This is a genomic window from Photorhabdus kayaii, from assembly GCF_025384895.1.
GTDB classification, from domain to species: domain Bacteria; phylum Pseudomonadota; class Gammaproteobacteria; order Enterobacterales; family Enterobacteriaceae; genus Photorhabdus; species Photorhabdus kayaii.
In genome coordinates this window covers 1-57,671 of record NZ_JAJAFZ010000020.1, presented here as the reverse complement: position 1 = coordinate 57,671, position 57,671 = coordinate 1, and the positions used below count along the sequence as shown (strand labels likewise).

Annotated in this window: 53 protein-coding genes and 2 pseudogenes (1 of these 55 running past the window's edge); 21 read left to right on the top strand and 34 right to left on the bottom strand. The window is 42.9% G+C overall.

What is annotated here, in order from left to right; translation table 11 throughout:
- Positions 1-264, top strand: the 3' end of a protein-coding gene (spoT, locus tag LGZ98_RS09995) for a bifunctional GTP diphosphokinase/guanosine-3',5'-bis pyrophosphate 3'-pyrophosphohydrolase (protein WP_262978031.1). 1,854 nt of this gene lie to the left of the window's left edge; only the last 264 of its 2,118 coding nucleotides appear in the window; its start codon lies beyond the left edge, outside the window; its stop codon occupies positions 262-264.
- Between the two features lie 27 nt (positions 265-291).
- Here the strand turns inward: spoT and LGZ98_RS09990 are convergent, their stop codons facing one another.
- The 12 genes from LGZ98_RS09990 to LGZ98_RS09935 all read right to left on the bottom strand — a co-directional run bounded on the left by LGZ98_RS09990 (position 292) and on the right by LGZ98_RS09935 (position 11,829).
- Complete coding sequence (locus LGZ98_RS09990; protein ID WP_046974763.1) at positions 292-660, bottom strand: hypothetical protein; 369 nt, start codon at positions 658-660, stop codon at positions 292-294.
- Between the two features lie 33 nt (positions 661-693).
- The gene (locus LGZ98_RS09985) at positions 694-1,161 is read right to left on the bottom strand and encodes a CaiF/GrlA family transcriptional regulator (protein WP_262978030.1); all 468 of its coding nucleotides are present in this window, start codon (positions 1,159-1,161) and stop codon (positions 694-696) included.
- A gap of 155 nt (positions 1,162-1,316) precedes the next feature.
- Positions 1,317-2,678 carry a hypothetical protein gene (locus tag LGZ98_RS09980; RefSeq protein ID WP_262978029.1) on the bottom strand — a complete coding sequence of 454 codons (1,362 nt, stop codon included), beginning with the start codon at positions 2,676-2,678 and terminating at the stop codon, positions 1,317-1,319.
- Between the two features lie 117 nt (positions 2,679-2,795).
- Complete coding sequence (locus LGZ98_RS09975) at positions 2,796-5,534, bottom strand: fimbria/pilus outer membrane usher protein (RefSeq protein WP_262978028.1); 2,739 nt, start codon at positions 5,532-5,534, stop codon at positions 2,796-2,798.
- A gap of 75 nt (positions 5,535-5,609) precedes the next feature.
- Entirely contained in the window at positions 5,610-6,404 is a 795-nt protein-coding gene (locus LGZ98_RS09970) for a fimbrial biogenesis chaperone (protein ID WP_262978027.1), read from the bottom strand.
- 36 nt (positions 6,405-6,440) lie between these two features.
- The gene (locus LGZ98_RS09965; protein ID WP_228985051.1) at positions 6,441-7,178 is read right to left on the bottom strand and encodes a fimbrial biogenesis chaperone; all 738 of its coding nucleotides are present in this window, start codon (positions 7,176-7,178) and stop codon (positions 6,441-6,443) included.
- 62 nt (positions 7,179-7,240) lie between these two features.
- Complete coding sequence (locus LGZ98_RS09960; RefSeq protein ID WP_046974758.1) at positions 7,241-7,930, bottom strand: fimbrial protein; 690 nt, start codon at positions 7,928-7,930, stop codon at positions 7,241-7,243.
- A gap of 50 nt (positions 7,931-7,980) precedes the next feature.
- Entirely contained in the window at positions 7,981-8,703 is a 723-nt protein-coding gene (locus tag LGZ98_RS09955; protein WP_046974757.1) for a fimbrial protein, read from the bottom strand.
- A gap of 67 nt (positions 8,704-8,770) precedes the next feature.
- On the bottom strand, positions 8,771-9,328 hold the full coding sequence (locus tag LGZ98_RS09950; RefSeq protein WP_262978026.1) for a fimbrial protein: 558 nt from the start codon (positions 9,326-9,328) through the stop codon (positions 8,771-8,773).
- Positions 9,329-9,380: 52 nt separating this feature from the next.
- Positions 9,381-10,121 carry a fimbrial biogenesis chaperone gene (locus LGZ98_RS09945; RefSeq protein ID WP_262978025.1) on the bottom strand — a complete coding sequence of 247 codons (741 nt, stop codon included), beginning with the start codon at positions 10,119-10,121 and terminating at the stop codon, positions 9,381-9,383.
- 125 nt (positions 10,122-10,246) lie between these two features.
- On the bottom strand, positions 10,247-10,837 hold the full coding sequence (locus LGZ98_RS09940) for a fimbrial protein (RefSeq protein ID WP_262978024.1): 591 nt from the start codon (positions 10,835-10,837) through the stop codon (positions 10,247-10,249).
- Positions 10,838-11,262: 425 nt separating this feature from the next.
- Positions 11,263-11,829, bottom strand: a complete 567-nt coding sequence (locus tag LGZ98_RS09935; RefSeq protein WP_011144659.1) for a tyrosine-type DNA invertase — start codon at positions 11,827-11,829, stop codon at positions 11,263-11,265.
- A 441-nt stretch (positions 11,830-12,270) separates the two neighbouring features.
- Here LGZ98_RS09935 and recG point away from each other — a divergent pair, with 441 nt between their 5' ends.
- The 3 genes from recG to LGZ98_RS09920 all read left to right on the top strand — a co-directional run bounded on the left by recG (position 12,271) and on the right by LGZ98_RS09920 (position 15,641).
- Complete coding sequence (gene recG, locus LGZ98_RS09930; protein ID WP_113041180.1) at positions 12,271-14,352, top strand: ATP-dependent DNA helicase RecG; 2,082 nt, start codon at positions 12,271-12,273, stop codon at positions 14,350-14,352.
- A gap of 656 nt (positions 14,353-15,008) precedes the next feature.
- Positions 15,009-15,287 (top strand): hypothetical protein, encoded by a 279-nt coding sequence (locus LGZ98_RS09925; RefSeq protein WP_011144657.1) that lies wholly within the window; start codon positions 15,009-15,011, stop codon positions 15,285-15,287.
- A gap of 93 nt (positions 15,288-15,380) precedes the next feature.
- Positions 15,381-15,641, top strand: coding sequence for a hypothetical protein (locus LGZ98_RS09920; protein WP_011144656.1), 261 nt, complete (start codon positions 15,381-15,383; stop codon positions 15,639-15,641).
- A gap of 632 nt (positions 15,642-16,273) precedes the next feature.
- On the opposite strand, the gene LGZ98_RS09915 is transcribed toward LGZ98_RS09920, so the two are convergent.
- The 5 genes from LGZ98_RS09915 to LGZ98_RS09890 all read right to left on the bottom strand — a co-directional run bounded on the left by LGZ98_RS09915 (position 16,274) and on the right by LGZ98_RS09890 (position 20,380).
- Positions 16,274-17,452, bottom strand: a complete 1,179-nt coding sequence (locus LGZ98_RS09915) for an RCC1 domain-containing protein (RefSeq protein ID WP_113041181.1) — start codon at positions 17,450-17,452, stop codon at positions 16,274-16,276.
- Between the two features lie 82 nt (positions 17,453-17,534).
- Entirely contained in the window at positions 17,535-18,713 is a 1,179-nt protein-coding gene (locus LGZ98_RS09910) for an RCC1 domain-containing protein (RefSeq protein WP_229015583.1), read from the bottom strand.
- Positions 18,714-19,499: 786 nt separating this feature from the next.
- On the bottom strand, positions 19,500-19,721 hold the full coding sequence (locus tag LGZ98_RS09905) for a hypothetical protein (protein WP_146748055.1): 222 nt from the start codon (positions 19,719-19,721) through the stop codon (positions 19,500-19,502).
- Positions 19,722-19,845: 124 nt separating this feature from the next.
- Entirely contained in the window at positions 19,846-20,136 is a 291-nt protein-coding gene (locus tag LGZ98_RS09895; RefSeq protein ID WP_011144654.1) for a type II toxin-antitoxin system RelE family toxin, read from the bottom strand.
- Complete coding sequence (locus tag LGZ98_RS09890; protein ID WP_011144653.1) at positions 20,126-20,380, bottom strand: type II toxin-antitoxin system RelB/DinJ family antitoxin; 255 nt, start codon at positions 20,378-20,380, stop codon at positions 20,126-20,128. Before LGZ98_RS09890 ends, LGZ98_RS09895 begins: the two co-directional genes overlap by 11 nt.
- Positions 20,381-20,615: 235 nt before the next feature.
- On the opposite strand from LGZ98_RS09890, the gene LGZ98_RS09885 reads away from it, so the two are divergent.
- The 3 genes from LGZ98_RS09885 (at position 20,616) to LGZ98_RS09875 (ending at position 21,841) form a co-directional block, all read left to right on the top strand.
- Positions 20,616-20,882, top strand: coding sequence for a type II toxin-antitoxin system CcdA family antitoxin (locus LGZ98_RS09885; RefSeq protein WP_113041182.1), 267 nt, complete (start codon positions 20,616-20,618; stop codon positions 20,880-20,882).
- A gap of 279 nt (positions 20,883-21,161) precedes the next feature.
- Positions 21,162-21,431: a type II toxin-antitoxin system Phd/YefM family antitoxin gene (locus LGZ98_RS09880; RefSeq protein WP_012776389.1), complete on the top strand. Its 270-nt coding sequence runs from the start codon at positions 21,162-21,164 to the stop codon at positions 21,429-21,431.
- A gap of 2 nt (positions 21,432-21,433) precedes the next feature.
- Positions 21,434-21,841 carry a type II toxin-antitoxin system RelE/ParE family toxin gene (locus tag LGZ98_RS09875; protein WP_262978023.1) on the top strand — a complete coding sequence of 136 codons (408 nt, stop codon included), beginning with the start codon at positions 21,434-21,436 and terminating at the stop codon, positions 21,839-21,841.
- A gap of 275 nt (positions 21,842-22,116) precedes the next feature.
- Here LGZ98_RS09875 and LGZ98_RS09870 read toward each other — a convergent pair whose 3' ends face one another.
- The 4 genes from LGZ98_RS09870 to LGZ98_RS09855 all read right to left on the bottom strand — a co-directional run bounded on the left by LGZ98_RS09870 (position 22,117) and on the right by LGZ98_RS09855 (position 26,557).
- Positions 22,117-22,950 carry a class I SAM-dependent DNA methyltransferase gene (locus LGZ98_RS09870; RefSeq protein ID WP_262978022.1) on the bottom strand — a complete coding sequence of 278 codons (834 nt, stop codon included), beginning with the start codon at positions 22,948-22,950 and terminating at the stop codon, positions 22,117-22,119.
- Positions 22,951-23,513: 563 nt separating this feature from the next.
- Positions 23,514-24,281: a Fic family protein gene (locus tag LGZ98_RS09865; protein WP_113041185.1), complete on the bottom strand. Its 768-nt coding sequence runs from the start codon at positions 24,279-24,281 to the stop codon at positions 23,514-23,516.
- Positions 24,282-24,435: 154 nt separating this feature from the next.
- Positions 24,436-25,407, bottom strand: a complete 972-nt coding sequence (locus tag LGZ98_RS09860; protein WP_113041186.1) for a TauD/TfdA family dioxygenase — start codon at positions 25,405-25,407, stop codon at positions 24,436-24,438.
- A complete protein-coding gene (locus tag LGZ98_RS09855; RefSeq protein WP_158536487.1) occupies positions 25,394-26,557 on the bottom strand; it encodes an MFS transporter in 1,164 nt (387 codons plus the stop codon). The genes LGZ98_RS09860 and LGZ98_RS09855 overlap by 14 nt, the downstream gene beginning before the upstream one ends.
- A 170-nt stretch (positions 26,558-26,727) precedes the next feature.
- Here LGZ98_RS09855 and LGZ98_RS09850 point away from each other — a divergent pair, with 170 nt between their 5' ends.
- Entirely contained in the window at positions 26,728-27,633 is a 906-nt protein-coding gene (locus LGZ98_RS09850) for a LysR substrate-binding domain-containing protein (protein ID WP_158536488.1), read from the top strand.
- Positions 27,634-27,805: 172 nt separating this feature from the next.
- Here LGZ98_RS09850 and gltS read toward each other — a convergent pair whose 3' ends face one another.
- The 3 genes from gltS to LGZ98_RS09835 form a co-directional block, all read right to left on the bottom strand.
- Positions 27,806-29,014, bottom strand: coding sequence for a sodium/glutamate symporter (gene gltS / locus LGZ98_RS09845; protein ID WP_112895311.1), 1,209 nt, complete (start codon positions 29,012-29,014; stop codon positions 27,806-27,808).
- 378 nt (positions 29,015-29,392) lie between these two features.
- On the bottom strand, positions 29,393-30,946 hold the full coding sequence (locus LGZ98_RS09840; RefSeq protein ID WP_113041189.1) for a 4-hydroxyphenylacetate 3-hydroxylase family protein: 1,554 nt from the start codon (positions 30,944-30,946) through the stop codon (positions 29,393-29,395).
- A 48-nt stretch (positions 30,947-30,994) separates the two neighbouring features.
- A complete protein-coding gene (locus tag LGZ98_RS09835; RefSeq protein ID WP_158536489.1) occupies positions 30,995-31,138 on the bottom strand; it encodes a hypothetical protein in 144 nt (47 codons plus the stop codon).
- Positions 31,139-31,539: 401 nt separating this feature from the next.
- On the opposite strand from LGZ98_RS09835, the gene LGZ98_RS09830 reads away from it, so the two are divergent.
- The 3 genes and pseudogenes from LGZ98_RS09830 to LGZ98_RS09820 all read left to right on the top strand — a co-directional run.
- On the top strand, positions 31,540-33,249 hold the full coding sequence (locus tag LGZ98_RS09830; protein ID WP_229015689.1) for an AsmA family protein: 1,710 nt from the start codon (positions 31,540-31,542) through the stop codon (positions 33,247-33,249).
- A gap of 22 nt (positions 33,250-33,271) precedes the next feature.
- On the top strand, positions 33,272-33,436 hold the full coding sequence (locus LGZ98_RS09825) for a hypothetical protein (protein ID WP_158536490.1): 165 nt from the start codon (positions 33,272-33,274) through the stop codon (positions 33,434-33,436).
- 21 nt (positions 33,437-33,457) lie between these two features.
- Positions 33,458-33,643 (top strand): annotated as a pseudogene (locus LGZ98_RS09820) (NUDIX hydrolase); the annotation flags it as partial.
- A 48-nt stretch (positions 33,644-33,691) separates the two neighbouring features.
- Here LGZ98_RS09820 and fabY read toward each other — a convergent pair.
- From fabY to yihX, 3 genes are all read right to left on the bottom strand, one after another.
- Entirely contained in the window at positions 33,692-34,609 is a 918-nt protein-coding gene (fabY, locus tag LGZ98_RS09815) for a fatty acid biosynthesis protein FabY (RefSeq protein WP_112878919.1), read from the bottom strand.
- 72 nt (positions 34,610-34,681) lie between these two features.
- Entirely contained in the window at positions 34,682-35,119 is a 438-nt protein-coding gene (gene dtd / locus LGZ98_RS09810; RefSeq protein WP_112878920.1) for a D-aminoacyl-tRNA deacylase, read from the bottom strand.
- 44 nt (positions 35,120-35,163) lie between these two features.
- Positions 35,164-35,790: a glucose-1-phosphatase gene (gene yihX / locus LGZ98_RS09805; protein WP_113041192.1), complete on the bottom strand. Its 627-nt coding sequence runs from the start codon at positions 35,788-35,790 to the stop codon at positions 35,164-35,166.
- Positions 35,791-35,946: 156 nt separating this feature from the next.
- Here yihX and LGZ98_RS09800 point away from each other — a divergent pair, with 156 nt between their 5' ends.
- From LGZ98_RS09800 to LGZ98_RS09790, 3 genes are all read left to right on the top strand, one after another.
- Positions 35,947-37,401: a carbon starvation CstA family protein gene (locus tag LGZ98_RS09800; protein ID WP_113041193.1), complete on the top strand. Its 1,455-nt coding sequence runs from the start codon at positions 35,947-35,949 to the stop codon at positions 37,399-37,401.
- 697 nt (positions 37,402-38,098) lie between these two features.
- Positions 38,099-38,257: a DUF5993 family protein gene (locus LGZ98_RS09795; RefSeq protein WP_157852135.1), complete on the top strand. Its 159-nt coding sequence runs from the start codon at positions 38,099-38,101 to the stop codon at positions 38,255-38,257.
- Between the two features lie 14 nt (positions 38,258-38,271).
- Positions 38,272-38,841 carry a disulfide bond formation protein B gene (locus tag LGZ98_RS09790; RefSeq protein ID WP_113041194.1) on the top strand — a complete coding sequence of 190 codons (570 nt, stop codon included), beginning with the start codon at positions 38,272-38,274 and terminating at the stop codon, positions 38,839-38,841.
- Positions 38,842-38,926: 85 nt separating this feature from the next.
- Here LGZ98_RS09790 and typA read toward each other — a convergent pair whose 3' ends face one another.
- Positions 38,927-40,765 (bottom strand): ribosome-dependent GTPase TypA, encoded by a 1,839-nt coding sequence (typA, locus tag LGZ98_RS09785; RefSeq protein ID WP_113041195.1) that lies wholly within the window; start codon positions 40,763-40,765, stop codon positions 38,927-38,929.
- A gap of 408 nt (positions 40,766-41,173) precedes the next feature.
- Here typA and glnA point away from each other — a divergent pair, with 408 nt between their 5' ends.
- The 3 genes from glnA (at position 41,174) to glnG (ending at position 45,253) form a co-directional block, all read left to right on the top strand.
- Entirely contained in the window at positions 41,174-42,583 is a 1,410-nt protein-coding gene (glnA, locus tag LGZ98_RS09780; protein ID WP_113041196.1) for a glutamate--ammonia ligase, read from the top strand.
- A gap of 153 nt (positions 42,584-42,736) precedes the next feature.
- Entirely contained in the window at positions 42,737-43,786 is a 1,050-nt protein-coding gene (gene glnL / locus LGZ98_RS09775; protein ID WP_113041197.1) for a nitrogen regulation protein NR(II), read from the top strand.
- Positions 43,787-43,795: 9 nt separating this feature from the next.
- A complete protein-coding gene (glnG, locus tag LGZ98_RS09770) occupies positions 43,796-45,253 on the top strand; it encodes a nitrogen regulation protein NR(I) (RefSeq protein ID WP_113041198.1) in 1,458 nt (485 codons plus the stop codon).
- A 7-nt stretch (positions 45,254-45,260) separates the two neighbouring features.
- Here the strand turns inward: glnG and LGZ98_RS09765 are convergent, their stop codons facing one another.
- Complete coding sequence (locus LGZ98_RS09765) at positions 45,261-46,550, bottom strand: ISL3 family transposase (protein WP_113041199.1); 1,290 nt, start codon at positions 46,548-46,550, stop codon at positions 45,261-45,263.
- A 25-nt stretch (positions 46,551-46,575) separates the two neighbouring features.
- Positions 46,576-49,782 (bottom strand): Eco57I restriction-modification methylase domain-containing protein, encoded by a 3,207-nt coding sequence (locus LGZ98_RS09760; RefSeq protein WP_262978021.1) that lies wholly within the window; start codon positions 49,780-49,782, stop codon positions 46,576-46,578.
- Between the two features lie 648 nt (positions 49,783-50,430).
- On the opposite strand from LGZ98_RS09760, the gene LGZ98_RS09755 reads away from it, so the two are divergent.
- The 3 genes from LGZ98_RS09755 (at position 50,431) to LGZ98_RS09745 (ending at position 52,341) form a co-directional block, all read left to right on the top strand.
- Positions 50,431-50,751: a hypothetical protein gene (locus LGZ98_RS09755; RefSeq protein ID WP_228901250.1), complete on the top strand. Its 321-nt coding sequence runs from the start codon at positions 50,431-50,433 to the stop codon at positions 50,749-50,751.
- A 604-nt stretch (positions 50,752-51,355) separates the two neighbouring features.
- The gene (locus LGZ98_RS09750; RefSeq protein ID WP_113041202.1) at positions 51,356-52,108 is read left to right on the top strand and encodes a hypothetical protein; all 753 of its coding nucleotides are present in this window, start codon (positions 51,356-51,358) and stop codon (positions 52,106-52,108) included.
- Between the two features lie 8 nt (positions 52,109-52,116).
- On the top strand, positions 52,117-52,341 hold the full coding sequence (locus LGZ98_RS09745; protein ID WP_040151315.1) for a hypothetical protein: 225 nt from the start codon (positions 52,117-52,119) through the stop codon (positions 52,339-52,341).
- Positions 52,342-52,404: 63 nt separating this feature from the next.
- Here the strand turns inward: LGZ98_RS09745 and LGZ98_RS09740 are convergent, their stop codons facing one another.
- The 3 genes from LGZ98_RS09740 to yihI form a co-directional block, all read right to left on the bottom strand.
- Positions 52,405-52,884 (bottom strand): Hcp family type VI secretion system effector, encoded by a 480-nt coding sequence (locus LGZ98_RS09740; RefSeq protein WP_112895327.1) that lies wholly within the window; start codon positions 52,882-52,884, stop codon positions 52,405-52,407.
- 428 nt (positions 52,885-53,312) lie between these two features.
- Complete coding sequence (gene hemN / locus LGZ98_RS09735) at positions 53,313-54,686, bottom strand: oxygen-independent coproporphyrinogen III oxidase (protein ID WP_262978020.1); 1,374 nt, start codon at positions 54,684-54,686, stop codon at positions 53,313-53,315.
- A 193-nt stretch (positions 54,687-54,879) separates the two neighbouring features.
- Entirely contained in the window at positions 54,880-55,389 is a 510-nt protein-coding gene (gene yihI / locus LGZ98_RS09730; RefSeq protein ID WP_113041204.1) for a Der GTPase-activating protein YihI, read from the bottom strand.
- Positions 55,390-55,582: 193 nt separating this feature from the next.
- Between yihI and LGZ98_RS09725 the strand changes: the two genes are divergently transcribed.
- On the top strand, positions 55,583-57,046 hold the full coding sequence (locus LGZ98_RS09725) for an ArnT family glycosyltransferase (RefSeq protein WP_113041205.1): 1,464 nt from the start codon (positions 55,583-55,585) through the stop codon (positions 57,044-57,046).
- Positions 57,047-57,134: 88 nt separating this feature from the next.
- On the opposite strand, the pseudogene LGZ98_RS09720 reads toward LGZ98_RS09725, so the two are convergent.
- Positions 57,135-57,305: pseudogene (locus tag LGZ98_RS09720) on the bottom strand (transposase); the annotation flags it as partial.
- Between the last annotated feature and the right edge of the window lie 366 nt (positions 57,306-57,671).

The window sequence follows — 57,671 nt, the reverse complement described above, 5'->3', positions numbered from 1 at the left end:
GAGTGGGATCACGAGATCAATAACGATTTCACCGCCGAAATAAAAGTGGACATGTTTAACCATCAAGGGGCGCTGGCAAATCTGACCGCCGCCATTAATGCAGCCAATTCCAATATTCAGAGTATGAATACCGAAGAGAAAGACGGCCGGGTTTACTGTGCTTTTATCCGGCTCACGACTAAAGACCGTATTCAGTTAGCGAATATTATGCGCAAAATTCGGATCATGCCGGATGTGATGCGAGTCAGTCGTAACAGAAACTAAACCGGATAGCTCGTGCAAATCAGCAGGTCAACAGCCAGCAGCGCTATCTACCGGTAATGACGTCGCCGGATATGGGGCTGGCGGCATATCATCCTGGTTATCAAAGAACAGACCAATCAATACTGAATCAACCTCATCCAGTATGCGGTCTAACCAACCCTCCCCATCCACACCAAACATCAATACCAGCCCGATAGCGATAAATAACAGTGGCAAGATCCATGTTCGGCACCAATACGCTAACAGCATACGGGGATACCGCGAGTAGCGAATTTTGTTGCCCAATAAAAACCCACAGACGGCCAACAATATGATCCCGATAACCAGTACCATCCGACTTATCAGCATCCCATAAGGCATCACACACAGAACCGATAAAACCTCATCTCCCATCATGGTCCCGCCAGACAGCCTCATGTGTGATACGACTCAGAAGATAAACGGACCACTAGCCCGCTGCAAAAACCAAGTACGCATATGATTAGCTTGTGATGATGTCCGGGAGCGCGTCGACTTCACCGTTTTCGTTACCGACGCCTGACCCTTCTGAGGCATGGGTTCAACGACGGCCGTAACAATCAGCATCTGCCGGCGACTTCCTTGCTTCTCACGAAAGAAGACTTTTTCACAGGCGATCACATCACGTCGCTCATTGTAGATATAATTCATCACATCTGTTGCCCGGCGTTCTGTCACTCGGAACACCTGGCTGATTTCACTTTTGGTAAATCCACTCCCCTTCAATAATCCCCAATACGCGACTGCCATGTACAACGGTGTATCCTTCAAATGAGACAAACAGGCTGGCAGCCGAAAATCCCCATGATTACTTTGTTTGCCGGTAATAGTCTGACCTCCAGGCAAATCGGTCTGGCTGCCGCTTATCTGAAGCAGCATTGAATCATTAACATTGATTGTCATTTTAATCTCCACTGGTGACTAACGGGTCAATTTGTTACCACATGAGAAATGAAATAGTGTGATTTATTGAGATGAAGTACCTATGGCGGCTAAGCCACCATGCCATATTTAAATACCTTGCCAGCACAGCGTTATTTCATGACTAGAGTTGCCTCCATAGACGTTTTGAACTCACCAGAAAGCTTGGGGTCTATCGCCTTCGTTTGCCAAAGCTGCACAGAAAACCTGTTGAAAGAATGATGAGAATAATACACTACATTTTTTTTAATTTTTTTCACGGCTGACTTATCATCTACATTAAAAACCAGCACACTTTTAGGGGCAGTCGCTGAACCAAATGTTACTGGCTGACCAATCTGGTTGCCGCCTACAAGCTTAGTCTGTATGCCTAGAACTCGCGGCAACACTTTTATCTCCAACGCGTTACCGAAGTCCTTACCCCCCCCAGTCTTATCATTGGTGTTCATCACTATACTTTTACCATCAACACCGAGATACTCGGTAGAAAAATTCACAATGGCTACGCCTGTATCGTCCTTATTGGGTGTATCGCATACAACACTTATCAATACATCAGCTATCTCTACCGTTGCCCGGTGTAACTCTTTTGGGAATATCGCGTCCGACGGCTCCCGGCGAATCTCTCCTAAATCAAAATCCTCACTAGACTGACTTTCAAAAATACACTCCGGAGGGGATATCACTGTTACAGGGTCTTTGATAGTCGGAAGAATTGGTCTGGACCACCACATAAAATCCCCTCCATCAATTAAAATACCCACAGGTGCATGAACATTCTGGGTTTCGAATTCAACTTTTTCATCGGCCTTTCGCTCCCATGAAAAATTTACCCCTTGACAAGACACATCAAAAGAAAGGTCACTTAGTTTTGCCTTTGCTACACTCTCATCATCCTGATTGCCAGTAGTTCTCGCCACGAGCGCTACTGGTGATTTAGAATACTTTGTCCCTGTACCATCGATATCCACCGCCATGTTTTCCTTGGGAATGGCTACTCCTGGACGACCATTTGTAAATTTGGCTTCAATTGAGCATTCGTAACGGCCTGAAACCACTCTCGGGACTTTAAAAATTTCCCCATGCCCTGCTTTGAGCCGGAACTTGACCTGATCCAACGTTTTACTACTACCCCACTGCATAGACAGTGTTGGAAACACATCTTTTAAGGTCGCTTTACCCGTTGCCGGATAAGTGATTATTCCGTCACTCCACTTTACCTTTCGAGCAGGCCCCAGAGCGTCAATGGCGCGATCAGCATTCCAATTTATTGTCGACGCGGCGAACAGTGTGGGAGAAGAAAAGATACCCACGGATAGGCATACCATCCCCACCCATATCGGCATCGGCCACCAGCGACAATGAACCACCATCCAACTCATATCCTGTTTTATCTTGTTAATAAATGTCTTATTCGTCTTCATCGGCTGCCCAACCGGGAGTAACTTCCCAGTTGTCCTGTTAGAAATTTTCATTCGTTGATACACCCCATCCCGACCAGATTACATCCGCCTTTCAGAGGGTCCTCTTCCTAATAATTATGGTTTTCCCCATTAGGTTGTCAGTGCAGAACCACAACACATTGCCTCATCTTAACGACAGGTTTCGTTCAATTGCCTCATTGGATTCCAGCGTTTATCTGCCTTCGCCTTTACCGGAGGGGGCCCCAGGTTAAATGCCACCTCGCACTGCTTGTCCGGTGTACTGCCCCACTTCACTTTCAGTACCCCGCTGGGTGGCATACCACTCAGATACACTTGTCCACCCTCCCCGACTATCGCGGCCAGATTTGTGTCTGTATCCCCTTTAAGCCCCGCCATTGCCCCAAACGGCACGGGCTTACCGTTATAGGTCAAATTCATCAGCAACTGCTGCCCAATACGCACGGGGTAATCCACCATCACAACCGCGCCACTCGTCGGGAATACGTTCTTGCTACCCTGTGCCATGTCAGCCCCTTCCGGCAGCGATGACGGATCTAAACTGATACTATTACGGCTGTACGTCTGGGCATAAGGCACAACCGCATATCCCCAGCGATTAGTAGTCACCGAACTGGAATTCATCACACGAATACCTGCAACCCCCGATGTCCGCACTAATACAGCAGCATCACCAATACGCGATGCCAAAGTAACGCCATGCTGATGTGCAATCAGCCCTCCACTAAACCCGTAGTTCACACCGCGTCCCCCCCATGAATCGTAGTTGTATCCCAAGTTGGCTTGCCCAAAGGAACCAAGATATCCCATTGACACTGACCCGCTGCGCCCTCTCCCTTTATTCGCCTGACTCTGCGATACGTTCCAAGACAGACTATTATCATCCAGCACCGATCCGCCTATGCCCAACTGGTTATTACTGCGTCCCGTACTATCACGGGAAAAACTATAGTTAGCATACGCATTATTCAGCGCCGCATAGGAGCCAAACAGACTCAGAGGAACGTTTACGTTCAACGAAATTTGCCGATTTTCAGGCCAGTCGCCGTTACCGCGCATGCGATCAATGCTGTAATTAAGCCCCCAGCCCACACGGTAGAAAGAACCATTCAATCCCATCGATAGGGTGGTGTTAGTTTTAGAGCTTCCCCAGTAGTTATCCCGCTGACCACTGAGCCACAGAGAATAGTTACCGGGCAATGACTGGCTCAGTCGCATCTGCCAACTACTGCGTCGCCGCTCAGACATCCAAGAAGGGAGTTCTCCCCAAACACTGTAGCCTTGAGTGTTCGCATCCGAAAAACTCAGGTAATTACGTGTGGAATAGCGGTACGCGGTTAAATCCACCGTCGTGCCAGTGGTCAGCATGCTTTTCGAATATTTAGCGCGGTAAGATTCCCCACGCAGGATGTCAGGCGTATTTTGTAACCGAGTCCGGGAAGTCGTGATATCCGCAGATAACGCCCCCATCATGCCCAGAGAGAGCCCGGTTCCCAGCGCCGCGGATTGGTACGATTGCGCCACCAGGCCACCACCGTATAACGTGACGTTACCAGGCAGACCGTAAATCATCGAGGCCATACCAAACACCGGCTTACGTATGCCGCTGCCATATCCACTACTGTAATAACGCCCGGCGGCCACTTCGTACTTGAATTGCCCCTGCCGCAACATCATAGGCAGACTGGAATAAGCCTGAGTGAACCCATGGTGAGTACCATCGGCCTCAGTTATCGTTACCTGCAAGTCGCCTCCGACACTGCTGCCCACTAAGTCTGTGATACGAAATGGACCGGGTGCCACGTTGGTTTGATAAATCACACTGCCATTCTGCGTCACCGTAATCTGAGCATTGGATTTAGCTATCCCACTGATAATCGGCGCAAAACCACTCAGCCTGCCGGGCATCATCGGGTCACTAGTGGCAAGCCCAATACCACGATAAGGAAAACCATCAAATACCTGACCTGCCACACTACCGGTCGAGGTATCCCCTATCGTCAAATCACTGCGTAACGCCACCACGTCCCGCTGCAAATAGGTTTGCTGAAAGTTCCAACGTTGCTGGGATTCGGTCGTTTTTTTCACTGCGTCATCGAATGAGTCATACCGGTTATCAGTTTGACTGCTATAAGAATAAGTAGCCGTATTCCGAAGACGCCAGGCCCCCAGATTCAATCTAGAATTGAAGCTACCGAACAGACTCTGATTAGTCTGTTTATTACCAAATTGTGAGCGTTGATTCTGGCTGCCATTGATGCTGTAGTTCAGTAAAAAAGCCGGAATGCCCTCCTGCCATAACGTCGGATCAACCAAGCCATTCGTTGAAGGCTTCATCGCTATTTGGGGTACGCTCACATTCAGCCGCATCTGGGAAAAGTTCAAGCGGGCCGCCGCTTGGGGAATCAATTTACCCAACGGACTCTCTATCGGCTTATCCACCGGCAATGCTTTCAACGCTGGTATGCCGCTGATATTAACACCAGCCGCTTCCAACAAATCTGGGGTAAGTACCGGCGTCAGCTCGGCATTACCCTCGCTATGACGCTGGAACGTAATATCACGCGTATCAAAAAAAGTACCATTCACGTAGATATCAACACGGTAAGTTCCCGGTGCCTGACCTCCTACGGTCTCAAACTGTGATAAGTCTACCGGTTGACCGGAATTCGAACCAAAGCCCAATAAAGCCGGATCAAAATAATCACGCGCTGTTGCCTGAGCGCTCCATCCCGTCAGAAATACCAGCATCACCCGACAAAAAACGAGAGAACCCCCCATTTGGTGCTTTGATAGGGTAAGAGAAGTAGAAATACCTTGATTTACACAACGACAACAAGTAAACGGCCGTTTTGAACGACAACTTATTGCCGGAATCAACACTTTCATTCTTAATTACCATCTCTTATTTAACATATAGAGGTTCATTGCTCATATCTATTCTGTCGATATCTTGCAACATCGCTATTGACCACTGCCGGATACGGCAATAGATCTACTCTCTTCATCCGTGTCTAACCCAAACTCATCAATAGCACGCCACGATACAGTGACATGACTACCAGGAGACACTTTACCTGCCGGCAGCGACCAGCTCTGCTGACCAAAGGGTGGCACCATCCTAAACAAATCCTTGCCCGGTACGGCAAACGAACTGACATGCAAAGTCTGCAACGTTATCCAAAACGGTGACGGATTAGTCAGCATCACGACATCCTCTTTTACTGACGCGCTTAACTGTTTCACCGCACCGGCAACCCCCTCTTTTGGTATCCCTTCAGGACGGTAGAACAATTTCACCGCCAGAGCTGTCACCATTTTCATCTTGCCAGAGTCATCTCTAGATACTGGTAATTGTTTCTCAGAAGGCAACATATGCAGATTCAGAAAGAACAGAGATTCTCGATCTTTCGGCAAAACCCCACCAATACGAAGGATTTTCAGCACCAGCCGTTCATCTGCCCCCACCTTCGCAATCGGCGGAATAACGATAAATGGTGCCTTAGCCCCCAGCGGTAAACCGGTCTCTGGGTTTAGTTCTTTTACGATTGACTGAATGAGATAATTGTTGTCGCTGTTATTAATGAGTGTCGAAGAGACTCCGTTGCTGGATGATTCAGGATAAATCACACGAGTGTCATTGAGATACAACCCCTTCAGACTCTCTGCTGCCCTGAGTGGCAATACCGGTAATATTATTGCCAGAACACATGACACAGTTATAACGATCTGTTTTATTGAAATATTACGCTCCACCATGTCATGCTCTTCCAATTTCAAAATATAAAAACATACTTAGTCGGCCCGTAACGTACCGCTCTGTAGTCTACTCACTCCACCGGCATCGGTGATCATCGACCATGTCACTTTACTTCCCGCCGTACCTGCCAAGGAAAAAGTCATCTGGCCGAAAGGGGCCAACATTGACGGGGCTTTGTTAAGATCTACTGCCTTGCCGTCAAATTTCAATTGGGCAAAAGTCTGGTAATACGGTGTTGGGTTAGTCACTACGACAGTATTGCCTGCTCGTATAAATGTCAGTCGGCCATAGGCCTGCTCCGGTGTCATCGGCAGCTTATCTGGCCGGTAGATAAGTTTAATATTCATCCCCAGCGCAATAGACAGAGATGCACCAATCTCTCCTGGTTTTCCATTGCCATTGGCCTTGCTCTCATCTAGTGTTTTCTTCGCCGGAATCGCATTAATACGAAAACGAAACAGAGACTCACGATCAGCTGGGAAATCACCACCGGTACGTATAACACGCATCACGTTCAAGCTATTACCCTCCATGCGAAACAACGGAGGCAACACGGTAAACTCCGATGAACGGGTATTTGAGTTATCTCCCGGAGTCACAGCAGCTTGTATTAGATACACCTCATCGCCTGAATTCTGCAATGACATGCTTTGCACCTTGTCGCCCTGATGATAAATAATACGTGTCTTCCTCAACATAAGACCCGCATGTGCTGGTGACGATGCCATAACCGCCCATATCGCCAGCATTCCCATGACTATCATCTTTTTCATATATCCCACTTCATCTCAGAGAATCAGATAAAATCCCTTGAATACACCCGGCTTAACACCATCTACTGATACACGAACTCAAAATGTATACTCACATTCGCTATTCCTCCGCATAATACATTGGTATCGTTACTCTCTGTTTTACACGTTGCTGGATTCTTTTCATCGCCCACACCTCCCACATACGCCCTGAACCTCCTCATTGTTCCCTCCAATTTCCCACCATTTCCTTTTACACTGTCTGAGAGGTCTACCCTATACGGGTCAGTCTCATCCCTTACCTGTACAAACTTGTTAGTTTTTTCGTCTAATATCCTAACTCCTACTCCTTTGGCAGTAGAAGAACCATCCATGAAAAGCTCCGGATCTGTTATGGCAGGCGCATCACTCCATATGTAGAAAGCGGGTTTTGATTCGCCTAGATCACAGTCACTAAACATAAAGTTCAGTTCTAAGGGATCTCTTGCGATATATTTGCTATTTCTGAGTTCACTGGCATAGACCGGAGCGAAACCATCATCATAAACCCCGGCAAAGCTGGATCCATTCACACTCAACACACAGGTCGGAGGCAATAACATGCCTCTGAAATTGATTGTACGATTCGTATCTGGATCCTTCGCCTGCACTGGAAAAGTCGTCACACAACCGATGGTCCATCCAATCAGCATCATGAAGAGCAACACATATTTTGCCCTGCTGTGATATGCCATTAATTCACTGTTTATAAGGTTGCTATTTTTCGTTTTCATCTAATTCTTTCCGCCTCTCCCAATTTTTATCATCCGTGATAAATCACACCTCACGGATAAGAATATGTAAATGTGACGTGCGCAATCAGCGTGCCGGGTTGAATAATCTTACTATCTCTTCCACGTGCGATTGCTACCATTACATACATCTCAACACTGCCCTCATCAAATTCAACCTGGAACGGGAACTCCATTTCCTGATGATTGATTGACAAGTGATCATTCAGCCCTATTTTCTTCTTCTCATTTTCTTCGATTAAAATAATAAACCCCAGCCCCTCAGAGGTACCAGAATCACCGGAACTAGGATCACTAAATATTGAACCATATTCACCGTCGATGGTATTTCCAGATACAGTGATCCTGGGTGTAAGGCCGAGACTCTCCGGATCGCCACAATTCGTTAATTTCAGCTTAAATGACTTGGGGGCTGATACATCCCCTTCATGACTAAACTCCTCCGCCGCCAGCAGGGAACCAAAATTCAGCTCCGAACCCTTCATATCACCACCACCGATCTCTATGTCACAAGGATCAGGAAAAACACTTACACGCAGTATTACGTCTACCCCACTCGTGATCGTCGGTGGGTACTTGGGCCCGGTCTTGGAGTCATCAGCCATGACGCTGCTTGCCAAGAACAGCAGAACCATTACAGAACTCCAGCAGAAGCAGCGCATCACAACCTGCAATACCGGGTTTCTACCCTTGGGCAGGAAGGTCGACGGGTCATTCAGCCTGCTTTTTTTTTGTTCTGTCGCTGTCCCAAACATCGTGCTCACCTCAAATTAACCCTATCACTCTTCTGTTAACGCGATATCACGCTGCAATGCCGATACATCAACGATAATTAAACGTAAACGTCAGTGTAGCCTTGATTTTTCCTGCCTTTTTGCAGACCGCTACCGTCTGCCCGCCTGCCAAAGCACATACCAGTGAAAATTTCACCGGCACAGTAGGCGTTTTATCGTTTACGATTGTGCCTTTATTAGCCAGATGAAACGGTTCATCGTCCTTTAAATCTGGGGACCATTCTGTTCCACTAAACTTCTTCAATTGCACAGTGATGCCCACTGCCGTTGAAGCTTCGTTTTTTTCATCTGCCCCTTTATCACGAAACAAGCTCTTATCATTCGTACCAACATGATTTCCGGTAACGGTAATCGTGGGAGTAATACTGTTGCTATTGACCACACTCGTGCAATTTCTCAGCGTAATCTGAATTTCCCTGTTAACTTTTCCTAATACCAAGTCTGCAAACTGCACTATGCCCAGCTCGATATTATTGCTGTCCACAATGACATCACACGTGCCTTGCGTAATTTCGGCCCTAAATGTGGCCCCAACAGAATTCGCTGCCCACAAGGGACCAGAAGAGAGCCACAGAACCCCACCCATGCCGATGTAATTCAGGTACCTGCGTAGATGCTGAACCCTTGAGATATCGGCTTTACTGAATTTCACCATCGAAGTTCTCTCCACCGCCGAGATCGCTAATCACCGCCCATTCCACCTTCTTTTTATTCTGACTATTCTGAGCGGGATAAACATGGGTGCTGAAAGGTGCCAACATTTGTGGATGACTGTCAGAAAACTTCACCGGCACACCATCAACTTTAATCTGGGTAAAACTGATGTGATAAGGCGAATTATTACTAACTTGAACGCCACCGGGAGCATGGGTAAAACGCAGCGCTTTGTATGCTAGCTCTGGCGTACCCACCAACCCCGTTGGCCGATAAAATAGTTTGATGGTATTGCCGATGGCATAGACTACTCCACCCGCAATCTTGTCACCTTCAAGACGCTGCCCAGAAGGCTTACTGCTGGGAATAGCAGCAGCATTAAAATAAAAGACACTCTCCCGGTCAGTCGGCAACTTGCTGGTATCACCTAAGATGTGCAGGACATTGGTTCCTTTAGGGTCCAAACGAAATAAAGGAGGCGTGACGTAAAATGGTGTTTTACCCTTGCCATCAACGGTGCTGGTGATTTTAGTTGTCACTAGGTAAGGGATATTGGTTGTTGTATTGCGCACCGAGACTATTGCTTCAGCTTTATCCTGTAAGAAAATAATGCGTGTAACATCGATGCCAAATCCGCCTTCAGCCCAGCTCTGTGACGCGAACAAAAACGCGCCTAGTACAAGGCTTCTTACTATGATGTTGGGAAGTCGGAGTTTACTGATCATCTTTTCTTTCTCATATCTTGGCTCAATCAGCCAGTAGTTGCCTAATAAAAGGCATCATCAATCATCTAGGATTTTTCATCGAAGGAGCCTGAGGAAGCATCCCTCAGGCTAAAACAACATAAGCATTAGTTATACGCATAGGAGAAGGTAATAGGAGCATCAATAAGCTGCTCTTTAGGGGCATCCTTATTTGATGCTATATATGCAGTAAAATCTACGTGACTCTTATTGAAATCAGCTTTACCAGCTGTGTCATTAGGAACGATCATAGAAATTATGCTACCACTTTTAACAGGCTTTACTTCATTACCTTCTGGGTAAGTTAATACTATACCTGACTGTTCACTTTTAACGTTATTAAAGAGATACTCTGATTGATTCAACGTATTACCTGTCACATACAACTTAACTTTACCTGCCTCTTTATTGTCTGCATCACAATTAGCAAGACCAATAGTGAAATGCCTTTCACTCTGAACTATATATTTCTCAATTTCTATGCCTGGAAATTTATTATCAGCTGGTTTTACAAAATCGGTTTTTTTATGGTTTCCCGTATCCACAGCTCCATTTGAACCAGGGTTAGTAACATCACATGTTGCAGCCACAATCGAACCGGTAACATTTACTATGGCATTATTCGCCGCATTAGCAGCCGAAGCTGCCCCCAAAACCAACGCCGCCACGACGCTTATCTTTAATATCTGTCTTTTCATTTCATTAATCTCTTTTTAACTACTTAACTAAAATCTGGTTCAAACTCATGCATCACGTTTTGACAAACAGAGACATCTAGCTGTACAAATATTTGTCAATTAGGACCATTTTGACAATTGGTATACAAAAATTTTTCTGTGCAAAAACAAAGCAATATGGATATAACTATAGTTATTTCGCAAATTTTAAGGATATTTAATTATTTAATCCGAAATTAGTAACAGTAATTTCTTTAAAGTAACGAAGGAAGTGTGATGTTTTTACATATTGGAATAAAAAGAGTGGATTATCGAAATGTTTTTGTGGTAGGATAGCTGCGTTTTACAAATATATACAAATCTATCTCTTTTTTTATTAGAAAACTTTTAGTATAATTCCTAGGCAATTGTATACCAATTGTCAAAATGGTCCTAACTGTCATACCTTAACGTCTACCTTTTATACTCCAAACTCCTTGAAAACGTTCAGCATTACTGGCTGTATAGCGTACCGTATGGCGAATGTTTTTATGTCCAAGATAATCTTGTATCAGTCGGGTATCTATCCCTCGATCTGCAAGAGCAAAACCGCAGGCATGACGCAACATATGCGGATGCGGATCTACCGCGATATTCGCCCGTTGTCCTAACTGGTTGATAATCTGATAGATACGCTGGCGAGTAAGCGGTTTCCCACAACGCGACAAAAACAGCCAATCACTATCAGCGCCCTGTAAAGTTTTGCGCACTTTAAGCCATGCCTTAATCGCCTTAACCTCACGCTGCAACAGGGGATGGTTAGTACAAAACCCTCCCTTTAACCGCCTGATATATAAACATTTTTCTTTTAATTCCATGTCAGATAACCGTAAATGCCTGGCTTCACTAACACGAAAGCCGTGGATATAGCTCATATAAACCAGACAGTAATTCCGTTCTGGATTAGGCCCAACTTTTGCCATTTCCAACATGCTTTCTACTTCTGATTGAGTCAGATATTTTCTTTGGCCCATGATTATTTCTCCAAAATATATTGATAGTACAACCCGGCTATATCCCGCTTAGAACAGACATAAGCTAGGATAAAATAGACACCGCTACCCAAAACGATGGCCTATTGTTCACCGAGGCTACAAGAGGTTATACAGATATGGAGCAAAATTTAAACACCTTTTTTGATTATTTTTTCACCTCACAAGCACGTTAGTTTACATTTTACTGACAGGACAGATTATTCAAAACAGGCTACAAGAACCTGTCGTTACAAATCGCCTTTTTCGTTATAGCGGCTTACTCTTAAGGTATTGATATGGTTTTCAACCAGTTACGAAGGAAAATATTCCATTGATTACGTTAAACTCGTCTGTATTATTATGGATGGTAAACAGGCTCAGGCCGTGACCTGCGAAACCTGATGGACTACCATGCAATCTAACGGAGATAAAAGAAACCTTATGAGAGGCCCATTGCTTGATGCCATCCCTCTGACTTCCCTACGTGGCGTCGGGGCAAATCAGGCCGCAAAATTAGCAAAAATAGGGCTGGTTAATTTGCAGGATCTGCTGCTGCATTTCCCGCTGCGTTATGAAGACCAGACACGCCTTTATACTATTAATGATCTTTTACCCGGTATTTCCGCCACCGTCACAGGTGAAATCCTGCGTACCGATGTTGTTGTTAGTCGTCGTCGAACCCTGATCTGCAAAATTAGCGATGGTACCGGCGTGCTCACACTGCGCTTTTTTAACTTTTCGGCGGCAATGAGAAACAATCTCGCGAAAGGGAAACAGGTTGTTGTCTATGGTGAAATCAAAAGAGGCAGTCAGGGTGCCGAAATTATTCATCCTGAGTATAAGATTCAAAATCATACTGGAAATGTACAGCTTCAAGAGACATTAACACCGATTTACCCGACAACAGAAGGTGTTCGTCAGGCGACGCTGCGTAATCTCATTGATCAAGCACTGAAATTACTGGATACCTGTACAATCAATGAACTTTTACCGGAAGAACTTAGCCGCTCTATTATTAGTCTGCCGCAAGCACTGCATACCTTGCACCGCCCAACACCAGATATTGCGCTGGTGGATCTGGAAACCGGCAAACATCCAGCTTATCGCCGTCTGGTTCTGGAAGAACTTTTGGCTCACCATTTGAGTATGTTAGCCGTCAGAGCTGGCGTACAACGTTATCACGCTCAATCATTGCCGACTGAGGACAAGTTAAAACCGCAATTCCTTAATCGCCTGCCATTTTCTCCAACCCATGCGCAACAACGGGTTGTCTCAGAAATTGAACAGGATCTGGCAAAAGATGTTCCCATGATGCGACTGATTCAAGGCGATGTAGGTTCAGGAAAAACACTGGTTGCCGCATTAGCTGCGTTGCGTGCCATTGCACATGGTAAACAGGTCGCCTTGATGGCACCGACTGAACTACTGGCAGAACAGCATGCAAATACATTCCGGCGATGGCTGGAACCTTTGGGTATTCAGGTCGGCTGGCTGGCAGGTAAGCAAAAGGGGAAAGCGCGTCAGAAACAACAAGAAGCCATTGCCAACGGTCAAGTCGCCATGATTGTTGGTACGCATGCCATGTTTCAGGAACAAGTGAAGTTTTCCGGTCTGGCGCTGGTGATTATTGATGAGCAACATCGGTTTGGTGTGCATCAACGTCTGGCTTTATGGGAAAAAGGACGTGAACAGGGTTTTCATCCTCACCAATTGATTATGACGGCCACCCCGATTCCCCGTACCTTAGCCATGACTGCTTATGCGGATCTCGATACTTCTATTATTGATGAATTGCCACCGGGGAGGACACCAGTCACAACCGTTGCGATCCCGGATACGCGCCGTGAAGAAATTATCAAACGGATCAGAAACGCCTGTCTTGATGAAAACAGACAAGCCTATTGGGTCTGTACGCTGATTGAAGATTCCGATGTGCTGGAAGCTCAAGCGGCACAAGCCACCAGTGAAGAATTGACGCTCGCTTTACCGGAACTGAAAGTCGGGTTGGTACATGGCCGAATGAAAGCCGCAGAAAAGCAGGCAGTGATGGAGGCTTTCAAGCGTGGAGAACTACAGCTTTTGGTCGCCACAACGGTTATCGAAGTGGGCGTGGATGTGCCGAATGCCAGTTTGATGATCATCGATAACCCGGAACGGCTCGGCTTGGCGCAACTTCATCAATTACGCGGCCGAGTTGGCCGTGGCGCTATCGCTTCTCATTGTGTTTTACTTTACAAAACTCCGCTAAGCAGTACTGCCAGAATTCGCCTGCAAGTGCTTAGAGACAGTAACGATGGTTTTGTTATCGCGCAGAAAGATCTGGAAATTCGCGGCCCCGGGGAGCTATTAGGAACACGCCAAACTGGGAATGCGGAATTTAAGGTAGCTGATTTGCTAAGAGATCAGGGAATGTTGCCGGAAATTCAGCGTATTGCCCGGCATATTCACCAACACTATCCTGAACATACCCGTGCCTTGATTGAACGCTGGTTACCGGAACGGGTACATTATGGTAATGCGTGATTGAGAACATGTCGGAACGGACTTGTCGTTTCTCAACGCCGCCAAAAATACGGATATCTGGTTTTATCCAATAATTAAGATGCTCTGTAACAGAGCTTTCTTTTAATTATTCTATTAAATTGATAATGCATTATTGCCAAAGGAATGGAAAATATAACCACAATTATTCCTAAATTAGCATCAGCGTTAAAACATATCCCCATAAAATATAAATGGTTTTTTATTATTTTCTTAAAAAATCGAATCTAATACCTCGGATTAATTGATACGACGTGTCACTATTCGAAGTCTTTTATCAGCTAACTGGGGTGACAGGTGGTTCCGACATTTTTCATCAAATTAAGTTGATGATGTGTACGGTATTAGCGCAACATTATGCTCAAAGGTTAAAACGAGAATAGATGTAAATCTATGATAGGAAATTTTAATTAATGTAACATTGAATTACTAAGTTTAAATAGTAAATATTTCTATTAACTCAATGAATTTAATTTTAAATATTTTCTTTTCGAAGTATAAAACCTTGATGGAGGTCACGCAAATAATAGTAGTTTTGTTGGTTTTCTTATCTATACTTATATTTCATTATGGTACGTGTTAGGATGTTTTTAAATCAGAGCTAAATAAATCTACGTTGATATAATGGAGAATTTAATATGATTTATGCCAAAAATATTTCAGATAATGTGGTTAAAGTTGCAATTAGTAAATGGAGTAGTGACGAAGGTGATGATGAATATATTGATATTCCTCCAGGAGAGGTGGCTCAATGGGGTAGATCAGATAAGCGCGGTTATTTAATGTCATTAGCACGTAAAGATAGTGCCACAATGTTGTATTCAATAAAATCAAATGGCTACATAATTATTTATACTAGCTATGTTGAAAATAACGGTAGCCGGATAGACTCTTTATATTCGATACCAGCTGTCTAAAAAATTTTATTATCGCACTAGTTTTTTTAATTTAATTTTTCTTACATCATTGAATTTAATAAAAATATTCATTATTGATATAGTGGAGGATTTATGATTTATGTTAAAAATCTCTCAACTGAACCGGTTAAAGTTTCGGTTAATAAATGTGGAGAGGAAGGTAGAGAGGAATATTTAGCTCTTGATTGTGAAGATGTCAAGGTGTGGGATCTCTCCGATACGCATGGTTTTATATTGTCAGTCATACAGAAAGGTATTGAAAAATCATATTCTGCTTCTCATAACAGTTTTATTATTATTTTTGATGATTATGTACAAGATAGCGGCACCAATATATCTCATCAAGAGAAATAAATGAGAGCTTGTCATCCGATTTAATTGAGTGTTAGACAAAATTAAATCACCATAATCAGGAATGGAATCTCCATTCCTGAACTATTTATATTCAACGGTTTGCTACTTTTCCCCTAATGCTTGTTTTTCTAATTAATTTATAAAGATATTTCCAACCTCTTTGATAATTAATCAGTTGTTTTATCAACTTCCGCTGACAGAATTTCCAGACTGGGTGTTTAGCACCAATATTTGATGAATCAGATAATAGAAAAAAGTTATCGACTGATACCTATAGGTTAATACTAAATTGATTTTTTGGTAGTTGGTTTTAGATTATTTTTATCGATAATGAGTAAAATTAAAATTATGAGGCTTGAGCAGAATAATTTAATAAAGATGTACATCTTTATGGATGTTCTTATTAATACGTGAACATGTAACTTAATTTACTAAGCATTAATAGCAAAGCAAATAATAAAAATCGCCAAGGATGGCGTAATATTTTTTCTGTTTATAAAAAAGTGAGTTAGTTTGGTAATAACAAGAGCGGGAGAGCTAATATTTCAAATGGAATAAACGATAGGCTGAACCGATATATTACGGCTCAGCCTTGGTTTTAGTGTTTTTTAGTAATTTATAATGACAATGGATTAATCATCATATTCACTGTGTACTATATTATCGTTACCAACATCCCAAGCTAATCTTTCTCCATTCTCCCGTAGGACTGAGAATGAACGTCCAGATGAACTCAGGCTGACAATATCTTGTAATCGGGCTATTCCGGGGGGGACTTGGACATTCAAGCCTTGGAGTCCCCAAGCGACCACGCTACCGTTTGCCCGTAAGGCTGCGAAAGCACAATTACCTGCTGGACTCAAGCTAACAAGATCCTTCAATTTGGCGATTTCGGATGGGATACCGCCTTCTCTCCCTCCCCAGCAGACCACGCTACCGTCTGCTCGCAAGCCTGCGAATGCAGCAAAATCTGTTGCACTCAGGCTGACAATATCATTCAGTTGAGCAATTTCAGGTGGAACATGGGCAACCCCCCAAGATACTACGCTGCGGTTTGCCCGTAGGGCGGCGAAACTACCGTTTGTTGCACTCAGGCTAACAATATCTTTCAATTTAGCGACTTCGGGCGGAATTAATCCACCCTCACCAGCTCTCCCCCAAGCAACTACACTACGATTTGCCCGCAGGGCTGCGAATGCAGAATCTGTTGCGCTCAGGCTGACAATATCCTGTAATCTGGCAATTTCAGGGGGAACTTCACCACCGTTTCCTGGACACCAGTCACCAGCCCAAGCAACCACACTGCGATTTGCTCGTAGGGCTGCGAAAGCACCTCCTGCTGCACTTAGGCTGACAATATCCTGCAACTTAGCAATTGTTGGTGGGAGTTGACCGCCGGACTGTATCCCCCAAGCGACTACACTACGGTTTGAACGTAGGGCAGCGAATGCGCCTGATGTTGCACTTATACTAACAATATCCTGCAATTGAGCAATTTCTGGTGGAATCTGGCCGCCGTAATCCTCATGGCCCCAGACAACCACGCTATGGTTAGCTCTCAAAGCTGCAAAAGCATAACGTGTTACACTTATACTAACAATATCCTGTAATTTGGCAATTTCGGGTGGCACTTTGGTTCCATTACCTCCCCAAGAGATCATGCTGCCATTTTGCAATAACATCACGGTTGTTATCGCATTAGATATAATGGGAGTACTACGTCTAGAATAATTATCTATTGTCACTCCATAATAATACGGCTGGTATATGAGAGTATCCCCGTTTAGTGAGAAATCGTCATTTTGGTTCATTTTATTCTCCTAAATAAGGTCATATTGGATTTACCTTACCCACAAGAGGTTTGTACCGTAAGACCTTTGCCCAATGGGTTAATTAATTTTCATATTCATGATGCAAGTTATTGTCGTAAGCAGAGCCCCAAGCTACTTTCCGACCATTGGCCCGCAATACAGAGAATGAGCTTCTTGACGCACTTAGGCTGACGACATCTTGTAATCGGGCTATCCCGGCTGGAATTTGGTTGCCTTGATAACTGCCATATCCCCAAGCAACGACGCTACCATTCGCCCGTAGGGCGGCAAACGCGGTTTCTGTCGCACTGATACTGATAATATCTTGCAATTGGGCAATTTCGGGCGGAGCTGAAATACCATTGCCTCCCCAGACAACTACACTGCGGTTTGCCCGCAAGGCCGCGAAAGCACCATATGTTGTGCTCAGACTGACGATATCCTGTAATTTGGCAATTTCGGGCGGAACACTGCCACCCGAATATTTGCTTCCCCAAGCGACGACACTGTGATTTGCCCGTAGGGCTGCAAATGCAGTTCCTGTTGCACTGATACTGACAATATCCTGCAAGTTAGCAATTTCAGGCGGAACCTGGTCGCCCGAATTTTTGAAGCCCCAGGCAACTACACTGCGGTTTGACCGCAAGGCGACGAAAGCAGAATCTGTTGCACTCAGGCTGACAACATCCTGCAACTGGGCAATTTCTGGCGAAACCTGCCCGCCCCAATTCTCAAGTCCCCAGGCGACCACGCTCCGATTTGCCCGCAAGGCGGCAAATGCGTTTACTGTTGAACTCAGGCTGACAATATCTTGCCGCTCTGCAATCTCAGGCGGTATCCGACCGCCAGAATATTCATCTCCCCAAGCGACGACACTACTGTTTTCCCGTAGAGCCGCGAAAGCGGAGCCTGTTGTACTCAAGCTAACAATATCCTGCAATTTGGCGATTTCTGGTGGAACCTGACCGCCGAAATTCTCATCGCCCCAGGCAACCACACTACCGTTTACTCGCAGGGCCGCAAAAGCAGAATCTGTTGCCTTCAAGCTGACAATATCCTGCAATTTGGCAATTTCTGGTGGAATTTGACCACCTTTATCCTCGTTCCCCCAAGTGACCACGCTACGGTTTTTTCGCAGAGCCGCGAAAGCCTCACTTGTTGCACTGATACTGACGATATCCTGCAATTCGGCAATGTCAGGCGGGATTTGGCTACTATAATCATTTCCCCAAGCGATCACTCTGCCGGTAGGCAATAACATGGCGGTTGACTCGTTATTAGAGACGATGGAAGTATTATTCTCAGAGGAGCTATTTCGGTCCGGTTACCAATATTGCTTGATAGGATTACCTTCGGCATCCATGCTTGGTGAGGGCTCGTTATTTTGATTCATATTATTCTCCTAATGATGGTGATATCGGATTAACCTTCTTACCCACAGGGGAATCTATGCCATAAAACCTATCCCTTGCGGGTTAAGCTGAATTTCTACTGCAATTTGATACTAGCTATTCTTTGATGAAGAAGATAATAGAAAAAAATTATCGACTGATAACTATAGATTAATACCAAATTGATTTTTTGGTAGTTGGTTTTAGATTATTTTTTATCGATAAAGCGTAAAAATTAAAATTATGAGACTTGGGCAACAGAATTTAGAGGGGATGTACATCTTTACTGCTACTTTTATTAATACGCAAACATGTAACTTAATCTACTAAGTATTAACTGTAAAGCAAAGAATAAAAATCACCAAAAGGGGCGCAATATATTTTCTATTTATAAAGAAATGAGTTACTTTGTTTCTTTAGGATTTACATTAAAAACTATTTCGTAGAGAGCGGGAGTGATAAAATTTAAAGTGAATACTCCATAGGTTGAATTATTATATTTTTCTCAGTCATTGGTTAATGGCCGGCAATAACAAAATAACACTTAATAGATTAACTAATCATATTCACTATGTGCTTTAAGTCCTGAATGACGAAGTTTCTCGGAAACTAATTGATAATCATTGTGGAACCAAATGGCGCGGGTAAATTGACGCTCATTTATACCCGTCATCTTTCAAGTTGCTTCTTTGTTGGCTGCACTCTCTCACCCCGGTCACATAGTTATCTATGCTCCCGGGGATTCGCTCCCTTGCCGCCGCGATCCATCTTGAAATCCATTGGGTATATGTTGTTGAGACACTCCTCATCAGTAAAGGCGAAAGTAAGCGGATAATGACTTTTTTATCGTAAAACAAAGGTAAAGAAGAACCAGACACCAGACAACTCATTGAATTATTTTTACTTTATTGGAATATCATCACGCTGGACGCTCTGCATTGCCAGACAGAAACCCTCAATCTTATCACCCAGCGTTAGGGCGATTTCATTGCGGTATATTTATTATACAATTCGTTTACAAGCTATTTCATAAGTTTTCGCATCTTCCCGTTTACCAACAGCGATCACCAATATTACGATCTCTTCTTCTATCACTTGGTAAACCAGACGAAAGCCTGAAGAACGGAGTTTAATTTTAAAGCAGCCAGCCAGATTACCGTGTAATCTGGCTGAATCAATATAGGGATTGTTCTGTAACTTCCGTAGCTTCTTTTTAAATTGGTCGCGTATGCTCTGATCCAGTTTGTACCACTCTTTCAGGGCTCGTTCATCGAAATCGATATTAAATATCATCAAGGTTTACCCTGATACGTCTAGCGGGATTTTTAAGACGGTCACGTACCACTGCTAAGATGTCTGCATCTTCATCATGATCTGCCACCATAACGGAAACTTCAGTGAACGGCAGCTTTTCATTCTCCACAACATATCGCAGAAAGAGACGTAGCGCATCAGATGGCGATAAGTTCAGTTTCTCAAATGTCTGATACGCACTTTTTTTAAGTTCTTCATCAACTCTGATCTGAATAGTACTCATAACGTTATCTCCTGTAATGACATTTGTATTACATTCTATTGCATAACATTTGTAATGCAATAAAAATTTTTTGCTATAAGTGGAGTATATACCCGTCATCTTTCAAGTTGCCTCTTTGTTGGCTGCACTCTCTCACCCCGGTCACATAGTTCTCTATGCTCCCGGGGATTTGCTCCCTTGCCGTCGCGATGCATCTTGAAATCTATAAGGTATATGCGCATAGATGAGGTATCTGATGAAAAGACAATGCGTCTCAACCGTAGAACGAAAACAATCCGGTAAACGTAGTACAAATGTGTATTTGACCGCTAAAGTGGTAGATGAAGCCCGTGATTTAGGGATCAACTTATCAGCGACACTAGACAAAATGTTGTCCGATGTTGTTCGTGAGAAAAGAAGACAGCTATGGAAAACTGAAAACAAAGCCGGTATCCACGCTTTCAATGAATTTGAGCGTGGTGCAGGGCTATTTACCGATGATGATGAATACGGGGTTATTTGATGGCTCAGTATGCTGTTTACCGCAATAAATCCCCTAAATCGAGGGAGTAATACCCTTTCATTATCGACATTCAGAATGACCTATTAGACGATTATAATTCACGGACAATATTACAAAGTCAGTGACAACGGTAGCAAAGAATTGCCTCAAATAGACGCGTTAAGAGCAAAAGATACCCAAAAGTCATCTTGGTTGGCGGTTGGCTATTTTAATTATTGGTAGCTCCATGCACTTTTAGCTATAATAGCTATTCGAGCCATTTTAGACGGAAGGTGATGTATGGAAATTATTCCCGCACAACTAGCTAAGAACCAGTTTGGTGATCTGCTTATGAAAGTTCAGCGTGAACCTGTAGAAATTAGTAAGCATGGTAAGCGTGTAGCCGTGGTTATCTCTCCTGAAGAGTATGATCAGTTCGCACAGCTCAAGTTACAGAATTTAAAAGCCGTTCTGGCTGAATCTATTGCACAAGCTGATCGTGGCGAATTGCATAGTATTGATGATGTATTTGCACCGTTGACGGTTGATGAACTTGAGGGTAAGGCTTAAGGATGAGTGTCCGGTTTACAAAGAAAGCCAGAGAGCATATTCGTGCAATCAAACTCTATTCTATGCGCCGATGGGGGGCGAATGTCGCGGAAGCTTATTCAACTTCGTTACGTGTGACTATGACGGAAATTCTTGATCGTCACCCATCCCCCGGTCGTGATCGCAGTGAGGATCTTTATTTTGGTGTGCTAAGTTTCCCCGTAGAGAGCCACATTATTTACTACCGGGAAGTTCCGACGGGTATTGAAGTGTTGGCGGTGTTGCATCAAACGCAAGATCCACATAATCATCTATACCCTATGGATTTCAAGATGCATCGCGACGGCAAGGGAGCAAATCCCCGGGAGCATAGAGAACGATGTGACCGGGGTGAGCGAGTGCAGCCAACAAAGAGGCAACTTGAAAGATGACGGGTATATAATGAAGAGCATAAAACGTGGGATACTTTATTTAATTCGCAATAAAATAAGCAGCTAAACTTTTGTATCAGATGCTTGAGTGAGTTACCCGAGCGCCGTTTTCCTCAGAAACCTGAGTTGTCGAACTATTTCATCCGGTTCTCACCAAAATCCCGGCTGGAGGTCAGGAAAAGTTGTTTTGCAGGACGAAGGAAATTCAAAAAAATCCCTCGATTTTCACCGGGGGATTGGTATAGGAAAGAGAGTGGATCTTGGGGATTATCTGGTTAAACCTGACAAACAAGAGCTGCATCAAGGCAATTTCGTTGATAATCATCCCAAAAAGCTGGGGGATGAGCCTCAATATCGCTTTCTAACAGCATGGGTTTTTGCCATTTAAATTGTTTGAACCCTGCCTTTTGGATCGCTGTTTGATATTGTTCACGACTCCAACGATACATAGTGAAAGGGCTGGGTGGTGTGGTAAGAAATTCAGCTTTCACGAGAGTGGTGTCTTTCACCGGCTCTTCACTCAGAATTTTTATACAATAATTCTCATAATTCCCTTTCTCTAATCGATAATCAGGTTCAAAGGTATACGCAATTAGTTTACCGGCAGGTTTGAGATGAGCGGCAATGACACGGAACATAGTTTCAAGGTCTTCGAGAGATTCTGCATGGCAGAATAACCAGGCTGCATTAACTATGTCAAACTTGCCAAATGACTCCGACTCCATCTTGCAGATATTTCTTACGTGAAATTCGATATCGTCACCGTATTGTTGTGATTTGCTTTTCGCAATCGCTATCATGTTTTCTGATATATCGACTCCAATGACTTTTGACGCACCACGATTTTTGTATTCTCGACTAAAGAGACCATATCCACAGGCTAAATCTAACACTGATTTCCCGTGTATATCTCCTGCCAGGTTGAAGATAGTTCTGATTTCTACTTTGATATGGTCAGTAGCATCTGAAAAGCTCTCGTAAAGATGTGCAATAGGGCCATATAAAGTGTTATCTTTCATGTTGTTATCCTTAGCTAAAGGCCAAAATACTTTATACCCGTCATCTTTCAAGTTGCCTCTTTGTTGGCGGCACTCGCTCACCCCGGTCACATAGTTACCTATGCTCCCGGGGATTCACTCCCTTGCCGTCGCGATGCATCTTGAAATCCATAGGGTATATTTATCGAAGAAATATATTATTTAGTACGAATTAATAATTACTGAAAGTTTTTCTCTTGTTATAAATAAGATTCCAAAATAGCGCCACATCTTACATCACTCATAATTTCACCTATAACAATAGGTTAGTAAATTCGCGCGTGGCAGAATCATGAAACGTTATTTATATTAATATGTTAGTGATGAATTAGATATAATTTTTTAATATTGGTTAATTTTCGGATAAATATGAGGAGAAAATAAATATAAAACACCTATGATATGTTTTTTGGAAACTATTATTCTTATAATAATTATGTCGTTTGAACAATAGAAAAATACCAATGATCCGTCGTTATGCCTTTATTTGACATCCTCCCTCACCTTCGGTACTTATATACCCGTTATCTTTCAAGTTGCCTCTTTGTTGGCTGCACTCACCCCAGTCACATAGGTAGAGGCGATAGAAGTATTATTATCAGAATGACTACTCCTGTCCGGTTGCCAATATTATTTCATCTATTCGCTGCTCGAATTTGCTCTGCTTCCGGGTGACAGTCCACAAGGAATGCCATCATTTCAGTGGCATCTTTGCTCAGGTAGAAGCGTACCATCTTTTCGTTGAACTCATGTATTTTCGCCGCAGGCACGCTGATGGCGTCTATACCGTTTGACATCAAAATACCATTCATCATGAAACGGGAAGTACGTTTATTACCGTCAAAAAAGAATTGCTGTAACGCACCAAAAAGGAAGAATGCAATTCCCTTTTCAAAAGGCGGACATTCATCCAATACCGCCATACCGGCTTGAAAAATGCGGTTCAATTCTGGAGCGCCTGATGCGGTAGGTAACGGAATATGCCGCCCACACTCACCCAAACTAACATCTGGGGTGTAGTTGGTCTCCCGCCCTTCTCCACGGAATATTCCCCATTCCAAGGCTTCATTGCGAGCAACTATGCTATGAAGTTCAGTAAACATAGCCTTGGTCAACTCAAATTGACCTTTTTTCACCAGAGATAACAAGCGCTTGGAACTTTCTGCAAGATTCAGTACTTGCTCCTGATCAGAAACCTTCCTACCACCGACGGTTACACCATCCAATAATGTTTTCACTTCGGGGAAAGTAAAAGGATTACCTTCAAGAACGCTAGCATCCCAAACAAATTCTGGTAGCATCCGGTGAAAACGGAAGCATACCCGCTCAATAGAATAGATCGGAACAATAAGAGGAACCGAAGATCGGTCCCAACTAAACCCCAGAGCGTTAAAAAGCTTCATCGTTGTTCATTCTATTTCACAATCTTGAATGTGAGGAACTCTAAAGTTGCTCCACTCTAGAGTTAACATGATAAAATCTCCCACTTGAAAGATGTAATCACAGATTAAATAAGTCTCTGTGTCAATCCGGCAAACCCAGATATTCGTTAACAACTTACACTTTTATCCAAATTCTCATTAAATGCCGTTGATAATCAATAAAGCTACTGCGATAGTGTAATAATTCATGATTATTCACAAAGATCGCGCTGTCTTCCTCAAGCTGCATTTCTATATGATTATCAGGCTTATCAACATGCCTTAGAAACTCGCGAATAGCAGTGGTCAAAGCAATACCAGAAAGGTCATTTTTTATCTCAAATCCACTTTCAATAGAATCCAGTCTTAAGCGGACGGGAGTTTTGTAACCAAAAACCTTAGCTTCAATGGTTTCGATACCACCACTTTTCGTGAACGAGGTAGGGACTTGAAATATAGCGGTGCGCTCTGTCATCAACTTAATCATCCATGATGTATTAGGCTCTCTAGAGAGCTTATCTCGCAGCGCCAGCGCATTGCAAAAACGATTAACCCCACCGCCGCAAGAAGCGGATTTTCGGCAATATAAACCAAAATATTTAACCGGTTCATTATAAAAGGCGGTATCGGTATGATAGGTTGCTTCATCCGACCCTTCTGAAAAAGTTTGATACAGAGCATCATTATTCATCTGCTTTCTGATATCCCAAACAACTTGTCCCGTAACTTTATTTGCCGCTAAAGGAAAACCTATCATTAAAGCAATAACGTAAAAGCAGATAGCCTGCTCATCCGCCGACTTTCCTGCTAATCCTAACTGTCTGATGTGAATAATATGATACCCCTGTAAGGCCGCATTTCTTAATGTTTTTTCGATCTCCCAAAGCATTGGAATTTTATTAAACAGATTTATTCTAAACGATTCAGTGAGTAGGTTTTCATTTAGTTCTGCTCTGGATAGCCACTGGTTCCTGCCCAAATGATTCATTTGGCTAAGTATATTTTCCCAATCAATTGCTGAAAAATCGTGAACTTCCAGGATATCAATGTCTTTGATAAGATAGCCTATCGAGGGAGGATAGGAATGGTCAAGATTAAGGGTGCACATTAGGATGGATTTCCTTTCGCAGATGGATAAACAAAAAAAGTACCAAAATGATAATCAGGTGAACGATAGCTAAGAACTTCATCACTCCATACCAGCCTGATTGATAAAAAGCATAACCTGAAAAAATCGCTCCTAAAGCGCCACCACCGTAGTAACAACTCAGATAAAGTCCACTGGCAAAAGTGACAGGAATATAATGGACCTGACTGACAAGTCTGGTCGTCAATGTTTGTATAAAATAGGTACATATTGCAAAAATAATGACTCCTGACAGGACAACAACGATTGAATACCCCATCATGACAATAGATGCCCACAGCAATATACCTGCTCCTATTACCAGTACACTTTGGCTGTATTTTCTGTGCAGATACGGACTCAGTAATATCACTATCAGGGCTGGTAAACAGGCCAAATAAATCAATCCGATATGTGTAGGTTGCTGATTAAAAGGAGTGGCAGCAAGACGTAATCCTAAAGCCGTAAAAATAGCGCTTTGAGTAAATAGCAGACCAAATCCAGATAACAAGGCGATCAGTAACCATTTTTCTTTTATTACAAGCGGAAAAATAGAGCGCAGAACATACTCTGGCGGATTAGTATTGTCTTCAGAGGTAACAGAGACGTGCCCCAATCTATGAATAACCAGTATAAGCGCCAATGTAAGCCAGAAAGCACAGGTAAAAAACCCCAGTGTCCATCCCACCACATCTGTAGCAATAGCAGGATAAAATCGACTCAGAGTACTGCCTAACACTGTCCCTGCGACATAACAACTCACAACATGAGTACGTTTATGCTCACTTTCAGTTTGACTGATGAGAACCATACTAGCTGTTAATACAGCGGGTACAATGAAACCTTGCATAATGCGGATTATAAAAAGTTGTTGTATTGAGTCACTAAAACCAATACATAAATTTAGTAAAATAAGACCACACAATCCAGCTTTGAGGGCATATGCTGTACCAAATTTCCATACCCATTGGCTCACAAAAGGTGCTGTCATCATCATTCCCAACAAACTAGCCATATTTAACCATCCTGCTGTCGTTGGCATGACACCAAATCTTGCAGTCAGCCACGGATATAGAGCTTGAAGCTGGTATAGATTAAAAAAAGCAGCCGTCGAACAAATGAACAGAAACAATCTCATAACTTATTGAAGAGAATGAAATTAATGATGAGAATAATCTATATAAGATCATTAGAAACGGGAAAGTCTAATATTCACTCACGGTGATAGCCAAAACATAAGAGTGAACATGAAATCAAATACAAGGTAAATTTACTTTCACACCAAATCAGAGGAATTAAGTGTTGGAGCTTAAACAATTACGCTATTTTATTGCCGTAGCAGAAACTTTGAATTTCCGGCGCGCAGCGGAACGCTTACACATTACACAACCCCCTTTAAGCCAAAGTATTAAATCTCTTGAATCTTCTTTGAATGTGAAGTTGTTTCACCGAAATACTCATGGCGTCCAACTAACCAAAGCGGGCGAAGTCTTTTTAGATGAGGCCTTAAGAGTTTTGGCGACAGCCCAACATAGCATCAATAGAGTCAGACAGGCAGAAACCGGAGAAATCGGTATCTTGCGCATCGGATATTCTGCCAGTTCAATCTTTTCATCTGCTTTAACCTCTGCTTTATCTGTTTTGCTGAAGGAACGTCCCAAGCTTGAATTACAGCTCTGCGAAGGTAATGCATTTACGCATTTGACCGCTTTACGCTCAAGGAATCTCGATGCAGCAATACTTAGAGCTGATTTAAGTAATGAATCGGTTAAAGGGTTAAGGATTCTTTATTTAGGAATGGAACCACTTTATGTGCTACTACCTGAGGGGCACTTTCTAGCCTCTGCAAAAGGAATTAAACTTCATGAACTACAAGGAGAACGATTGCTTTTACAACCAGCCAGTCACAGGACTTTTTTACGGCGCCAAATAGAGTCATTATCAGAAAAAACGGGCTTTTCACTATCTCATTTTCTTGAAGTGCCCAATATTGCCAATATGATTTGCTTTGTTTCCGCTAACCTTGGTGTAGCAATCCTACCTGCCAGTGTAGCGAAAATTGCTCACGGCTTGGTAGCGATTCCTCTTCTGGAAACAGGAGCAACACAATCCTTAATGCTCGTCAGTGTACAGGGAAATTCTTTGGCAGAACATTTAGACAAAATATTCCGAAAATTGGCGATAAATTCAGAAAAACAACAGAAATAAAGTTAAATATTCTGCAAAAATATTTCCCCTACTACCATTAATAGTTATATCCCCAATTACATTAGTAACAAAATTGAACAGTAGTGGAAAATTTGAATTATGCATTACAGCAGAACACAACAACAATACTGCGCCAACTGCATAGCTGGCGCAGGATCTTGCTAATTTATCCCTACACCGCCGGGAAAACGGGTAACAGCAAATAGAGTTTAATCACAATCGCATTAACGATATCGATAAAGAATGCCCCGACCATCGGCACCACCAGAAACGCCACATGGGATGGCCCGAAGCGATCGGTAATCGCCTGCATGTTCGCAATGGCGGTAGGTGTCGCCCCTAAACCGAAACCACAGTGACCCGCCGCCAGCACCGCAGCATCATAGTTTTTACCCATCACCCGATAAGTGACAAAAATCGCATACAACGCCATGACGATGGCTTGGATGGTGAGAATGACCAGCATGGGTAATGCCAGCGATGCCATCTGCCACAATTTCAGGCTCATTAATGCCATTGCCAGAAACAGGGAAAGACTCACGTTACCCAATACAGAAACCGCTCGGTCAAAGACCCGGTAGAAACCTAACACCGACAGACTGTTACTGAGGATAACCCCGATAAATAACACACAGACGAACGTCGGTAATTCAAACCATGTACCTTGCAGAAGTTCAGATACAAAATTACCTGCCATCAGACAGATAGCGATCAAGGCGATCGTTTCCAGCATCACCAGTGCTGTGATCATCCGCCCGGTATAAGGTTTTTCAAATGCCGTTGGCACTTCGGTATCATCGGCCCTTAGCCCCGGGGTTTTTGTGTTTCTCACCAGAAAACGGGCAACCGGTCCACCAATCAAACCACCCAGTACTAAACCGAAAGTCGCACAAGCCATTGCCACTTCTGTTGCATTTTCAAAACCATAACGCTCACTAAACAGTTTACCCCAAGCAGCACCCGTACCGTGACCACCAGACAGCGTAACAGAACCCGCCAGTAAGCCCATTAATGGGTCCAGACCTAACAGTTCAGCCAGGGCGATACCCACCGTGTTCTGAACCAGCAACAAGCCAACAACGACGAAGACAAACGTGAACAGAACCTTACCACCCGCTTTCAGGCTAGCAAGATTAGCATTCAAGCCGATAGTGGCGAAGAAAGTTAACATCAAAGGGTCTTTAAGAGATAAATCAAAGTTGATTTCCCAGCCTGTTGTTTGTTTAACAGCTAAAAGAATCAGAGCAACTAACAGACCACCGGCGACCGGCTCAGGAATGGTGTATTTTTCAAGAAATGGGACTGATTGTACAAGTTTGCGCCCAAGTAATAGTACTAATGCGGACGCCACAAGCGTGCCATAAACATCAAGATGATACATCTATGTACCCCAACTATATTGTTAAAATTATGTAAGTTATTACGACGTTATACTCATCCTTTAGAAAACGCCAAAAGCAGGCAACGCTGGATTAGAAAAAAAATCTGCAACAAACACAAGTTAAAACATATAAAAATGTGACCAGGGCGAATCATGGCAACGAACAGAGTTTTTACGCAAACGATTGCTTTACGCAGTCGATCATTAAATGCGTTCTTTGTCAGTCTGGAATTTCACACCATGCTCACCTCATCCGAACCTCTTAATCTGGTGTTTCCTCAGGAGAAGTCATCTTTCTACAAATCTGATATCGGGTTACACATAATCAACTCATCACGCACGTATATTTCATCATCGTGCGTGATGATGATTTATCTCCTAGCGGTTGGAAGGCCAAATAAAATCGTTACCAACCCAACCATCGAGATCGTATTCACTCATACACTGCTCAGCAAACCCTTTCAATTGATCCACTAAGCCCGTGGCTTGGGAAGCCAATAACACATCGATTCTGATAGCTTCGTGGTTGCCGGAATAATTGCGCTCGTATAATTCATGCCTGCCAGCGAATTCCGTACCGATAGAGTCCCAAATCAGTTTCATGAGCTTGACTCGCTCAACTGCACTGTAACCATTGGAGCCACGCATGTATTTATCAAGATAAGGAGACAGTTCCGGGTTGGAAAAATCGCGGGCATGAGAATTAATATAAATCAAGGAACTACCTAGATCCTGTTCAATAATTTCTTTTACCCGCGGGTAACCCAGCGTCATAAACCAACGATAAGCTATCCCATACTCGTATCGAGGCAATAGGGCATCTCCACTCCAAGGCTCCGGGGATTTAATCATCGCATCACTGAGCGCCCAAAACATATTACGCCATGACAATACTTCACCAACCCGTGCTTGCACGCCACGAAAATCCTTCGTACCCGTAGCTTCAACACCCTTAATAAGTAACCCAGAAAGAAAATCAAGTTTAACCGCCAGTCGAGTCACACCATGCAACATAGCCCGATGAAAATAACCCGATTCAGCAAAAAATAACGAAACTTTATCTACATCTCCATAGATAAATATGTTTTCCCAAGGAACCTTCACTTTATCCAGAATCATTATCGTATCGTTCTCATCAAATCGGGACGAGAGCGGATAATCAAAAGGGCTGCCCATTTTATCAGCCGCCATGGCGTAAGAGGGACGACAAATTAATTTCACTCCCGGGGTATTCATCGGCAAGGTAAAGACCAACGCAAATTCCCGTTTCTTTATTGGTAAACCGTAATGACCAATAAAGTTGTAGTGACTAATCGCCGATCCTGTGGCAACAACTTTAGCGCCGCTGACAATTAATCCATCATCACACTCTTTTTCAACATGAATACAAATATCCCCAATTTCATCAGGTGATAAATGACGATCTATTGGCGGATTAATAATCGAATGATTCCAGTAAAACACGCTTTCTTGCGAACGGATATACCAGTTTTTTGCATTATCAGCAAAATCACCATAAATTTCCGGTTTTACGCCGAGCGAGGTAAGAAACGAAGCCTTATAATCAGGGCTTCTACCCAACCAGCCATAACTCATGCGAGCCCACGCGGCAATAGCATCACGATCAGCAATTAAATCCTGCTGTGAGCGCGGTATACGGAAAAAAGGATGTGTCACACCACAACTCCCCGTATCTGTCGCCGTGGTCAGTACGTCACGATAAGCAGGATCGTGCAAAGCGTCGTAGAGTTTCGCAACAGCTCGGGCCGGATTTTGAAAAGCAGGATGGTTAACAACATCGTGAATGCGTTCACCATAAGCCCAGACTTCCCGGCCATCATTTAGCCCATCCAGAAATTCCTTTCCATTAAGTGGGCGGGTTGTGCGGATATTACCTTCATCCGACGATTTTTGTTTCATATTTTCTGACATAGTAGATTCCTTACATTATTTATTTACCAGAAGATGGGTGAAAATAAACTATGCAGTGTTATACCCGTTATCTTTCAAGTTGCCTCTTTGTTGGCTGCACTCGCTCACCCCGGTCACATAGTTACCTATGCTCCCGGGGATTCGCGCCCTTGCCGTCGCGATGCATCTTGAAATCCATAAGGTATATTTCAAGCATCAATCAAATTGAGAAAGGAATAGAAAGGAATGACGAAAAAATATCATTATTCCATTTATAGCCATCCATTAATACATTAATTCATTCGGATGTCATTGGCTATATTGTCATGCAATAAAATATAGATTTAATAATTATATTAATCACACAATATAATTATTAACAAATTCATAAAAATATTCCAAATAATTAATAAAACTTAGCACGAAAAACAAAAATACAATTAATTAAAGATTAATCTCCGAAGTTTATTTTAATAGAATAAAACGATAACGAATAATTCATTACTTTTTCATTTCATACCCTGAAATTATTAGAAATAACAACTAATATAGTGACTTGTTGATATTTTTATTGTTAAATTATACAAAGGAAGCTATAAGCCGATTGGAGTCTGATGATGAAATGGTTAGGAAAATCGCTGGTTACCCTGTTATTACTGGTAATACTGGCAGTAATCACGGTTTATGTCGTGATGCAGACAAACTGGGGAACACATCAGCTTAGTCAATGGCTGAGTCATCACAGCCGTTATCAGGTTCAAATAGGTAATATCGAACATAACTGGTCACAACCGGGCACCCTGACATTTTCCAATATTGTCATTAGCAATCAGCAACAGACTTTCATTTTAGCGGCTCAAGTTGTCGCATTCGATTTCAACTGGCAGCAACTTACTTCCCCGCGCCATTTTCATCGTCTGTTATTGCAACAGGGCCAATTAACAATCAAAGGCCAGCAGCAATCCTTACCTTTTAGCGCCAACATTCTGCAACTTAATCAGATGGCTATTCAGTCAGAAAATGCAAGCTGGCAAATTCAAGGGCAAAACATCACTGGCGGTATCACTCCCTGGAACCCACAATCAAATACGTTGGCAGGGAATGGGGAATTTCAATTCAGCGCTGATAAACTGAATTTCAATGATATTTCTCTCGAAAAAGTCATTATACGAGGAAATAACCAGCAAAATACCCTCACTCTCCGTTCATTTGGTGCAACATTGGCACAGGGTTCGGTATCAGGTAATGGGCAACGTCTGCCTGATGGTAGCTGGCAGTGGGATAATTTACTTATCAGCAATATTCGTTGGCAAACGCCAATGACACTTGAGGAGTTATTGCGAAAAACGAACAAATTACCCGCAATCAGTATCAAAGATCTGAGTCTCACTAATGCCAAACTGGAAGGTAAAAACTGGTCTGCTAACTATCTGGATGTCTCAGTAAAAAATGTCGGGTTGACTAACGGGAGCTGGCAGGCAAAAGAGGGCATCATTGATTTCAACGTTATGGATATTACACTGAATGATCTTCATTTCACCGATGTTATTGGTCACCTTCTTCTTGCAGACAATGAACTCACTATTTCCAATCTCACTTCCCGTTGGGAAAAGGGGTTATTCCACGTCAAAGGGCAATGGAATCACCAAACAAAACAATTCAACATCACCAATGCTACGGTTGCCGGTTTAACTTATACCTTGCCACAAAACTGGCATCAGTTGCTGAAAAAATCATTGCCTAAATGGATATCGCGATTTTCCATTAACGAGCTGACAATTAACAACAGCTTACTGATTGATATTAACCCCGATTTTCCATTCCAGCTTACTGCCCTCAGTGGTTATATCTATGACATGGAATTACTGAAAGAAGGGAAATGGGGAATCTGGCATGGCTCTTCGAATCTAAGTGCCACTAGCGCAACATTTAACAAAGTTGAATTACGTCGCCCTTACCTTAAATTACATACAGAAGGAGATACACTGATCCTCGATCAATTAGATGCTTCTGTTGATAACGGATTACTGAAAGTGAAGGGTACAGTAGATCAACAGGTACAGAAGCCATTTACTTTAGATTTCCGGGGAATAGATGCAGATTTAACGATTTTGCCTCAATGGCGGTGGGTGCCGTTGAAATTACAGGGTAAAGGCAATTTCACGCTGTTAATACAGGGAGATCTTGCTGCTGATAATATTAAAAGTTCTATCGATGGTTCATTGACTGCCACGGATAAACAATCAGGTAGCGAAACTCAAGTCATTGATAAGGGGAAAATATCCACACCAAACTGTGAAACTTGTCCGGTTGTTAAGCTATAGTAACGAATATTCGGGTACCTATGTGACCGGGGTGAGCGAGTGCAGCCAACAAAGAGACAACTTGAAAGATGACGGGTATAATAGTTATTTGCTATTTCAATCCGTTAATAAAATCTCCGAACAGTATCAGCCGAAAAACCGCATTAATATCGGTGACATTAAAAACGCAATTAAATTTTACCAATGAAGTTGTAACAAGGTATAAAAAATGACGTGTATACTGCCTGAATCCATTGAAAACAAACTGCAAAATTATGACCGTATTGTTGTCGGTGGCATCATCAGAGACCAAAATAGTCATATTCTGTTCTTACAACGAGCTCCTGATGAATCCCCGCCAAATCTCTGGGAAATTCCTTCTGGCGGTGTAGAAAAAGGAGAAAATCTATTACAAACACTATCTCGTGCCCCCCCAGTGGCATATTTAATGCCACTGAGAAATCTAAGCGATAGCCGTATAAGCATTTGGCAATACCATATAGGTACCCGTAAATACCGCACCGATTCCCTGATCACCACTAACAATCACATCCAACTTCACTCTCGCTTTACTACCTTGTGCCAAACGAGCCAAATCGCCGCTCATATTTTTAAGATCGGCAACAGATTTTGGCCTGCCAACAACCGGTTTTTTGTAACGGATATCGGCATCAGCCAGAATGATATCACCACCTAGTTGACGTTCCTGCAACAACAGCCAAATCAATCCCCAACCGGTCAGGGTTGCCAGAGAAAACAGACTGCCAGCAAAGATAGTTTGGTGAGGATTTTGATTCCCGGCTTCCGGCATGGTGGTAATAAAGCTCTGACCGGTATATTGAGAAATTCGTACCCCCATTTTTTCACTGAGGGGAATATGTTTGTACCAAGCCTGTTGCAGTTCGTTGCACCAATCTGGCCGGTGAAGAATATCATCAAGTGTTGCAACCGGCTTTATCATCAGAAAATGGCGAATGGGTGTCGTTTGTGGGCTAGCAATTAGCCCACGGTTTTCAAACCCCAATTTACTGAAAAACTCCACCGCATGTTCACGAGCACTGCATACTACCCGTTTAACACCCTCCTGGCGGGCAACAGATTCCAAGGCCATTGCGATTAATTTTCCTAACCCTCTACCTTGCATGTTGGGATGCACTGCCAGAAAGCGGATTGCCCCTTCACTATCCGCATTGATATATAAACGCCCTACCGCCACCGGGTTCCCTTTCTCATCCACAACCATCTGGTGATGAGCCATCGTGTCGTAACCGTCTTTCTCAGAGCCTACAGGTTGATGCAGTGGCTTACGCAACATTTCCCAACGAAATCGATAATATGCTTCCAGTTCTTGTTCTGTTTCAGGTACTCGCAGATGATACATAGAAACTGCCCCTTTCTTTTGATCATGATGTTTAATCGGGGATGGTTGCGTTCTACTGGCTATTTTTGGTTGCTAGACCTGCAACCAGAAAGTGACTGGCCCATCGTTTGTCAGGCTGACTTTCATATCGGCCGCAAACCGCCCGATTTCTGTTTTTACACCACTTTGGCGGCATAGTTCAACAAAATAGCGATATAGTTCATCGGCCTTATCTGGGGCAGCACCACCGGAAAAACTGGGTCGCATGCCCTTTTGAGTATCGGCAGCCAGTGTAAACTGGGAGACAACTAGCAAACTGCCTCCGATTTGTTGGACGTTCAAGTTCATTTTGTCCTGTTCATCACTGAATATCCGATACCCTATCACCTTCTCACACAACCGTTTTGCCTTCTGTTGATCATCTCCTTTCTCAACACCTAGCAACACCAGCAGGCCGTGACCAATTTCCCCAACAACTTCGTTCTTAACAACAACATTTGCCTGTGTTACCCGCTGGATTAACGCGATCATATTTTTCCTTTACTCAAATAGTAGCATCAGCACACTATCCTCTATTATCCGTTCAATCCCTCATTTTGTTCAGAAAAACCGATTGCTTCGAAATAATCTGGCACTGTCTGCCTATCAACAACATGAATGCTATTGATCCCTAACGCCCTGGCCGCTTCCACATTTTCCAGCACATCGTCAAAAAACACCGCCTGATCCGGTGAAAAACCTTCTGTTTCAAGCACATATTTGAAAATATCAGGTTCAGGTTTACGCATTGCCAAATCCTGCGATAAATAGAGGTAATCAGCGGATGCCGCAATCTCAGGATAATTATGCGGCCAGTAATCCAGGTGCAAACGGTTCGTGTTGGATAACACGACAACCCGATGTCCCGCCTCACGCAATTTTTTCATTATCTGAATGACTTCAGGTCGAATATTAATAAAGATAGCATGCCATCCAGCAGCAAACTGCTCAAAACTGAGTGAAATATTCATTTCCTGGCATAAAGTATCAGCGAATTCCAGATCAGTAATTTGACCACGCTCATGTTTTTCAAACGTTTCTCCCATAGAGAAACTTTTAGTCAAAGTCGCAAGAGGTGTCCCGCTCAAATTACTCCATACCGCTAAAACTCTTTTAAAATCAATCTCAATAATCACATTACCCATATCGAAGATATATAACATAATTACCCCCTGGCTAATTAATAACTTTTTACTTTAATCGTATTTTCAATGAGAAAACAGTACGGACAAGTAAAAAGCGAATCACTTCACGGTATTTTTCTTACGAAACGATAAAGTAGCATCCAGATTAAAAAAGTCGAGTAAGGTGTTATAGTTATGTTGTGGTTCCTCCTCTGTATCGGCCTTCTTCTGGCTGGATATTTCATATATGGCAAGATTGTCGAAAAGATATTCACTATTCGACCAGAAAGAAAAACCCCCGCTCTTTCTATGGCTGATGGTGTTGATTACGTTGCTATGTCCACCCCAAAAGTTTGGTTAATTCAGTTACTAAATATTGCCGGCGTTGGTCCTATTTTCGGCCCAATTCTTGGTGCCCTCTATGGCCCGCTTGCCATGCTGTGGATTGTATTAGGCTGTATCTTTGCCGGTGCAGTACACGATTACTTCTCCGGTATGCTCAGTGTGCGTGCCCACGGTGCATCCGTGCCCGTTATCGTTGGTAACGAACTGGGCAAAGCGATGAAGCATTTCATGAACATATTTGCGGTTATTCTGCTGATGCTAGTTGGAGTCGTCTTTGTTTTGAGTCCAGCCGGCTTACTGAATAACTTGCTGAAAGAGGCAATGGGTTGGGATAACATTGCTATCTGGGTCGGTGTTATCTTTGCTTACTATATTCTCGCAACGCTGGTGCCTATTGATAAAATCATCGGTCGCCTTTACCCACTGTTTGGTGCATTGCTGCTGTTTATGTCTGTTGCGCTGATGGTCGGTTTAGCGATGAGCGATAAGCCTTTCTATTCACAAGGATTGGATTTTACCACTAACTTTAATCCGAAAGATCTGCCGGTCTGGCCATTGCTGTTTGTCACGATTGCCTGTGGCGCTATTTCTGGTTTCCACGCCACTCAATCTCCACTGATGGCACGTTGCATGCAGAATGAAAAAAATGGCCGTTTCGTTTTCTACGGTGCAATGATTGGTGAAGGTATTATCGCACTAATCTGGTGTACATTGGGCCTGAGCTTCTATGAAGATACTAACGCATTACAGGCCGTGATTGATCAAGGTACAGCCTCTCTGGTTGTTCACGAAGTGTCCACGTCTCTGTTAGGTACTGTCGGCGGTATTCTGGCAATCCTCGGTGTGGTGATTTTGCCAATTACTTCTGGCGATACCGCATTCCGTTCTGCCCGGCTTATTATTGCTGAATTCCTGAATATCCCTCAGCAACAAATGACCAAACGTCTGTTATTAAGTGTGCCAATGTTTATTGTCGGTTATCTGATTACAAAAACCGATTTCAATATCATCTGGCGTTATTTCGGTTGGGCGAACCAAACCACAGCAATGGTCATGTTATGGGCTGCTTCCGCATGGCTGCTGCGCCGTAATAAATTCCATTGGATTACCACCCTACCAGCCATGTTTATGACCGCGGTGTGCTTTACCTATCTGGCATTTGCACCAGAAGGTTTTGCGCTAAACTGGAATATCTCTGTTGTTATCGGCCTGGCAGCAATGGCGGTTGTCACAATTGCTTTCTTTGCAAAAGTCCGCGCCCAATCAGCTTCCGATAATATAAAAGCCAAAGCATTAAATGAGTAAAAACCCAAGATAGAAATTAAATATCACAACAACCCCTCACGATAAAAAGTTGAGGGGTTTTTATTGCCCATGATAAGAAACACTTATTCCTCCTGAAAATATCAGGCGAGATATCACATGGATATTGATAATTTAAGCGTTACAGCCAGAACAATGAGTGTCTACATATTGCAAGTTATGCCAAGCTCACGGCTCATTATCGTGAAAAACAATGAAAAGGAATTCATCTGGGTAAAGGATTAATTGTAGAAAATTGGGAAGTTTCCAGGCAAAGATACGATTTGTCGTTTTTAATCGTTTCCTGCTTAACTATTAAATAAAAAAACAACTCATTGAAACTCTCGCCAAATGATAATCACGCTAATCCTGCTGAATGGTGGCAAACATAAACAAGATTGACTACAATTGTTATTAGCAGCACACTACGTATAGTGTGTTAAATCATACACCACTCGAATACTAAAACTTTGCTTTAATAAATGTAGGTTTGTACGTTTTTAAATGCGATACCAAAGAGAGCAACGCCCATTAATGGCACCAAAGCTTTTCTTTTAATGGACAACCTATCTTTGAATAATTGATCGCTTGTATCGAAGTAAACGATCCTAAACTGAGTTCGATAAATTCCCTACCCTAAAGAAAGCAATCTACTACTGGGAAAGGTCTTAAATGTTTTTAGAAAACTGGAGAATCAACCATGTATATGTTTTTGCCTTTTTTACTCGCATTATTTGCGGTTATCACCACCCTATATGGAAAGTATAAAACGAGTTATACCCTATGGGGTCTTCTTTCAGTGACGACTGTAGCTTGGTTTATCCATCATGCAACTGATTCGTTAAATCTATCTTTTTAACGGGAGACAATCTGATGAATCAGGTATTAGCAACAAAACAACAGATCAGCTTCGGCATGATATTTAACCTCATTGGGTTATTTGCTATCAGTGCTGTTCTAACCCTTGCTTTCTATTATCAATTGGTCCTTTCCGAACTCCCTTGTCCGTTATGTCTGCTACAGCGAGCAGGCATGATCATGATAGGGTTTGGTTTCCTGTTTAATCTGCGTTTTGGTATCAAAAGTGCGCACTATGGCTTATCACTTATCGGCTGTGTCGTGACTGGCATTGTTGCGATCCGACAAGTATTTTTACATATCACACCCGGTGATCTCGGTTATGGTTCCGCGCTTTTTGGTATACATTTCTATACTTGGGCCCTTATCTGCTCAGTTATCGCGATTATCGGCATATCAGTCATGCTGATATTGAAAAGCCTGGAAAAAACAACCGAAGAAAAGCAAAAGACGTCTGCCATCGGTCAGATTATTATCGGATTATTTGTCATATTAATTACCGCAAATTTAATCTCCACTATTTTGGAGTGTGGCGGTGGGCAGTGTGATGACAACCCAACGTTCTATCAATTGCTCGGTAAATAATCTTCGATTTGTTCAATTTGAACAGACAAGTCCCAGAAAACTCAGGGCGCCATTGGCGCCCTAAGCATTGGTATTGCAGGAAAGATTATGCTTCTTTACTGCGATACGCACGACGGCGTTCGTTTTCCGTCAAATGGCGTTTACGCAGACGAATAGATACCGGGGTCACTTCCACCAGCTCGTCATCATCAATAAACTCCAAAGCCTGCTCCAGGGTTTTCTTAATATGTGGAGACAGGGTTGTCGCTTCGTCAGTACCAGATGCACGGACGTTAGTCAGTTTCTTACCTGTCAGACAGTTAACTGTCAGGTCATTAGAACGAGAATGAATACCGATCACCTGGCCTTCATACACTTCTGCACCATGACCAAGGAACAACTTACCGCGATCCTGTAAGCTGTAAAGTGCATAAGCAACCGCTTTACCCTGACCATTGGAAATCATCACACCGTTCTGACGGCGACCGATTTCACCCGGACGAATATCATCATAGTGGCTGAATGTTGCATACAGCAGACCGGTACCGGAGGTCATCGTCATGAACTCAGTACGAAAGCCAATCAGACCACGGCTTGGAATAATATAATCAAGGCGCACACGACCTTTACCGTCTGGTAACATATCGCGCAGATCTGCTTTACGCTCACCCAAAGCCTGCATCACATCTCCCTGATGCTGCTCTTCAATATCCAGCGTTACTTGCTCGAAGGGTTCTTGCTTACGACCATCGATCTCACGGAAGATAACTTTCGGACGGGATACCGCCAGTTCAAAACCTTCACGGCGCATGTTCTCAATCAGAACAGATAAGTGCAATTCACCACGGCCAGAAACACGGAACGCATCCGGATCTTCGGTTTCTTCGACACGCAGGGCGACATTGTGAACCAACTCTTTCTTTAGACGCTCAAGGATTTGACGTGAGGTGACATATTTACCTTCACGTCCACAGAAAGGGGAGGTGTTAACACAGAAATACATGCTTACCGTCGGCTCATCAACAGCCAACGGTGGCAGCGCTTCAACAGCATTAGTATCACACAGCGTATCGGAAATATTCAGCTCACCCAAGCCGGTAATCGCAACGATGTCGCCCGCTTCCGCTTGCTCACTCTCAATACGCTCCAACCCTAGATGGCCCAGTACCTTACCGATTTTGCCGTTCCGGGTTTTACCTTCACTATCAATAATTGTGACGTTCTGGTTTGGCTTAACAGTACCGCGCTTAATACGGCCAATCCCGATAACACCAACATAATTGTTATAGTCCAGCTGAGAAATCTGCATCTGGAATGAACCATTAAGGTCAACTTTCGGTGGCTCTACATGATCGACAATCGCCTGATACAACGGCGTCATATCTTCCGCCATATCATCATGATCGGTACCGGCAATTCCCATCAATGCCGATGCATAGATAATGGGGAAGTCCAGTTGCTCATCAGTCGCACCCAGATTGACAAACAGGTCAAACACCTGATCCACAACCCAATCAGGGCGTGCACCAGGACGGTCAACTTTGTTAATGACCACAATCGGTTTCAAACCATGAGCGAACGCTTTCTGTGTCACAAAACGGGTCTGAGGCATTGGCCCGTCCATAGCATCGACCAGCAATAGTACACTGTCAACCATGGACATAACACGTTCTACTTCACCGCCGAAATCGGCATGTCCCGGAGTGTCTACGATATTAATACGGTAGTCATTCCATTTAATGGCGGTATTTTTTGCGAGAATAGTAATTCCCCGCTCTTTCTCCAAATCATTGGAGTCCATCACACGTTCTGTCGCTGTCGCACGGTCACCGAAAGTACCGGATTGTTGCAGCAGCTTGTCAACCAGGGTAGTTTTACCGTGGTCAACGTGCGCGATGATGGCGATATTACGCAATTTTTCGATCACAAACTTTGCCTCAGGCATTTTATAAATGGCGCGCTATTGTACACACATTGGTCGAAGGACTAAACAGGATCACAATAATCTATGCTTAACAACTTGATAACAATGAAATTGTGATCCCTTTCACGCCCATAAACAGACGCACTTTCGGCACAAATGCACTAATATTGTGCTTCGCAGTAACATAATTGCACCAATTTAGTGCAACATTCCCAAATATCAAGCTATCCCATCACGGGTATACTCACAACACAGTATATGGCAAGGCGTTAAAAAGTTGGCACGCTTTTCGCAAATGCTTTCGTGATTGAATTGATTTTCACAACTATAAGTTTGCAAACGTGTAAAGTAAAACGATGTGACTGTGTTTTCTTTAGTCTTAACCACGACCATTTTATCAAGACCGACACAAACCAGGAGAAACCAAGTATGTCCGTTGAACATGTTTTAACCATGATTGAAGAGCATCAGGTGAAGTTTATTGATTTGCGTTTCACTGATACCAAAGGCAAAGAACAACATATGACCATTCCTGCTCATCAGGTTAATGCAGACTTCTTTGAAGATGGCAAAATGTTTGACGGATCTTCAATCAGCGGTTGGAAAGGGATTAACGAATCTGACATGGTACTGATGCCAGACTCAAGTACAGCCATGCTTGATCCCTTCTTTGACGATGCCACATTGATCCTACGTTGTGACATTCTGGAACCGGGCACCATGCAAGGTTATGATCGTGATCCCCGTTCCATCTCCAAACGTGCTGAAAACTTCCTGCGTTCAAGCGGAATTGCCGATACTGTCCTGTGTGGACCAGAACCTGAGTTTTTCCTGTTTGATGATGTGCGCTTCGGCAATGCCATGTCTCATTCTTACTATTACATCGATGATATCGAAGCTGCATGGAATTCCGGGACGCAATACGAAGGCGGTAACAAAGGCCATCGGCCTGCGGTAAAAGGCGGTTATGCTCCGCTGCCTCCTGTTGATTCTTCGCAGGATTTACGTTCAGCGATGTGCCTGACGATGGAAGAGATGGGGTTGGTTGTAGAGGCTCACCATCATGAAGTAGGAACAGCAGGCCAAAATGAAATCGCTACCCGCTTTAACACCATGACCAAAAAAGCGGACGAAACCCAGATTTACAAATACGTCGTACATAATGTCGCGCACAATTTTGGCAAAACCGCAACCTTTATGCCAAAACCACTGGTTGGTGATAATGGTTCCGGTATGCACTGCCATATGTCTCTGTCTAAAAACGGTACTAACTTGTTTGCCGGTGACAAATACGGCGGTCTATCTGAACTGGCGCTATTCTACATTGGCGGTATTATCAAACATGCTCGTGCGCTGAACGCGTTTACCAACCCGACAACCAACTCTTATAAACGTTTGGTTCCGGGCTATGAAGCACCGGTGATGCTGGCCTACTCTGCCCGTAACCGTTCGGCATCTATCCGTATTCCCGTTGTTGCCAGCACCAAAGCTCGCCGTATTGAAGTACGTTTCCCTGATCCGGCGGCTAACCCTTATCTGGCATTCGCCGCTCAATTGATGGCTGGCCTTGACGGCATCATCAATAAAATCCATCCCGGTGATGCGATGGATAAAAACCTGTATGACCTACCACCGGAAGAAGCCAAAGAGATCCCCACTGTCGCCTCTTCTCTGGATGAAGCACTGGCAGCACTGGATGCCGATCGCGAATTCTTGACCCGTGGCGGTGTTTTCACCGATGACGCCATTGATGCTTATATTGACTTAAAAAACAGTGAAATAGAGCGTGTCCGTCTGACACCACATCCACTGGAATTTGAACTCTATTACAGTGTGTAATTAGCAGCGCCGTTTCCGCTGATCATTTTTTGTTGCCGTGAAACCTTTAGCCCATCTTTGGATGGGCCCTTTTCCTACCATCTACATTTCAGGCTTTGACTGGGTTTTACGCTCGAACATGATACAGTGCACCAAAAAAGTGCAGGAGTGTGGATGAAAACGGAAAATCTGCCCGATAGCGGGCAAATATTAAATTCGCTCATTAACAGTGTACTGGTACTGGATACTGATCTCGTCATCCGCTATGCCAACCACGCAGCACTACAATTATTCGCTCAGAGTGCCCGTAAATTATTCGGTACACCTCTTCCAGTGCTGTTCAGCTATTTTTCACTGGATACAGAATTGATGCGCTCTAGTCTGGTCAGTGGTCAGAGTTTTACTGATAACGAAGTAACATTAGTGGTTGAGAACCGCTTTCACATTATGTCGCTCAGTGCCCAACCCATTTCCGAGCAGTTCATCTTGCTGGAACTGGCGCCTATGGATAGTCAACGCCGGTTAAGCCAAGAGCAGGTACAACAAGCTCAGCAGATAGCCGCACGGGAATTGGTTCGGGGGCTGGCACATGAAATCAAAAACCCCCTTGGTGGGTTGAGAGGAGCCGCACAATTACTGTCAAAAGCACTGCCTGATCCTGCTTTGCAGGAATACACCCAGGTGATTATTGAACAAGCCGACCGATTGCGCCATCTGGTAGACAGATTGCTTGGCCCACAACATCCGGGTGAACGAATTAAACAAAGCATTCATTATGTTGCTGAACGGGTCTCTCAGTTAGTCTCGCTGGAAATGCCGGATAACGTCACACTGGTAAAAGATTATGATCCCAGTTTGCCAGAATTGGCCCACTATCCTGATCAAATTGAACAGGTATTGCTAAATATCACCCGTAATGCCTTACAAGCGCTAGAAAAACAGGGGGGAACCATTACTCTCCGCACTCGTACTGCTTTTCAAATTACCTTGCATGGCAAGCGCTATCGTCTGGCTGCCAGAATTGACGTGGAAGATAACGGGCCGGGTATCCCACCACAAATTCAGGACACCTTGTTTTACCCAATGGTCAGTGCTCATGAAGGTGGAACAGGTCTTGGTCTATCCATTGCTCGCAATTTAATAGACCAACACTCTGGCAAAATAGAATTCACCAGTTGGCCGGGACACACAGCATTTTCTATCTACTTACCAATTAAGAAATAGAGGATAACGATGCAACAGGGAAAAATCTGGATCGTCGATGATGACAGTTCAATCCGCTGGGTACTGGAGCGGGCGTTAAGTAACGCGGGGATGGAATGTACCAGTTTTGCAGACGCTGATAGCGCCCTGACCGCACTAGCCCAAAACACGCCTGATGTACTGATTTCGGATATCCGTATGCCGGGAATGAATGGGCTAAACCTGCTGAATAATATCAAACAGAGCAACCCGTTGCTGCCAGTCATCATTATGACCGCTCATTCTGATCTGGATGCTGCGGTCAGTGCTTATCAGCAAGGGGCTTTTGACTACTTACCAAAACCCTTTGATATTGATGAAGCCGTTGCTTTGCTGGAACGGGCACTTAGCCACTCCCGCGATCAGAATCAGCCAACTAAAAACCCGCAGGTCGTCACACCCGTTTCTGACATGATAGGAGAGGCGCCTGCCATGCAGGACGTTTACCGCATTATCGGCCGCCTCTCCCGTTCCTCTATCAGCGTCCTGATTAATGGCGAATCCGGTACCGGAAAAGAGCTGGTGGCCCATGCGCTGCACCGTCACAGCCCACGGGCCAATGAGCCATTTATTGCCCTTAACATGGCAGCCATCCCTAAAGATTTAATTGAGTCAGAGTTGTTTGGTCATGAAAAAGGGGCTTTCACCGGCGCTAATCAGGTACGTCATGGGCGGTTTGAACAGGCTAATCGCGGTTCACTGTTTCTTGATGAAATTGGTGATATGCCTCTGGACATTCAGACCCGTCTGTTACGGGTATTGGCGGAAGGTCAGTTCTACCGAGTTGGCGGTTATGCTCCCGTAAAAGTGGATGTGAGAATTATCGCGGCAACCCATCAGGATCTAGAACGTTTGGTAGAGCAAGGAAAATTCCGTGAAGATCTCTATCACCGCCTCAATGTTATTCGTATGCAATTACCGCCGTTACGTGACAGAGTGGAGGATATCCCTCGCCTGACGCGTCATTTCCTACAACAGACCGCCAAAGAGTTGGGCGTAGAAACAAAGATTCTCCATCCTGACGCAGAAATGGCCTTAATGCGCTTACCCTGGCCGGGCAATGTTCGCCAGTTGGAAAATATCTGCCGTTGGCTGACAGTCATGGCGGCAAGCCAAGAGGTACTAGTACAAGATTTGCCGTCTGAATTATTTGAACCCCATCATACCGAAATCGGCACAACAACATCTGTAAATACCGTACCCGCAAATAGAACACCTACCAATACCATACCGGAAAACTGGTCGCAGCTACTTGCCCAGTGGGCAACAAATGCCTTGGAAAATGGTCAGCAGGATCTGCTATCTGAAGCATTACCATTATTGGAGCGTACCTTACTTGATTGTGCACTTAAGCATACCAAAGGCCATAAACAAGATGCTGCCCGATTGCTGGGTTGGGGACGCAATACTATTACACGGAAGTTAAAAGAACTTGGGTTGGAGTGTTGAAACAAGGCTATAATCGCCCCGTTTCTATCTCTCTTACCAGTGCTGATATATCTACACCGTAATTCATTAACGTTTCCGACTCTGGTCCGCATACCTGCTCAGGAATCCGTTGACGTTGATAGTGGAGATTCTTTCTCTTCTGAAAGCCCTTAGTAAACAGTATATCAGCTCGCAATGCTTCAAAACTGTAACCACGACCAACAAGATTCACCACGCTAATCAGGTTGTTCAGACTCTCTATATAAGCATTGGAGATCGGGTGGTCGAAGTAAGCAAAAACATCATCGTGCCAGTTATCTATAGCTTTAACGAGTGGGTCAAAATGCACCTTCATTTCAGGTGTTATCTGTCTAAGCCAAACATAGTAAGCTTGCTGTGCCTCGTACCTATTTTTGAAGTTCCAGATGTCGAAAAATGACTCTTTCAGCTCGTAAGCATAACCCAGCTCAGGATAGTTGAGTATCCAGTCAGATAATCGCATATATTCGGCATCTGTCTGCTCGTGGCGACGTTTCAGCAACACAAAGTGATCTTTCATCAGTCTTCGACGCTGCTGAACGTTCAAGCCGCCTCTGATGACCTTTAGCACTCTTTCTAGTGACTCATTCGCCATACGGACAACATGAAACTTATCGATGATAACCGTAGCGTCAGGGATCATAGTAGCCACTGCATCTCTGTATGGTCGCCACATATTCATAGCTACATAGCGCACCTGATAGCGATCTTTTCGTTTAGTTAGGTAGCGCATAACAGAGGCTTTGTTATTGTTATCGAGCATATCAACAATGGTTTGCAGCTCGATATTGGCGATAACGCACCGGGGTTTTATGATATGGATTTCGTCAATACCCAGCCATTTAGGCATTTCAAAATTGAGGGTCTTTTCCAGTCGCTCACAGGAGTCGTGAAATATATTACGAACAGTCTTTTCATCCACGCCTACGTCCTCTGCTACGCTGGAGAAGGTGCGCCGTAGACTCTCGCGCTCGATGTATTGGATCAAGCGGTGAGTCATTTGCCGCTTACCATCCTTGTGCGGTACTGGTTCCATAAACGTCTTACAACATACTTGACAGCGGTAGCGGCGGCGATTCAGTATAATCCCTGTCCGCTTGCCATTGACAGGAGTATCCATGATCACCTCATCACGACGGCCAAAGCCAACGATTCGAGAATGTTTGCAGTGGATGCAGTGAGTAGGTGGGCTGGCAGTTCCTACATGTACCTGGTAATCATGCTCCAGTTCGGAGACAGACAGGACGACATAATCAGGCCAGTTAATGATGTTTGCCATAAATAGCCAACTTATTCTTTGTCAGTTATTCTACGAGCGTTACACTCCAAGCGATCAAAACATTCTCCGCGACCGATTTTATTCGCTTGATAATTTTCTGGCGTTCTGTTTTGTCGTGACACTGGTGAGCCTCCTCAACAAGCTCTGCAAGGTTAGTGTGCATCGTGTTGGTAATATCAAAATTAGGTAATGATAGATGTTTGAACACATCCGCAACTTGAATGGATACATTGTGACTGTTAATCCATTCTTGAACAGTTAATGAATTCAGTAATCCGCACAAATAATACGCTGTTTCTTTGTTATCAAAGGATGCAAAGTATACTTTGTGATCTGGAATATAAACACGTTCGCCAACAACAGGTACATTCTGAAAGCTTGCAACCGCTGCATAAAACGATGAGGACATTTCCGGCCATATCACTTTCCATGGTTTGAAGGTGTAATCACCAACATTATAAACAGCATGGTAAGGAGCACCTTTCATTTGGCGACGATAGGTAGAACGTTCCAGCAACAGTCTCTCGAACCCCTTAAACCATGCTAAGGTTTTTTTCATCTTCGGGGAATGCAACTGTGCATCCGCACTCTCGTACTCAGCATTTGAAATACCTGTGTTTGGTACGAATGTAAACAGCCTTTGTTCAACATCATCATAATCTGGAGCATCAAGTTTCAAGTAGCACTCATCGAAATCACTCGCTCCCTTAATTAAAGGGTAAAGCATATCGGGCTCTACCCATTGAGTTTTCTGTGGCCCAATGTCTTTCCGTCCAGCTTCAGGGCGGCTTTGAATCTGAACGAGAGTGCCATTGTTTTGCAAGATTGGAACAAAATAAACTCCGTTAAGATCCGTGGTAATCCCCTTCCGCCCTTTAGTCCATTCACACTGTAATGATAGATATTTAATCGCATTGAAGCGCCCAGGAGCGAGTATCGCCCACGGAGAACCTTCATCACCAACCGGAAACGCTTCTTTTGTCGTATGAGAAATAGCTTTCAGCACGTTATTAAGAGGTGTGCAGGGCCTAATAGCTTTCCTGTGACCAGGATTAGCTGACCATACCCTGTAAGCTACGGGGTATTGTGCGGTGACGATGGATTTTCGAAACAGCGCAACAGACGTGTGGTTGCTTGCATCTTCAAATGGTTTTAATTCCTTCATGTCATCAACAGACAATGGTTGAAGATAAAGTGAATCCTCTCGCTGTGAATCTAGTTTAAATGTTCTAAAACCTGCTGATGATGGGTTCTTAAAAAGTGTGCCAGTGATGACAAACGCTAGTTTGCCACCTATATCCAGCCATTTATCGGAGACCGTATAGGTTATCATGGCAGATATATCAAGTTCATTCCCACCATGGCGTTTGGTCTTAGAAAAAATACCATAGTCTTCACACGTTGGTTTAACACGTTCACGATAAAGGTCAGGTAGCTTTGACCATCTAACCCAAGGAGGATTGCCAATAACTAAATCAAATTTACCTGCTGCCGCTGACCAGAAGAAGTTCCTGACAATCCGAAACCAAATACCGTTCCATTGTTTTCTGTGTAGATTTAACACTTGATCATAGGTATGTCGGAGTGGTTTGTCCCAGTTCGATAGCTCTTCTTGGGTGACTATACTTGCTGCTGTCAGTTTTTGGCTGGATTTGTCGAACTCTAATCCCTGCTCAACATCTTTGCCCATTCGTTCAAAAACAAAATCGAGGCGCTCCCTGTTTAAAGCTAACTCAACAGGCAAGTGAATATTCAGTTTGGCTACCTGACTTCCAATGTTGTATTCAACAATTCTATTTTTTCCAGAGGGGATCTCCGCAGGTGAATAAATGGCATCAGCCATTAGTACAGGAACCTCAATATCCATTCCTGGACATGCAGCGAGAAGGTCTGCAATTTCCATCAGGAAATTTACACGAGCAGTCTGAACAGCAAGCGGGTTCAAATCAAAACCCCATACACTATCACATAGGTTTTTGATAACTTTAGACACACTCCACCCCTGTATTGCCGCCAGCTCACGTTTTTTGCGAATCACCGCCAGTAAGAATGCCCCGGATCCACAGGTAGGATCTAACACACGCTTCTCTAATAATGTGTTGTTAGCAGCTCTCTGAAGCGTAAAATCAACCAACCAGTCTGGGGTGTAAAATTCACCAAGGCTCTGCCGGAGTTTGCCAGGAACAAGACCTTGGTATAGATCTCGCAAAACATCCCTTGTCCTAGATAAGTGATCAAGCCGATATAACGATAAAACCGAGAGCAACCGCCTCAAGGAAGGTAGTAACGCCGGAACAACCTTGTCTCTAGCAAGGCCAATATACCAGCTAAAAATAGCCTCTTCGACAAAACCGTTAATGCCTGCTTCCCTGAAAATGGCCGATTTCTCGACAGAGTAGTCCAAATAATTCACCAACTCGTCATCATCTTTTTGAGCCGACATACTCTGAGCAGGTTGAGTCGACGATGTTAATCCATGTGCTGATACAATCTCGGCAGCTAACAGTTTAATGAGTATCGAATTGTAAGTATGAATGACAAATAGCCGTGCCGATGTAGAATCTTCCCGAAAACCATTCCAAATAAATGCAATCTCTTTGTTAATAGCCTCTGTTTGTGAAATTGACATATCAGCAACTTGGCCGTACAAAGTTCTCCACTCCTCAAAAAGCATTTTAATTTTGTTGTTGCCTTGCTGTTTTAAGTAGTAAAGCAGGCCATCAGACATAGCCTGCATAAATTCACGAGCATCTGCTGACCCATGTCCAAAATCAGCCAATAGGTTCTCAGTTGTTAAGGCTTTTCGCGTATCGGAGACAAAAGCGTCAATCACCAAATCGACCGCATAGGTTGAAAAGGGAATTAAGTGTTGAGTATGAATCTGATCACCATGGACCTGAGCAAAACAAATGTGTTCACCGTCAATAGCTATTCCAATGAAATCAGATTCAGGAATTCCTGTTTTCGCTGACTCACACTGTATATATGGCAAAAGTCGTTCTTCTGTGGCACTTTTGAAGCCAGGGCTGTCCTTCTTGCCACGAAACAAACCTGGCGCTTTGAATTCAATGATTACGTGATTATGGCTTGAGTCTTTACGCCCTCGCTCAGCATTCAAATGAAGACCAGTTGCATCTTCTATCACCTTCATCCAAATGTATCGAACTTCCTCTTCACCTTTCCAAGGCTTTAGGCGCTTTTCCTGAATAGCTTCGTATGCCTCTTGGCCCATTACGTACCACCTTATAAACCGGTGTAAAAATTTTCCCAATTATGAACCTGAACAATAATAGCATCAACCGTATAATCCGATTTTAAAAAATTTAACCAGATAAGGCTGACCAATACAGAATGCCGTGTCAACAATTCGGCAAGTTAGGGATCGTCATAACTGATTGACTGGCTGTATTTTATCTGATAAAACCAGTATCAAACGTGATTAATTTACGATCAATCGAGATAATAGAATCGACAAAAGGCAAGATTGAGCAGCATCTATCACCCTCCGGTTGAAAACGACAATTTTGTCCAAGTGAACAGAGCATATCTGAAAGAACAACTTTTCCTGATAAGGAGAAACCAATAACCTCAGAAATCCTGATATATACCTTTTGAGAATGTGGGGCACACAACCAACGCAGGAGTATGTTGCTATTTAACTCTGATCGAATACGGAGGTATCTTGAGTGCCTGTAACGCACAGTAAAAATACTCACAGAAGATCGCTGAATTGAGTCTGTAAAGTTCGGCGATGTAACAACATATTGTCTCACCAAGTGAGCAATAACCTAATTAAAAAAATCACAGCCTTCGTTGTGATTTAAATTCAAACTAGTAATTAAAAGGTTGGTTTAAGATGATGAAGTGGTGCCGGATTATTATGGCGATTATTTTGTTTTATTCTCTTTTCGTTGGTATGATGCAAGTATTGTCGATCAATTTTTATATTTTCCGTGATTACTTTGGATTGTGGGAGATTCCAGCCAAAGTGGCCGCTGCTATAGCTTCTCTTTACGTTTTTTGTCTACTTGTTAAGTTTTTGCCTCTTATTATTGCTATTTTTATATGTAGCTTAGTTTTGGTGGTAAATGTATGGCATTGGTCATTATGGGTTTCGGTCCTTATACTTATTTGGCCGGTTATTGTTGTTTTAGCTTATTGCGTACTCACCAAAAGCCTGAAATATAATACATCAGACTAGTACTACAGCCGTAATTCTCTTTCTCAACAGACGATACATTCATAGAAAAGCTGAAATCATACGACTTCTTAATGTTGGGACTAAACACCTGGTTCAGTTCGTCCATAATTTACCTGTCCGCGTTGCTGTAAGGAATATATCAGGAACAAGTAATTACACAATTTAAATTACAGTCTCACACTGAAGATGGCGACAAAGAGTAACAGAATTTCATTACACAACGTTAATTATTTTTATAGAATAAATTAAAATATTCGGAATTTTTATTTTACGGAAACTTAATATCTTATCGAGTACTCTTTGAGTAGATTTTTGTTATTTGATTAATATGGTTATTTTTATTTAAATATGTTATATTAATTTTTTTTAATTAATAATAGAGATAGCGTATGGATGACAGAGATAAATTAATGCAACGAATAAATAATGTTCTAGTTAATAGTTCAGTCATAGCTGAGGACAAACTAGCTGTAATGATGATGTTCTACTTTCAATTATTATCATCTACAAATACAGAGAGGGTTAATATGCGTATCTCTGATGGTAGGCTATTAACACTGAAATTCGAAGAAAATTTAATTAATCATTGAGTTGGAGCTTATGTATGGAATCTAGTATCGAAAATGACCTCTGGAAAGAGGTAGATCGGCAAAATGATTTGCTTTGGAGAATAGAAGAAGCTAAACGTGTAGCAGGCCTCAGTCTCGAAAGGGCAGTAAATGACACTATAGAATTAGGTGAAGAGGTCGTAGATACTATAGGCTTAGGTATGAGACGTAAGCTCTGGCAATTTTCATATTTTTTTGACGGTTATGAAGATGTATACGGAAGGATAAAAGAAGAAGATCACAGAATGAAGTTAAATCTGATGGATCTTAAAAATGAAAATAAAAGAAAATTCATTTCGAGAATAACAGAAATATATATTGATGAAGTATTTAAGGGTAATGAAGAAAAAGAGAAAGAAAGAATATATGGGAAAATATTAAAATTTTCCGCTAAAGTGGCAATAGGTAAATCAATTAAATTAAGTGTGTCAGCTATAATAGCAGAAGCTATATATTTAAATTTAATTAAAAAAACTATAGTGAAAAATGTAGCCAAACGATTTATAAGTGGATTGTTAAATATCGCTCAATTTTACGGATATTACGAGAAAGCATCAATATCAGCAAATAGACTTAAAATAACATGTCCACAATTCTATTGGGCTTTGTATTTTCAAAAACTGGAAATGTTATATTTTATAGTTGAACCTGAATTAGAAAAGGGAATTTATTTAATAGAAGGATTCAAGAATAAGCAGATCAGCGAAGAAGAAGTTGCTCGCGTACTTGCAAATATGATGGGTAATTGAGTTTATATATGAAAAATAAAATATTTAGTAAAGGATGGTTCAAAGATCTTTTTTGTGTATTTATTAAAGAATTATTGTGGTCAAATATGCCTGTTGTAGCCATTTTTATATGGGGAATTATATCAGTGTATTTCTTCCCCGATGAATGGTGGATTATATCTTTAATAGGAAGTATTGTAATTGTTGTTCTATTCTTTGTTCTCACATATTTAAGTGAAAGAAAAAAAAGCTAAGTATATATGCTTAACTTTAATTGTCATCCTTAAGCCACCTCCCAGGGAGGTGGTCTTCTACTTTTAATAAACCCGTTCATCCCATATACTATAGGCTGATGTTCCTGCTGTTACATGGTTCCATGTAATGGATTTATATTTAAGAAAGATTTTCTCATACGGCATTAACTCATTACTATTAATTGAATTTGGGTAAGTACAGGAAATATCAACAATAGTTGCTTCCGTAATTTTTACTTCATAAAAAAGCTCTGACTGCCCTGTCTGACTCGTCCTATAAAAAATAAAAGCACCATTTAATGATTCGTTAGAATCTATAGCCATAGCTAACAATGGGGATGATTTATCAACGGGTTTGATAAATTGTATAGGATGATGACTTACGTTCTGGTTACGAGTTATTGTGTGATTTAGACTGAGTACCTGTATTTGATCTTCATGCCCTTTTTGGTATCGATTCCCTATAGAATCGAGGGTTGAGCATCCAGCTGATATTAAGCCTTGTTTCTTACCATTTAATGTTAGATAAATCATGTATGACATAAAGATTACCGTCCTAGTTTCTTATTCAAATGATGTTAACTCGATTTTTGGGCTAAAAAAGTAACTTAACATATAAAAAAACTTATGAATACAGGAAGGACTTTTTCAGTGAAAAGTTAACTGTGTCTCCCTCCGAAACATAGCTCACGAGCAGTTGAAATCACATATTCGGCCCATAATTACGATAAAATTTATTTTTCGGCGCTGGTTGCTCTAATTTCTGCTGCCTCATCGCCTGTTCTGTTTGTAAAAACTCTCGAACTATTGGGGCGGTGCCGTCAATTCGGTCACACGATTGTCTAAGTAATAGACCTATTTCAACAGCGCGACGTTTTCTTCCGAGGTGCAATCGAACATGTTCTGCAAGGCGGACTCTGTTTACAATTTTATGTAATTACCCTTTTATTTAAAAACCACGCTCTGAACAATCAAATCACCCTTGAAAACTGACGCTGGCGAACCTGTTGACGCAAATAAATATCAAAACACATACAGATATTACGAATCAGTAACCGACCCCGTGGCGTTACCCAGATCTGTTTCTCATTCACTTCAACGAGTCCATCGTCAACTAATGGCGTTAATAATTGCAAATCTTCCGTGAAATAATGGGTAAAACTCAGCCCATATTGCTGCTCAATATCGGCAAAATTTAGACGGAAATTACAGATAAGCGCTTTAATAACATCACGGCGAATACAATCATCTTGTGACAGCGTTAAACCACGCCATAAAGCATGCCCCTGTTTTTCTAATTCCGCATAATAGCTTTTTAACTCTTTTTGATTTTGAGAATAGCTATCGCCCAACATACTGATAGCAGAAACTCCCAAGCCTAGCAGATCACACTCTTCCTGAGTGGTATAGCCCTGAAAATTGCGATGTAACTTCCCTTCCCGTTGAGCGACTGCCAGTTCGTCATCCGGGCGAGCAAAATGGTCCATGCCAATAAACTGATAGCCATTGTTTGTCAGCGTTGCGATTGTTTCTTGCAATATATCCAGCTTTTGTTCGGCACTTGGTAAATCATGTTCCTTAATTTTACGTTGAGCAGCAAATAAGCTCGGCAAATGAGCATAATTGAAAATACTCATTCTGTCCGGTGATAACGTTAATACTCGCTCCAGAGTAAATGCAAAACTTTCTGGTGTTTGTTTCGGCAGGCCATAAATCAGATCAATACTAGTGGAATTAAAACCCGTTTCACGGGCACGCGCGACCAAAGCAAAGATAAATTCCTCATCCTGCTCACGGTTCACCAGACGTTGTACTTCTTTATTGAAATCCTGCACACCCATGCTCAGACGGTTAAAACCTTCACTACGCAGGTGATCGATCATATCCAGTTCAATTTCACGTGGGTCAATTTCAATAGAAATTTCAGCATCTGGCAGAAAATCAAAATGGTGACGCAATAATCCCGTCAATTTACTGATTTGGTCTTTATTAAGATAAGTTGGCGTACCACCGCCCCAATGCATCTGACTCACTTTACGACCAGAAAATAACTTTGCCCGGCCACGAATTTCCCGTTCAAGCCATTGCAAATATTCATCCGCTTTATGCTTCTGACGGGTGACCAGTTTATTACAACCACAGAAATAACAGAGCTTATGGCAAAATGGGATATGGAGGTAGAGAGAAAGCGGTCGTTCAGGGTAACGGGCAGCAGCCTGGATAAATGCTGCATTGTCATACTGTTGATTGAATTCCAGCGCCGTAGGATATGAAGTATAACGAGGGCCGGAATAATTGTATTTCTGGATCAAAGGCAGATCCCAAACGATGGCTTGCTCAGACATGCTCATTCCTTCCGATGTTTTTGCCCATCAAAACGTAACGCTTTCATATGCTTAATATGTTGCGCTATGGTGGCTCCGCGCAGCCGGGTTTTACGCCGCGATAATCGCCACAGTTTACCCAATAACCATAACAAATAACATACTATTAGTATGGTTATTAGGATTAACCCGCCTCTGATCATGAGAGATTAAATTAGTTACCTTTCAGCAGTTGCATAATGTCATCCTGCTTCTCTTCTTCACGCTCTTCCTCATCCAGTTTAATACCTAACTCTTCCATCAGAGCGTCAATCCGATCCAGCGTAGTGTCAACATAAGCATGCTCTTCTTTAGACAGACTTTCGCCATTTTCCAGACGCTCTAACAATGCATCCAGACGATCGTCGTTTTCCAACATTGCTAACTCTTCCTGTGGCGACAGACGTGGTTTTGTCTCGACTTTATTAGCAACGACAGGTTTTGTCGGTTGTTCCCCGACGATCAGCGGAACAGGCACTTTACTACCAAGACGTGGATCACGTTGCTGTTTGCCTGACTGATGTTTATCACCGCTCTGTTCCTGATTGCGGTTACCGGGCGGATTGCCACGATGTTTTTTCTCACGCTTACGTGCACGCCCTTCCGCATTCAATTCTTCGCGGTTTTTTCTTTTCTGTTTACTAGCGGATACTTTGGCTGGTGCTTTTTTCTTTAACGGGTTCATAGCCTGTTACTCAGTTTGGTTTATCAGGGTATTGCTGCGCCGGAATCTAGCAGAAACTGCACGTATAGAAAAGCGCCGTGAATAACTCTTTATCTTTTAAAAAAAATAGCCAAAAATCTCTTATCATTCATGCATGGTTTAACCATCAACAAATATTCTATTACTCTTAGCTTTCAATAAATGATAAATCGATATGCCTATTTTTGATACTTCTTGCTATAAATCCGTTTACTTGTGGGTAGTTGGTTATGCTTTGTTATGGATGATAGTGAGTTATTCATTCGACCCAACCGTCCCTTATGATGCCGTCGAAGCATTGAACTGGGGAAAAAACGGCGAATGGGGTTCACCTAAAAATCCGTGGTTAGTGGGTGTAATGATGCTGCCTGCTATCCATATAAGCGGTGTTTCATTGAGTTTTTACTGGTATTTCATTCACTTTATTGCTATCGCGATTAGCATGCTCGGTGTATGGCATCTGGCATTTCGGCTAACAGGAAAAAAAGAGCTGGCATGGCTCGCCATGCTGACATTGAATCTGTCTGGTATTATTAACTTCGATATTATCCCATATAACGATAATTATCTGCTAATTATGCTCTGGCCGTGGATTATGTTGTTCTTTCTACGAGCCGTATATGACAATCCACGTTGGTGGTTGGCGTTTGCCCTTAGTTCTGGGCTGGCAACAATGGGAAAATATTCCACATTGGCATTGGTTGGTTCAGTTTTTCTATTGACCCTGTTTGTACCTAAAATTCGCCAATGTTACCGCCAACCCGCGCTTTATCTCGCACTGGTTATCTGGTTTGTGCTGGTCCTGCCTAACTTCTGGTGGCTATGGAACAATGATTTTGCCGCTTTCAAATGGGTAGATTCACAAATAGATAGTGGATTTAATCTACACACTACCCGATCGTTATTATCGGTATTTTATCCGCTGATTATCGTTGGCATTATTATCTATCAGCTTGGCGGCCGTATTAGCTGGCCGAAGGAGCAACCGAACCGATTGGTAAACATTATCATCTTGTTGCCATTACTGATTATCTACTGCTGGTTCTCATTCAATAAGGGGGGAAGAATGACAGAATGGCTGCACCCCTTTATGTCCGTTTCATCAGCGCTGTTGGTTGGTTCTATTACTCGTTTTCCACAGAAATCATTACGCAATACCCTGAGAGGGCTGATTGTCGTCGCAGGGTTGATTCTGATGGGATATGTACTGATTATGGCAGCCAATATTCGCGGTGCCGGCCATAAATTCGAAGGTATCAAAGATTTTTCCTGGCAACTGGAACAACGCTGGCATCAACGCTATTCGACACCGCTCCATTATGTCGGGGGCGAATACTTGCATCAGTGGCTGACTGTTTACGCGCCAAGTCAGCCAGAGACTATTCAACCTTGGATATCAGGAGAACAGGCACCCAATATCTATAACCGCCATGTTAAAGCAAGCGATATTATACGTGACGGCGCTATTCTGGTAGGTGCAAAGGGAAAAACCTGCGAACAAGAAGATTTTCACAGCGTTCTGCAAGACTGGTCAACATTAAGAATAAATAGTAAGGAAGAATTTCTTTTCCAGCCCGAACCTGAAACTAAGCCAACAATAGTCTGTGTAGGTTTTGTGTCACCGGAAAAATATCAGTAATTTTCTCTGCAAGTTGAAAGCCTGATTTAATAGGCTTTCAACATTATCTGCGTAAAGAGAGCCGCTTAATCCTTTAGGTTTCGCCATCCCCCTCAAAGACCTTATGACGGGGAATGCGAATATGATGGCAAACACGAAGGCTTGTGGAATCGATAAAAGCAATCCCTGTTGGTTTTCCTTTTAAATGATTCAAGTAGCTACAAAGCGGAACTAAAACAGAAGACGCAATCCCAACGAAACGGGTATAGCTGAGTAGTGAATCCCCGGAAGCATAGCTAACGAGTACAACCAACAAAGAGAATAGAAGACAATTACACCGAATTATTTACAAGGTCCTTCCAGATTAACGATGTTGCCCTTATTATGTTAATCTACCTATTTAAAGCACCACCTTATTTTGAGTTATTTTTAAACCAAGACTGTTTATTAAAATATCACATCCACTGTGTGATCAATAAACAAATAGCCATATTCTCACTCTGAAAGAAACAGGAGGCATTCCGTTTATTAGAAACGATAAATTATTACCCTTTGAATAACATAACTTTGATTATAATAGGAGTTTTTATGACATTTTATTCCTTTGCCTTTTCCCCTATTCTTATTTCAGTTTTAGGATACATAT

Excerpts from the sequence above, each read along its gene's own strand:
- gltS (WP_112895311.1), bottom strand. The coding sequence starts at position 29,014 with ATGTATCATCTTGATGTTTATGGCACGCTTGTGGCGTCCGCATTAGTA.
- LGZ98_RS09935 (WP_011144659.1), bottom strand. The coding sequence starts at position 11,829 with ATGGGCCAAAGAAAATATCTGACTCAATCAGAAGTAGAAAGCATGTTG.
- LGZ98_RS09960 (WP_046974758.1), bottom strand. The coding sequence starts at position 7,930 with ATGAAAACGAAAAATAGCAACCTTATAAACAGTGAATTAATGGCATAT.
- LGZ98_RS09760 (WP_262978021.1), bottom strand. The coding sequence starts at position 49,782 with ATGGGCCAAGAGGCATACGAAGCTATTCAGGAAAAGCGCCTAAAGCCT.
- LGZ98_RS09945 (WP_262978025.1), bottom strand. The coding sequence starts at position 10,121 with ATGATCAGTAAACTCCGACTTCCCAACATCATAGTAAGAAGCCTTGTA.
- LGZ98_RS09830 (WP_229015689.1), top strand. The coding sequence starts at position 31,540 with ATGATGAAATGGTTAGGAAAATCGCTGGTTACCCTGTTATTACTGGTA.
- LGZ98_RS09895 (WP_011144654.1), bottom strand. The coding sequence starts at position 20,136 with ATGATATTTAATATCGATTTCGATGAACGAGCCCTGAAAGAGTGGTAC.
- yihX (WP_113041192.1), bottom strand. The coding sequence starts at position 35,790 with ATGTTATATATCTTCGATATGGGTAATGTGATTATTGAGATTGATTTT.
- dtd (WP_112878920.1), bottom strand. The coding sequence starts at position 35,119 with ATGATCGCGTTAATCCAGCGGGTAACACAGGCAAATGTTGTTGTTAAG.
- LGZ98_RS09865 (WP_113041185.1), bottom strand. The coding sequence starts at position 24,281 with ATGAAGCTTTTTAACGCTCTGGGGTTTAGTTGGGACCGATCTTCGGTT.
- LGZ98_RS09885 (WP_113041182.1), top strand. The coding sequence starts at position 20,616 with ATGAAAAGACAATGCGTCTCAACCGTAGAACGAAAACAATCCGGTAAA.
- LGZ98_RS09955 (WP_046974757.1), bottom strand. The coding sequence starts at position 8,703 with ATGTTTGGGACAGCGACAGAACAAAAAAAAAGCAGGCTGAATGACCCG.
- hemN (WP_262978020.1), bottom strand. The coding sequence starts at position 54,686 with ATGTCTGAGCAAGCCATCGTTTGGGATCTGCCTTTGATCCAGAAATAC.
- typA (WP_113041195.1), bottom strand. The coding sequence starts at position 40,765 with ATGCCTGAGGCAAAGTTTGTGATCGAAAAATTGCGTAATATCGCCATC.
- LGZ98_RS09745 (WP_040151315.1), top strand. The coding sequence starts at position 52,117 with ATGAAAAATAAAATATTTAGTAAAGGATGGTTCAAAGATCTTTTTTGT.
- fabY (WP_112878919.1), bottom strand. The coding sequence starts at position 34,609 with ATGTATCATCTGCGAGTACCTGAAACAGAACAAGAACTGGAAGCATAT.
- LGZ98_RS09755 (WP_228901250.1), top strand. The coding sequence starts at position 50,431 with ATGGCGATTATTTTGTTTTATTCTCTTTTCGTTGGTATGATGCAAGTA.
- LGZ98_RS09875 (WP_262978023.1), top strand. The coding sequence starts at position 21,434 with ATGAGTGTCCGGTTTACAAAGAAAGCCAGAGAGCATATTCGTGCAATC.
- LGZ98_RS09890 (WP_011144653.1), bottom strand. The coding sequence starts at position 20,380 with ATGAGTACTATTCAGATCAGAGTTGATGAAGAACTTAAAAAAAGTGCG.
- LGZ98_RS09925 (WP_011144657.1), top strand. The coding sequence starts at position 15,009 with ATGATTTATGCCAAAAATATTTCAGATAATGTGGTTAAAGTTGCAATT.
- yihI (WP_113041204.1), bottom strand. The coding sequence starts at position 55,389 with ATGAACCCGTTAAAGAAAAAAGCACCAGCCAAAGTATCCGCTAGTAAA.
- LGZ98_RS09950 (WP_262978026.1), bottom strand. The coding sequence starts at position 9,328 with ATGGGTGGGGTTCTGTGGCTCTCTTCTGGTCCCTTGTGGGCAGCGAAT.
- LGZ98_RS09750 (WP_113041202.1), top strand. The coding sequence starts at position 51,356 with ATGGAATCTAGTATCGAAAATGACCTCTGGAAAGAGGTAGATCGGCAA.
- LGZ98_RS09965 (WP_228985051.1), bottom strand. The coding sequence starts at position 7,178 with ATGAAAAAGATGATAGTCATGGGAATGCTGGCGATATGGGCGGTTATG.
- LGZ98_RS09970 (WP_262978027.1), bottom strand. The coding sequence starts at position 6,404 with ATGGTGGAGCGTAATATTTCAATAAAACAGATCGTTATAACTGTGTCA.
- LGZ98_RS09740 (WP_112895327.1), bottom strand. The coding sequence starts at position 52,884 with ATGTCATACATGATTTATCTAACATTAAATGGTAAGAAACAAGGCTTA.
- LGZ98_RS09910 (WP_229015583.1), bottom strand. The coding sequence starts at position 18,713 with ATGTTATTGCCTACCGGCAGAGTGATCGCTTGGGGAAATGATTATAGT.
- glnG (WP_113041198.1), top strand. The coding sequence starts at position 43,796 with ATGCAACAGGGAAAAATCTGGATCGTCGATGATGACAGTTCAATCCGC.
- LGZ98_RS09920 (WP_011144656.1), top strand. The coding sequence starts at position 15,381 with ATGATTTATGTTAAAAATCTCTCAACTGAACCGGTTAAAGTTTCGGTT.
- LGZ98_RS09975 (WP_262978028.1), bottom strand. The coding sequence starts at position 5,534 with ATGAAAGTGTTGATTCCGGCAATAAGTTGTCGTTCAAAACGGCCGTTT.
- LGZ98_RS09795 (WP_157852135.1), top strand. The coding sequence starts at position 38,099 with ATGTATATGTTTTTGCCTTTTTTACTCGCATTATTTGCGGTTATCACC.
- LGZ98_RS09765 (WP_113041199.1), bottom strand. The coding sequence starts at position 46,550 with ATGGCAAACATCATTAACTGGCCTGATTATGTCGTCCTGTCTGTCTCC.
- LGZ98_RS09840 (WP_113041189.1), bottom strand. The coding sequence starts at position 30,946 with ATGTCAGAAAATATGAAACAAAAATCGTCGGATGAAGGTAATATCCGC.
- LGZ98_RS09915 (WP_113041181.1), bottom strand. The coding sequence starts at position 17,452 with ATGAACCAAAATGACGATTTCTCACTAAACGGGGATACTCTCATATAC.
- LGZ98_RS09880 (WP_012776389.1), top strand. The coding sequence starts at position 21,162 with ATGGAAATTATTCCCGCACAACTAGCTAAGAACCAGTTTGGTGATCTG.
- glnA (WP_113041196.1), top strand. The coding sequence starts at position 41,174 with ATGTCCGTTGAACATGTTTTAACCATGATTGAAGAGCATCAGGTGAAG.
- LGZ98_RS09985 (WP_262978030.1), bottom strand. The coding sequence starts at position 1,161 with ATGCTGCTTCAGATAAGCGGCAGCCAGACCGATTTGCCTGGAGGTCAG.
- LGZ98_RS09990 (WP_046974763.1), bottom strand. The coding sequence starts at position 660 with ATGATGGGAGATGAGGTTTTATCGGTTCTGTGTGTGATGCCTTATGGG.
- LGZ98_RS09790 (WP_113041194.1), top strand. The coding sequence starts at position 38,272 with ATGAATCAGGTATTAGCAACAAAACAACAGATCAGCTTCGGCATGATA.
- LGZ98_RS09800 (WP_113041193.1), top strand. The coding sequence starts at position 35,947 with ATGTTGTGGTTCCTCCTCTGTATCGGCCTTCTTCTGGCTGGATATTTC.
- LGZ98_RS09940 (WP_262978024.1), bottom strand. The coding sequence starts at position 10,837 with ATGAAAAGACAGATATTAAAGATAAGCGTCGTGGCGGCGTTGGTTTTG.
- LGZ98_RS09860 (WP_113041186.1), bottom strand. The coding sequence starts at position 25,407 with ATGTGCACCCTTAATCTTGACCATTCCTATCCTCCCTCGATAGGCTAT.
- recG (WP_113041180.1), top strand. The coding sequence starts at position 12,271 with ATGAGAGGCCCATTGCTTGATGCCATCCCTCTGACTTCCCTACGTGGC.
- LGZ98_RS09980 (WP_262978029.1), bottom strand. The coding sequence starts at position 2,678 with ATGAAAATTTCTAACAGGACAACTGGGAAGTTACTCCCGGTTGGGCAG.
- glnL (WP_113041197.1), top strand. The coding sequence starts at position 42,737 with ATGAAAACGGAAAATCTGCCCGATAGCGGGCAAATATTAAATTCGCTC.
- LGZ98_RS09725 (WP_113041205.1), top strand. The coding sequence starts at position 55,583 with ATGCCTATTTTTGATACTTCTTGCTATAAATCCGTTTACTTGTGGGTA.